The organism is Octadecabacter sp. B2R22, assembly GCF_018861045.1.
In the GTDB taxonomy this organism is placed as follows: Bacteria; Pseudomonadota; Alphaproteobacteria; order Rhodobacterales; family Rhodobacteraceae; genus Octadecabacter.
In genome coordinates this window covers 54,289-111,959 of record NZ_JAHKQJ010000002.1, presented here as the reverse complement: position 1 = coordinate 111,959, position 57,671 = coordinate 54,289, and the positions used below count along the sequence as shown (strand labels likewise).

Annotated in this window: 42 protein-coding genes and 2 pseudogenes (1 of these 44 running past the window's edge); 27 read left to right on the top strand and 17 right to left on the bottom strand. The window is 54.6% G+C overall.

Translation table 11 applies throughout. The features are described 5' to 3' along the window. From KO486_RS00615 to KO486_RS00605, 3 genes are all read left to right on the top strand, one after another. Window positions 1-960: the end of a sarcosine oxidase subunit alpha family protein gene (locus tag KO486_RS00615; protein ID WP_216035290.1), read on the top strand. Its footprint begins 1,974 nt before the window's first position; only the last 960 of its 2,934 coding nucleotides appear in the window; its start codon lies beyond the left edge, outside the window; it ends in the stop codon at window positions 958-960. Continuing rightward, window positions 953-1,507: a sarcosine oxidase subunit gamma gene (locus KO486_RS00610; protein WP_216035289.1), complete on the top strand. Its 555-nt coding sequence runs from the start codon at window positions 953-955 to the stop codon at window positions 1,505-1,507. Before KO486_RS00615 ends, KO486_RS00610 begins: the two co-directional genes overlap by 8 nt. An 82-nt stretch (window positions 1,508-1,589) precedes the next feature. Then, a complete protein-coding gene (locus KO486_RS00605) occupies window positions 1,590-2,219 on the top strand; it encodes an XRE family transcriptional regulator (protein WP_216035288.1) in 630 nt (209 codons plus the stop codon). Here the strand turns inward: KO486_RS00605 and KO486_RS00600 are convergent. The 6 genes from KO486_RS00600 to KO486_RS00575 all read right to left on the bottom strand — a co-directional run bounded on the left by KO486_RS00600 (window position 2,216) and on the right by KO486_RS00575 (window position 7,765). Beyond that, entirely contained in the window at window positions 2,216-3,283 is a 1,068-nt protein-coding gene (locus KO486_RS00600; protein WP_216035287.1) for a DUF3445 domain-containing protein, read from the bottom strand. The genes KO486_RS00605 and KO486_RS00600 overlap by 4 nt on opposite strands. Next, window positions 3,280-4,263, bottom strand: a complete 984-nt coding sequence (locus KO486_RS00595) for a PDR/VanB family oxidoreductase (RefSeq protein ID WP_216035286.1) — start codon at window positions 4,261-4,263, stop codon at window positions 3,280-3,282. The genes KO486_RS00600 and KO486_RS00595 overlap by 4 nt, the downstream gene beginning before the upstream one ends. Then, window positions 4,260-4,856: a dimethylamine monooxygenase subunit DmmA family protein gene (locus tag KO486_RS00590; RefSeq protein WP_216035285.1), complete on the bottom strand. Its 597-nt coding sequence runs from the start codon at window positions 4,854-4,856 to the stop codon at window positions 4,260-4,262. The genes KO486_RS00595 and KO486_RS00590 overlap by 4 nt, the downstream gene beginning before the upstream one ends. Window positions 4,857-4,867: 11 nt before the next feature. Continuing rightward, window positions 4,868-6,016 (bottom strand): aminomethyltransferase family protein, encoded by a 1,149-nt coding sequence (locus KO486_RS00585; protein WP_216035284.1) that lies wholly within the window; start codon window positions 6,014-6,016, stop codon window positions 4,868-4,870. Between the two features lie 150 nt (window positions 6,017-6,166). Further along, a complete protein-coding gene (locus tag KO486_RS00580) occupies window positions 6,167-6,355 on the bottom strand; it encodes a hypothetical protein (protein WP_216035283.1) in 189 nt (62 codons plus the stop codon). Between the two features lie 18 nt (window positions 6,356-6,373). Continuing rightward, window positions 6,374-7,765, bottom strand: coding sequence for an ammonium transporter (locus tag KO486_RS00575; protein WP_216035282.1), 1,392 nt, complete (start codon window positions 7,763-7,765; stop codon window positions 6,374-6,376). A 211-nt stretch (window positions 7,766-7,976) separates the two neighbouring features. Here KO486_RS00575 and KO486_RS00570 point away from each other — a divergent pair, with 211 nt between their 5' ends. The 6 genes from KO486_RS00570 to eutC all read left to right on the top strand — a co-directional run bounded on the left by KO486_RS00570 (window position 7,977) and on the right by eutC (window position 14,537). Beyond that, window positions 7,977-8,903, top strand: a complete 927-nt coding sequence (locus tag KO486_RS00570) for a glutamine amidotransferase family protein (RefSeq protein ID WP_216035281.1) — start codon at window positions 7,977-7,979, stop codon at window positions 8,901-8,903. Continuing rightward, window positions 8,904-9,581: a GXGXG domain-containing protein gene (locus KO486_RS00565; RefSeq protein WP_216035280.1), complete on the top strand. Its 678-nt coding sequence runs from the start codon at window positions 8,904-8,906 to the stop codon at window positions 9,579-9,581. It abuts the gene before it with no gap. Window positions 9,582-9,590: 9 nt separating this feature from the next. Further along, window positions 9,591-10,934 carry an FMN-binding glutamate synthase family protein gene (locus KO486_RS00560; RefSeq protein WP_216035279.1) on the top strand — a complete coding sequence of 448 codons (1,344 nt, stop codon included), beginning with the start codon at window positions 9,591-9,593 and terminating at the stop codon, window positions 10,932-10,934. A 63-nt stretch (window positions 10,935-10,997) separates the two neighbouring features. Further along, the gene (gene glnT, locus KO486_RS00555; protein ID WP_216035278.1) at window positions 10,998-12,323 is read left to right on the top strand and encodes a type III glutamate--ammonia ligase; all 1,326 of its coding nucleotides are present in this window, start codon (window positions 10,998-11,000) and stop codon (window positions 12,321-12,323) included. Between the two features lie 91 nt (window positions 12,324-12,414). Then, complete coding sequence (locus tag KO486_RS00550; RefSeq protein WP_216035277.1) at window positions 12,415-13,791, top strand: ethanolamine ammonia-lyase subunit EutB; 1,377 nt, start codon at window positions 12,415-12,417, stop codon at window positions 13,789-13,791. Beyond that, entirely contained in the window at window positions 13,788-14,537 is a 750-nt protein-coding gene (gene eutC, locus KO486_RS00545; RefSeq protein ID WP_216035276.1) for an ethanolamine ammonia-lyase subunit EutC, read from the top strand. Before KO486_RS00550 ends, eutC begins: the two co-directional genes overlap by 4 nt. Here eutC and KO486_RS00540 read toward each other — a convergent pair. Then, complete coding sequence (locus tag KO486_RS00540) at window positions 14,534-14,938, bottom strand: hypothetical protein (protein ID WP_252734428.1); 405 nt, start codon at window positions 14,936-14,938, stop codon at window positions 14,534-14,536. The genes eutC and KO486_RS00540 overlap by 4 nt on opposite strands. 164 nt (window positions 14,939-15,102) lie before the next feature. Between KO486_RS00540 and KO486_RS00535 the strand changes: the two genes are divergently transcribed. Both KO486_RS00535 and purU read left to right on the top strand, forming a co-directional pair. Then, a complete protein-coding gene (locus tag KO486_RS00535) occupies window positions 15,103-16,437 on the top strand; it encodes an NAD(P)/FAD-dependent oxidoreductase (protein WP_216035274.1) in 1,335 nt (444 codons plus the stop codon). A gap of 108 nt (window positions 16,438-16,545) precedes the next feature. Then, window positions 16,546-17,430: a formyltetrahydrofolate deformylase gene (purU, locus tag KO486_RS00530; protein WP_216035273.1), complete on the top strand. Its 885-nt coding sequence runs from the start codon at window positions 16,546-16,548 to the stop codon at window positions 17,428-17,430. A gap of 18 nt (window positions 17,431-17,448) precedes the next feature. On the opposite strand, the gene KO486_RS00525 is transcribed toward purU, so the two are convergent. Then, a complete protein-coding gene (locus KO486_RS00525) occupies window positions 17,449-19,818 on the bottom strand; it encodes an aminomethyltransferase family protein (protein WP_216035629.1) in 2,370 nt (789 codons plus the stop codon). Window positions 19,819-19,979: 161 nt separating this feature from the next. On the opposite strand from KO486_RS00525, the gene KO486_RS00520 reads away from it, so the two are divergent. Beyond that, on the top strand, window positions 19,980-20,822 hold the full coding sequence (locus KO486_RS00520) for an EamA family transporter (protein WP_216035272.1): 843 nt from the start codon (window positions 19,980-19,982) through the stop codon (window positions 20,820-20,822). Window positions 20,823-20,976: 154 nt separating this feature from the next. On the opposite strand, the gene KO486_RS00515 is transcribed toward KO486_RS00520, so the two are convergent. From KO486_RS00515 to KO486_RS00505, 3 genes are all read right to left on the bottom strand, one after another. After that, a complete protein-coding gene (locus tag KO486_RS00515; RefSeq protein WP_216035271.1) occupies window positions 20,977-22,458 on the bottom strand; it encodes a tripartite tricarboxylate transporter permease in 1,482 nt (493 codons plus the stop codon). Between the two features lie 4 nt (window positions 22,459-22,462). After that, window positions 22,463-22,945 carry a tripartite tricarboxylate transporter TctB family protein gene (locus KO486_RS00510; RefSeq protein ID WP_216035270.1) on the bottom strand — a complete coding sequence of 161 codons (483 nt, stop codon included), beginning with the start codon at window positions 22,943-22,945 and terminating at the stop codon, window positions 22,463-22,465. Window positions 22,946-23,015: 70 nt separating this feature from the next. Next, window positions 23,016-24,002, bottom strand: a complete 987-nt coding sequence (locus tag KO486_RS00505) for a tripartite tricarboxylate transporter substrate-binding protein (protein ID WP_216035269.1) — start codon at window positions 24,000-24,002, stop codon at window positions 23,016-23,018. A gap of 101 nt (window positions 24,003-24,103) precedes the next feature. Between KO486_RS00505 and KO486_RS00500 the strand changes: the two genes are divergently transcribed. The 3 genes from KO486_RS00500 to KO486_RS00490 are packed head-to-tail and all read left to right on the top strand — an operon-like array spanning window position 24,104 to window position 27,118. Further along, window positions 24,104-24,772, top strand: a complete 669-nt coding sequence (locus tag KO486_RS00500) for a response regulator transcription factor (RefSeq protein ID WP_216035268.1) — start codon at window positions 24,104-24,106, stop codon at window positions 24,770-24,772. Then, window positions 24,762-26,129, top strand: a complete 1,368-nt coding sequence (locus tag KO486_RS00495; RefSeq protein ID WP_216035628.1) for a sensor histidine kinase — start codon at window positions 24,762-24,764, stop codon at window positions 26,127-26,129. The genes KO486_RS00500 and KO486_RS00495 overlap by 11 nt, the downstream gene beginning before the upstream one ends. After that, on the top strand, window positions 26,108-27,118 hold the full coding sequence (locus KO486_RS00490; RefSeq protein ID WP_216035267.1) for an ABC transporter substrate-binding protein: 1,011 nt from the start codon (window positions 26,108-26,110) through the stop codon (window positions 27,116-27,118). The genes KO486_RS00495 and KO486_RS00490 overlap by 22 nt, the downstream gene beginning before the upstream one ends. Window positions 27,119-27,763: 645 nt before the next feature. On the opposite strand, the gene KO486_RS00485 is transcribed toward KO486_RS00490, so the two are convergent. Further along, window positions 27,764-28,063 (bottom strand): aminoglycoside phosphotransferase family protein, encoded by a 300-nt coding sequence (locus tag KO486_RS00485; RefSeq protein ID WP_216035627.1) that lies wholly within the window; start codon window positions 28,061-28,063, stop codon window positions 27,764-27,766. Between the two features lie 18 nt (window positions 28,064-28,081). Here KO486_RS00485 and KO486_RS00480 point away from each other — a divergent pair, with 18 nt between their 5' ends. Beyond that, window positions 28,082-29,083, top strand: a complete 1,002-nt coding sequence (locus KO486_RS00480; protein WP_216035626.1) for an IS30 family transposase — start codon at window positions 28,082-28,084, stop codon at window positions 29,081-29,083. A 178-nt stretch (window positions 29,084-29,261) separates the two neighbouring features. On the opposite strand, the gene KO486_RS00475 is transcribed toward KO486_RS00480, so the two are convergent. The 3 genes and pseudogenes from KO486_RS00475 to KO486_RS00465 all read right to left on the bottom strand — a co-directional run. After that, window positions 29,262-32,747, bottom strand: coding sequence for a hypothetical protein (locus tag KO486_RS00475; protein WP_216035266.1), 3,486 nt, complete (start codon window positions 32,745-32,747; stop codon window positions 29,262-29,264). A gap of 23 nt (window positions 32,748-32,770) precedes the next feature. Further along, the gene (locus KO486_RS00470) at window positions 32,771-43,741 is read right to left on the bottom strand and encodes an SdrD B-like domain-containing protein (RefSeq protein ID WP_216035265.1); all 10,971 of its coding nucleotides are present in this window, start codon (window positions 43,739-43,741) and stop codon (window positions 32,771-32,773) included. Window positions 43,742-44,115: 374 nt separating this feature from the next. Then, window positions 44,116-44,577 (bottom strand): annotated as a pseudogene (locus tag KO486_RS00465) (IS3 family transposase); the annotation flags it as partial. Window positions 44,578-44,640: 63 nt separating this feature from the next. Between KO486_RS00465 and KO486_RS00460 the strand changes: the two are divergent. The 4 genes and pseudogenes from KO486_RS00460 (at window position 44,641) to KO486_RS00445 (ending at window position 48,726) form a co-directional block, all read left to right on the top strand. After that, a pseudogene (locus KO486_RS00460) lies at window positions 44,641-45,795 on the top strand (IS3 family transposase). A 399-nt stretch (window positions 45,796-46,194) separates the two neighbouring features. Next, entirely contained in the window at window positions 46,195-46,539 is a 345-nt protein-coding gene (locus KO486_RS00455; RefSeq protein ID WP_216035264.1) for a hypothetical protein, read from the top strand. Between the two features lie 310 nt (window positions 46,540-46,849). Then, entirely contained in the window at window positions 46,850-47,521 is a 672-nt protein-coding gene (locus KO486_RS00450; protein ID WP_216035263.1) for a hypothetical protein, read from the top strand. Further along, a complete protein-coding gene (locus KO486_RS00445) occupies window positions 47,521-48,726 on the top strand; it encodes a porin family protein (protein WP_216035262.1) in 1,206 nt (401 codons plus the stop codon). Before KO486_RS00450 ends, KO486_RS00445 begins: the two co-directional genes overlap by 1 nt. A gap of 288 nt (window positions 48,727-49,014) precedes the next feature. Here KO486_RS00445 and KO486_RS00440 read toward each other — a convergent pair whose 3' ends face one another. Then, window positions 49,015-50,301: a plasmid recombination protein gene (locus KO486_RS00440; protein WP_216035261.1), complete on the bottom strand. Its 1,287-nt coding sequence runs from the start codon at window positions 50,299-50,301 to the stop codon at window positions 49,015-49,017. A gap of 677 nt (window positions 50,302-50,978) precedes the next feature. Here KO486_RS00440 and KO486_RS00435 point away from each other — a divergent pair. After that, window positions 50,979-52,172, top strand: a complete 1,194-nt coding sequence (locus KO486_RS00435) for a helix-turn-helix transcriptional regulator (protein WP_216035260.1) — start codon at window positions 50,979-50,981, stop codon at window positions 52,170-52,172. Window positions 52,173-52,425: 253 nt separating this feature from the next. Here KO486_RS00435 and KO486_RS00430 read toward each other — a convergent pair whose 3' ends face one another. After that, window positions 52,426-52,788, bottom strand: coding sequence for a hypothetical protein (locus KO486_RS00430; protein ID WP_216035259.1), 363 nt, complete (start codon window positions 52,786-52,788; stop codon window positions 52,426-52,428). Here KO486_RS00430 and KO486_RS00425 point away from each other — a divergent pair. The 6 genes from KO486_RS00425 to KO486_RS00400 all read left to right on the top strand — a co-directional run bounded on the left by KO486_RS00425 (window position 52,787) and on the right by KO486_RS00400 (window position 57,563). Next, the gene (locus KO486_RS00425) at window positions 52,787-52,987 is read left to right on the top strand and encodes a hypothetical protein (protein ID WP_216035258.1); all 201 of its coding nucleotides are present in this window, start codon (window positions 52,787-52,789) and stop codon (window positions 52,985-52,987) included. The genes KO486_RS00430 and KO486_RS00425 overlap by 2 nt on opposite strands. 23 nt (window positions 52,988-53,010) lie before the next feature. After that, the gene (locus KO486_RS00420; RefSeq protein ID WP_216035257.1) at window positions 53,011-53,895 is read left to right on the top strand and encodes an SDR family oxidoreductase; all 885 of its coding nucleotides are present in this window, start codon (window positions 53,011-53,013) and stop codon (window positions 53,893-53,895) included. Further along, on the top strand, window positions 53,892-54,554 hold the full coding sequence (locus KO486_RS00415; protein WP_216035256.1) for a hypothetical protein: 663 nt from the start codon (window positions 53,892-53,894) through the stop codon (window positions 54,552-54,554). The genes KO486_RS00420 and KO486_RS00415 overlap by 4 nt, the downstream gene beginning before the upstream one ends. 30 nt (window positions 54,555-54,584) lie before the next feature. Next, complete coding sequence (locus tag KO486_RS00410; RefSeq protein ID WP_216035255.1) at window positions 54,585-55,619, top strand: serine hydrolase domain-containing protein; 1,035 nt, start codon at window positions 54,585-54,587, stop codon at window positions 55,617-55,619. Between the two features lie 45 nt (window positions 55,620-55,664). Further along, a complete protein-coding gene (locus tag KO486_RS00405; protein WP_216035254.1) occupies window positions 55,665-56,723 on the top strand; it encodes a serine hydrolase in 1,059 nt (352 codons plus the stop codon). A 261-nt stretch (window positions 56,724-56,984) separates the two neighbouring features. After that, window positions 56,985-57,563: a hypothetical protein gene (locus KO486_RS00400; RefSeq protein ID WP_216035253.1), complete on the top strand. Its 579-nt coding sequence runs from the start codon at window positions 56,985-56,987 to the stop codon at window positions 57,561-57,563. The last annotated feature ends 108 nt before the right edge of the window (window positions 57,564-57,671 follow it).

Genomic DNA, 57,671 nt, shown 5'->3' with positions numbered 1-57,671 from the left:
TTCCTGAATATGATCTATTGCAACGGCTTCGCGAAACTGCCCGTCGGCAAGGTGCGCTACGGGTTGATGTTGCGCGAAGACGGGATCGCAATGGACGATGGCACGGCCGCACGAATGGCCGAAGACCATTTCGTTGTCACCACCACCACCGCCAACGCCCTGCCCGTCTATCGCCATATGGAATTCGTGAGCCAATGCCTTGTGCCGGATATGGACGTGCAACTTATTTCCACGACAGAAGCATGGGCCCAATACGCTGTTGCCGGACCGAACGCGCGCCGCGTGCTGGAAAAGATCGTTGATCAAGACATCAGCAACGACGCCTTTCCGTTCATGGCCTGCGGTGACGTCACGGTGTGTGGCGGACTTCGCGCGCGGCTTTTCCGCATCTCGTTTAGCGGAGAGCTTGCTTATGAACTTGCTGTCCCAACGGCCTACGGCGACGCTTTGATCCGCCGCATAATGGAGGCTGGTGCCGAGTTCGACATCACCCCCTACGGCACCGAAGCCCTTGGCGTCATGCGGATGGAAAAGGGTCACGCAGCGGGTAACGAGTTGAATGGAACGACCACAGCGGCGAACCTTGGCATGGGGCGCATGGTCAGCACCAAGAAGGACAGCATCGGTGCGGTGCTGTCACGCCGTGAAGGGCTGAACCAATCGGACGATCTACGCGCTGTCGGGATTAAACCGGTTGATCCTGCTGACAAGGTTCCGGCGGGTGCGCATCTGATGGCGGCCGAGGGTCCGGTAGATGCCGCCCACGATCAAGGGTACGTGACATCTGCCTGCTATTCCCCCAATCTGGGCCATCATATCGCGCTCGCGTATCTGAAGGATGGCAGCAACCGTATCGGTGAAACCATGCGACTGGTGAGCCCACTGACGGGCGTCGATGTCGCTGTAGAAATCTGCAGCGCTCATTTCATTGACCCAGAAGGGGAGCGGCTTCGTGCATGACTTAACACCAACGCCCGCACTCGGCGCGGCCACACAAACCATTGGCACCGTCACAATCGCAGAAAACACGGGCGTCGCGCTGGCCTCTGTCGCGGCGCGAAATGGCGGTACGGAGGCTTGTGCCAAAGTTCTTAAAGACGTTCTTGGCGCAGTGCCAGATGTCGGAAGAACCGTTCTGCATGACCCCGAAGCAGGGTTCTGGATGGGGCCGGATCAGTGGATGATTGGGGCGCCGATGAACACCCACGAAGACATTGCCGACCAGCTCAAGGCCAAGCTCGGCAATGCGGCCTCTGTGACCGAACAATCGGGCGCTTGGGTCGTGTTTGATGTGATCGGTGAACGAATGCCGGACATGTGTGAAATCCTGTGCAACATCCCGATCCGCAAAATGGTCGCCGGTGATGTGCGTCGCACAATGATCCACCAGCTGGGCTGTTTCGTCATCCGTCGCGCAGCCGATGATCATATCCGCATCCTTGGCCCACGTGCGTCTGCCCAAAGCCTACATCATGCTTTAATAACTGCTGCGACCTCTGTGGCGTAAACCGCGTTAACCCCTCAAGCCTTGACCGCCCTTACGAAAGCCTTAGAAACGTAGGATATTTCATAAAGTGAAGACCAGTTCTATGGCCGCAGCCCCTTTGTCCCAAGACCCCCACCTCGTCCGCGAGACTCGCGAGAAAGTTCTCGAGGTTGCAATCGGTCGAGAGGTCCGCGCCCATCGCCGCAAGCAAAACATCACTGTGGCCGATCTTTCCGAGACCACGGGCCTTTCCATCGGGATGCTGTCCAAGATCGAAAACGGAAACACCTCTCCGTCTTTGACCACGTTGCAAACCTTGGCGAACGCATTGTCCGTGCCGATCACATCATTCTTTCGTGGTTTTGAAGAAGGGCGCACGGCGGTTCATACCAAAGCGGGTGAAGGCGTTGAACTGGAACGCGAAGGCACACGTGCCAACCACCAGTACAACCTTTTGGGTCACATAGGATCAAACTCCAGCGGCGTGATCGTCGAGCCCTACATGATCACCCTGAGCGAGGAATCCGACGTCTTTCCTGCTTTCCAACACGGTGGGATTGAAACAATTTACATGCTCGAAGGCGAAGTCGATTACCGCCATGGGGATCAAATCTACCCGCTCAAGCCAGGTGATACCCTGTTCTTTGACGCCGACGCGCCCCACGGCCCCGAAGAGCTCGTGAAGCTACCGTCGCGCTATCTATCGATCATCAGCTACCCTCAGAAGGCCTAAGCCTTTAGCGGTGGCTCGGTTTCTGGCTCGGGGAAAATGCCGGGGCTCGTAGGCAACCCGTCATCAAAATTCGACAGGTAGTCCAGCATCATCGGGCGGTTGTCGATAAAGCCTTTATAGGTCGCCAGTTCATCGGGTAGATCGCGAATGACTCGATGCAAACGGCGGCCCCATTTCGGCATCGTCATCAAATCCTGAAAACTGCACAGATAACAGCGGATCGGAAAGGCCAGCGCGTTGGAACGCGGCAGGCGGTAGAACGTTTGAAGTTCAACACGCAGATGTTGTTTCGCGCCGATATTTTCCGGCGTCAACGTGGTCTTCTGGACGCCCCATTTGTGGTAGTTTTCCGGAGAGGTATCGAGCAGCGGATTCACTGTCATCGTCCAGTTCAACCGACGCCCCGGAGACCCCTGCGGAATGTTGATGAGGTACTTCAACGCGCGTTTGAAAATCCCCATTTCGTTGGCTTTTGGCACAGGCGCATGCCACTCGAAAAAGTTCATTCCGATGTCAAAATCCAGCGACCAGTCAGCCTGCGTGGTGATCATGCCTGCGTCCATCCATAGGTTTTCTTCACGCTGATCCAGTAAGGCAAAGTCGCCCTGTGTCTGACGCGTGATATATTCCATAGGGCCATAAGGCAGCGTCGATTCATCCAAAAAGGTAAAGGTATCATCAATGCCAAGGGGTTTGTTCACCCAGCGCCATTGGTTGCCGTCGCGGTGAAGTTCGAACAACTCGGGATAGTCTTCGGATTTGGAAACCATGATCAGTTCGAGAAGATCCCACCCCGCCAAAGTCATATGTGGCAAGGATTGGCAGCGTAGAGGATCATCCGCCAGAACCTTGGCACGGTCCTGCATCTCTGAGACGTAGTGCTCATCCACATCGAACCGTTTTTCATAGACAGACCCATCCGGCCCGCCCTGATGCTGTTCAGCATTCATCGAATACATGTAGCTGTCTTCGTGGAAAGGAAACGGGAACCGTTTGATCGCCCATTCGGAGTTATGGAATGAATAATCGTCACGAAAGGTTTCGTCGTTGAATTGGATACTCATCGGTCAATCTCCAACAATTCGCCGACATAGCGGCTGACACAGGGCATGATTTTCTTACCGCTGGCGTGCTCTTCTTCGTCCAGCCAGTGATCGCGATGAATGAGATCACCTGCGCCGCTGACAACATCGGTTTCGCACTGCCCGCAGGCCCCGCCACGACACAAGAACGGCGCATCCACGCCTTCGCGCTCCAACGCTTCAAGCAGGCTCTCGTGCTCACCCACGGTTATCGTCTTGTCCGACTTGCACAGGCGGACCTCAAACGGGGCACCGGCGGCGGGGGCAAGGAATTCTTCGGAGTGAACGTTGGTGTCAGGCCAGCCAAGGCCGATCGCTGTGACGTGAACACCGTCGATCAAACGCTCGGGCCCGCAGACATAAGCGTGTGTGCCAAGGGGTTGCCCAACCAAGACATCGGTAAGTGGAATGCGTTCATTCGCGCTGCTGTAATAAACATGCACCTTGGTCGGGAACTTTGCCAAAAGCATATCTGCATAAGCGGCATTTTCAGGCGTGCGGGACGCGTAGTGCAGTTCCCAATTCCCGTTGGTCTGTTCGAGCTGGCCAATCATCGCCAGAAACGGTGTGATCCCGATACCGCCCGCAAAGAAGATGTGTTTCTTGGCTCGAAGGTCGAGGCTAAACAAGTTCACCGGATTGGTGAGCGTCATCGCGTCGCCCCGCGTGACGTGGCTGTGCATAAACATCGACCCACCCCGCCCTTCGTCTTCGCGGCGCACCGAGATCGCGTAGGTCGAAAGATCGGCAGGATCGGACATCAGGGAATAGGGATTAAGCCGCGTGCGCGTTCCGTCTTGCATGGTGACAACGGTATGTGCGCCGCCCGAAAACGGAGGAAACTCCGCGCCATCCGTGCGGGTGAATTCGAACCGCGTCACAAATTCGGTAACGGGGACAACTGCGCTGACCATGACGTCGATTTGAGCGGGGCCGGATTTGGTTTTCTGCGGAGCGCTCATTCGTAGATCCCCTTTGGGGTCGGTACATTTCCGGGGTCTTCGGCATCCACACAAACGCCTTGATACGCAGCCAATCGGCGAGAGTAATGATCCCGCACAAACAGGTTCAACCCGCAATGGCTGCACACGAAGGGGTCTGTTTCCACGTCCTCGGTAAACCCTTTGCAGTGCACACATTGCATCCGTCGCGCCGTTGACCCGCGGTGTTCGGTTTGGATCGCAGCGGGTGGAACGCCCGCCGATGTCGCCTCGTTTGTGGCTTGCCCCATCAGGCTTTCCGTCCCCGCAAGGTAAACTCGGAGCCCCATCTTGGCATCGCTAAGGACACGTTTGATGCGCGGCAATGACGCGTCATAGCTTGGCCCCTCGTAAAATTGTGCAGGTCCGAGCGCGCGCAATTTGTCGGCGTAATCCGCGCCAAGACTGATGAAAATGATATGCCCTGTTTTCATCAATTCCGGCGTGGCGACGTCGATGATTGCTTCGGCGCCTTGTGCATCCGCAATGAACAAATGCGACGCGCCAGTTCGTGGTTCCAACGTGCCCCAGATGGGGCGGCTTCCGATGCTGGGTGGGAATTCAAACTTCGACATGCTGCGCGCCCTTACCCTTTCGCTGTGCGGATGGATTTGTCTTGGTCGTAAAACGGCATCTCTTCAGCCGTCGCCGAAAGCTCGGTTCCGTCCGGTTGGACAACCGTCAGCTTGGTGCCTGCTGTGGCGACGCTTGGGTCAAGGCGCGCAATCGCGACGGAATAGTCGTTTAACTCAGAGGACAAACCGTAGGTGATGACACCGACATCTTTGCCGTCCGCCATCACGCGGGCGAACATTTCCATCTGATCCATGCTGTCAGACAGTTTCACGCCATAAATCTTAAAGCGTTCTTTGCCCTTCGCGGCGTAGTGGTTTTCTGCCCCGATAAAACCCTGCTTGTCGGGCGAGACCGTAAAGTCGAGGCCCAATTCCCACAGCGTGTCGCCGCAGGTTTCGTTTTCGAACGGGAAGGTTTCAGAATTATCGCCGGGGTAGAACAGCAGGTAACTTTCGATCCGCAGCATATCTAGCGTGGAGAATTGCACGGGTCGCACGCCCATGTCTTTGCCCGCGTCCAGAATGCTATCCCAGAGGTGGGTGGCATCCTTAGCGCGGCAGAAAATCTCGTATCCCCTCTCGCCCGTGTACCCCGTGCGAGAGATCATAACATCGCGCCCATAAAGGCGTGTCTGCATCAGGCCGAAATAAGCAAGATCGCGGATCGCAGGAATTTCCTGTGCCAAAAGATCAACCGAGACCGGTCCTTGTAGGGACATATCGTGCAGATCATCATCAAACAGGATTTCGCAGTTCTTACCGGCGGCAACCGACGCCAGTTGCTCCATGCCCGTGCCAGTGCCATGCACAACCAGCCATGAATTCACGGCGATATGGTAGATGATACAGTCATCGATGAACTTGCCCTCAGCGTTCAGGATCGAAGCATAGGTCGAGCGGCCCGGCGCGATTTTTTCAACGTTGCGGGTCGTTACACGGTCGATGACATAGGCTGCATCCGCGCCAACAACATGGACCTTCTTAAGGCCTGACACATCCATAAGCCCCGCTTTGGTGCGGACCGCTTCGTAGTCTGCTTTGGCGCGTTCCGGCGTGTCATCATAGAACCAAGCGGTTCCCATGCCATTCCAGTCTTCCAATTCACCGCCAATTTCAGCATGCCGATGTGCAAGCGCTGATGCTCTCCAAAGAATGGCCATTTTGATTCCCTATCCGTGTTGATCGTCTTGTTTTGCTTGCGATGATTGAGACTCAGACGCCCAACAAAAGCAAGACTGACATTCAATAAAGTTTCCTAACAGGCAAAAGGGGCCCGCATAACAGGCCCCTCTGCATCATTATTCAGCGTCTTACTTAGACTTGCCGTATTTTCTGTATTTGCTGTAGCTCTTGGCTTCGGCCTTTTGGCCAATCACCAATGCGCCAATGCACAGCGCAATTGCGATCACACTGAAGATGCCCGGCCATGCGCTGCCGTATCCCATGAAGATCGGGCCGGACACACCTTCCCAAGTCGCTGGTTCAAATGGAAATCCCATAGTCATTACTCCTTTTCATTAAGCTTTGGTTGCACTTGGGGCAGAGATGGAAATGCCCTCTGGGTAGGCTTGTGCTGGGACCTTAACGGTATCCAGACCTGCAAGTTCAGCAGCCGCAGGAACACGAAGCATGCCGAACATTTTCAACACGAACGAAGTGCCGTAACCGGTGCCAAGACCGAGCGCGATGAACACAACGGAGCCAACAAGTTGACCCATAAGGCTGATGGTTGGCGCACCTTCGCCACCCAGCGCTGGATAGCCAGCAGCCGTGATACCAAGAACCAACATACCGTAGATGCCGCATGTGCCGTGAACCGTTACAGCGCCAACCGCGTCATCAATGCCGAACTTCTCAAGGAAGGTTGCCGCAGGCTTAAGCAACAGACCCGCCCCGACCGCGATGATGAACGCCAGACCCGGCCAGTAGAAATCCAGACCGGACGCCGTGGAAATAATCCCGGCAAGTGCACCAGACATCATCCAGAACGGATCTTTGGTGAAGACCCATGCGCCGATAATACCGCCGCCGATGGCCATCAAAACGTTGAACGCCAATGCGCCAAGGTTTGTCGGGGTGCCATAGATGGTCGCGTAGTTGCCACCCCATGACCAAGCTTCGCCACCAACAACAACACAGCCCATCAAGAAGCCCCAAAACCCGACGATGATGATCATCAGCCCTGTCGCAGTCAGCGGCATGTTGTGACCCGGAAGGTCGTTTGCGGAGCCATCTTCGTTGAACTTGCCAAGACGTGGTCCAAGGTTGATCAAGACACCCAGCGCAAAGAAGGCCGCAACGGCATGCACCAAGCCAGCCGCACCGAAGTCGTGTACACCCCACTGAGTGACCAACCAGCCATCAGAGTGCCATGCCCAAGCCGCAGCTAGCGTCCAGCTGAAGCCACCAAGTACGATTGCACAGATAACAAAGCCGACTGTCTGGATACGTTCGATCACAGCACCAGACATGATAGAAGCCGTTGTCGCCGCGAACAGGGCGAACGCACCCCAGAATACGCCGTCAATCTGGTCTTCTGTGTTTGGCCCCATGTACGCGGCACTTTCACCCCAAGGCCAAGCGATGGCGTTTGCATAGGCCGCGCCGGAAATACCATTTGCGCCTTCCGAAAGCGTTAGGCCTGTCGGGAAGCCCCAGTAGACCCACCACCCAAAGAAGTAGAACGCCGGAATGACGAACGCGAACGCGAGGATGTTCTTCACGCCCGATGACAATGCGTTCTTGGCCCGTGATGCGCCCATTTCGTAGGCCAAGAAACCTGCGTGAATGATGATCATCAGAGGAATGGTGAGGTAGTAATAAAGCTCTGCGAACATCGTGTTCGTCAGATTGCCTTTCGTTTCTATGGCAGCGACCTGCGCTGCGAGTTCGGCGAGTTGTTCTTCCACGGTATCGTTCCCTTGTCAGTTTATGTTGCATTAGGCCGACCTCTTGGAGAGTGGGTCGTTCCTAAAAATGAACCATGGAGTTTTTCATCTGGCCAGAACTTTTTTGCCTGACGTGAAAATAAGTTTCCTACTGTTGATCGTTCCGAATTGCGGTGCTAGCGTCAGATTCGATCAACCTGCGATGTGCAGGGCAACAAATGAGGGTAGCTAAATGTGTGGGATTGTCGGGTTATTCCTGAAAGACAAAACGCTTGAGCCGCAATTGGGTTCGCTGTTGACAAAAATGCTCGTCACGATGACGGACCGCGGCCCAGACAGTGCGGGCATCGCAATTTATTCAAACGATTCAATGGATAAGTCTAAAATCGTGGTTCAATCGGACACGCCAGAAACGGATTTCGATGGTTTGGATGATGCCCTTGCAAAGGTTATTGGCGCGCCCGTTTCGATAAAGACCACAAGCACGCACGCTGTTTTGAGTGTTCCGCAAGGCGCGATTGAAAATGCCCGCGCGGCACTTTCTCAGGTCAATCCGGCGCTTCGGATCATGAGTCGCGGCGATACTTTGGAAATCTACAAAGAAGTCGGTCTGCCTAAAGATGTGGCGGCCCGCTTTGAGATTGAGCAGATGTCGGGCAGCCACGGCATCGGCCACACACGCATGGCGACAGAATCAGCTGTGACCACGATGGGCGCTCATCCGTTCAACACAGGCGATGATCAGTGCCTCGTTCACAACGGGTCTCTTTCCAATCACGCCAGCCTGCGCCGCAAGCTGCGCCGCGAAGGCATTCACATCGAAACCGAAAACGACACAGAAGTCGGCGCGGCCTATCTGACGTGGCAAATGCAAAATGGCGCGACCTTGGGCGAGGCCCTCGAAAGCAGCCTTGATGATCTGGACGGGTTCTTCACCTTTGTCGTTGGCACGAAGGACGGCTTTGGCGTCGTGCGCGACCCGATTGCGTGCAAACCCGCCGTCATGGCCGAAACCGATCAATACGTCGCCTTCGGATCCGAATATCGCGCCTTGGCAGACCTCCCCGGAATTGAAGACGCTCGCGTTTGGGAGCCAGAGCCCGCGACCGTCTATTTCTGGAGCCACACGAACCAGCCCACCAAAGAGAAAGCCGCTTAAATGCAAACACTAGATATGGCGGACATCGAGCTGCGTGAGATGAACGAAACGCTGCACGCACAAGCCGAAAACACCAACCAAACCTCTTGGGAAATCGTAAATCCAAAAGGTGCCCATGCGATTGCCTGCGGGTTAGACGCCCCCATTGAGGTCACCGTCAAAGGGTCCACCGGTTATTACTGTGGTGGAATGAACAAGCAGGCAACGATCAATATCGAAGGCTCCGCTGGGCCGGGTGTTGCAGAAAACATGATGAGCGGGACGGTCGTTATCGATGGTGACGCCAGCCAATACGCTGGGGCCACGGGCCACGGCGGTTTGTTGGTCATCAAGGGCAACGCATCATCGCGCTGCGGGATTTCTATGAAGGGGATCGACATCGTAGTGCACGGCAACATCGGGCACATGTCCGCGTTTATGGCGCAAACGGGCAACCTTGTTGTTTGTGGTGACGCTGGCGATGCCTTGGGTGACAGCCTTTATGAAGCCCGCCTGTTTGTACGTGGGTCTGTCAAATCCCTCGGTGCGGATTGCATCGAAAAGGAAATGCGACCTGAACATTTGGCGATCCTTGCGGACCTGCTGGAACGTGCAGGCGCGGACGCCAAACCAGAGGAGTTCAAACGCTACGGTTCTGCGCGCGAACTCTACACCTTCAAGATCGACAATGCGTACTGAGGAACAGCCATGACAGATACATCCAACGGCGCGCCTCTAACGACGCCAATCCAATCAGCAACTTTTTCCAACCCCGTAAACGCCGAAATCCGCCGTGCTGCGGCGACTGGCATCTATGACATTCGCGGCGGTGGGGCAAAACGCAAACTGCCCCATTTCGACGACCTGCTATTCCTTGGGGCATCCATGTCGCGCTACCCTCTCGAGGGGTATCGCGAGAAATGCGAGACCTCCGTGTCACTGGGCACGCGTTTTGCCAAGAACCCCATCGAGCTCGACATCCCAGTTACCATTGCGGGTATGTCCTTTGGCGCGCTTTCTGGGCCCGCCAAAGAAGCCTTGGGCCGTGGCGCGAGCCTCGCCGGCACGTCCACCACGACGGGCGACGGCGGCATGACCAACGAAGAACGTGGTCACTCTAATAAGCTGGTCTATCAATATCTGCCATCGCGCTACGGCATGAACCCCGATGATCTGCGTCGCGCCGACGCGATTGAAATCGTTGTTGGTCAGGGCGCAAAACCGGGCGGCGGCGGCATGTTGTTGGGTCAAAAGATCAGCGACCGCGTCGCCGATATGCGCAAACTGCCCAAAGGCATCGATCAACGGTCTGCTTGTCGTCATCCTGACTGGACGGGCCCTGATGATCTTGAAATCAAAATCCTTGAGCTTCGTGAAATCACAGGTTGGAAAGTTCCGATCTACATCAAAGTCGGCGGCGCACGCCCTTACTTTGACACGACTCTTGCAGTCAAAGCGGGTGCCGATGTTGTCGTATTGGATGGAATGCAAGGCGGCACAGCTGCCACGCAGGATGTGTTTATCGAAAACGTTGGCCAACCGATCTTGGCGTGCATTCGTGAATCCGTGCGTGCCTTGCAGGACCTCGGGATGCACCGTGAAGTGCAGTTGATCGTTTCAGGCGGTATCCGCTCCGGTGCGGATGTGGCCAAAGCCATGGCCATGGGTGCTGACGCAGTTGCCATCGGCACAGCGGCCCTCATCGCCCTCGGGGATAATGACCCGAAATGGGAGACCGAGTATAATGCGCTCGGTACTACGGCGGGTGCGTATGACGATTGGCACGAAGGCAAAGACCCCGCCGGTATCACCACCCAAGACCCCGAATTGATGAAACGTTTTGATCCCATCGAAGGGGGACGACGTTTGAACAATTACCTCAAGGTGATGACACTAGAAGCGCAAACCATCGCGCGCGCCTGTGGCAAAAACCATCTGCACAACCTCGAACCCGAGGACCTTTGTGCACTAACGATGGAAGCCGCCGCCATGGCCAAGATCCCCCTTGCTGGCACCGATTGGTACCCCGGCAAACCAGGCACATCCTTTTAACTGAAAACGAGGGCGCGGCCACGTGGTTCGCGCCCCATTCTTTGCTCCACAGGGAAATCCGCAATGACCACAGATCTTGCTAAATTCGCAGCCGATAACGGCGTTAAATATTTCATGATTAGCTTCACCGACCTGTTTGGAGGCCAGCGGGCCAAGCTTGTGCCCGCGCGCGCCATCGCAGACATGCAGGAAGACGGGGCCGGTTTTGCAGGGTTCGCCACATGGTTGGACCTGACACCTGCCCATCCAGATATGTTGGCGGTCCCCGATCCGGAGGCCGTGATCATCCTGCCATGGAACCGCGAAATCGCGTGGGTCCCTGCCGATTGTGTCATGGAAGGCGAACCCGTCGCGCAGGCCCCGCGCAACGTGCTGCGCCGCTTGATTGACGAAGCCGCCGAAGAGGGCATGCGCGTCAAAACGGGAATCGAAGCTGAATTCTTCTTACTGACACCCGACGGCGAACAGATCAGCGACCCGTTCGATACGGCAGCCAAACCTTGCTATGATCAGCAGGCATTTATGCGCCGCCTTGAGGTGATCCAAGAGATCAGCGATCACATGTTAGAACTCGGCTGGAACCCCTATCAAAACGACCACGAGGACGCGAACGGCCAGTGGGAAATGAACTGGGATTACGACGATGCGTTGAAAACGGCTGACAAGCACAGCTTCTTCAAGTTCATGGTCAAAACCGTCGCGGAAAAATACGGTTACCGCGCCACGTTCATGCCCAAACCCGTTGAGGGTCTGACTGGCAATGGCTGCCACGCCCACATCTCGGTCTGGGATCTGGACGGCAAAACCAACGTTTTCGCGATGGAACCTAACGACAGCAGCCAGACAGCCGAACTCGGCCTGTCCGAAAAGGGCCGCTCGTTCCTTGGCGGGATCATGAAACACGCCAGCGCCTTGGCCGCCATCACCAACCCGACGGTCAACAGCTACAAACGCATCAACGCGCCGCGCACGACATCCGGTGCAACTTGGGCGCCTAACACGGTTACTTGGACAGGCAACAACCGCACACATATGGTGCGCGTTCCCGGTCCGGGCCGCTTTGAATTGCGCCTTCCAGACGGCGCGGTAAACCCATACCTATTGCAGGCCGTTATCATTGCGGCGGGCCTGTCAGGTGTGCGCTCCAAGGCAGACCCCGGCAAACGCCACGACATCGATATGTATGCAGAAGGCCACAAAGTGCGCGGCGCGCCCAAACTGCCCCTCAACATGTTGGACGCCTTGCGCGACTACGACAAAGACAAAGGGCTAAAAGCGGCGATGGGCGAAGAATTCTCTGCCTCTTATCTCAAAATGAAGATGCAGGAATGGAACAGCTTTGTTGGGTTCTTCAGCCAATGGGAAAAGGACAACACATTAGATATTTGATGTGCTCAAAGTCTAATCAGATCAGGGCCGTGTTTCCCATTCGCGGCCCTTTTTTGTTGTCTGACGTGATCTTGTATGGTCCCATTTCATTATGACTTATTTTGCGGATATTGACGGGCAACGCTTTAAATGGCCCTCACTCAAACACCTTCTGGCCCATGCCACGCCCGAACGTACCGGTGATCAGCTGGCGGGGCTTTGCGCCAGTGGACCTGTTGAACGGCTCGCGGCGCAACGGTGTCTGGCTGATGTGCCACTGAAAGCGTTTCTGGATGATGTTTTGCAGGTTGAGGATGATGATGTCACCGCCCTGATCTTTGAACAGCATGACGCCAAAGCCTTTTCGCCTATTGCTTCGCTTACCGTTGGAGCCTTTCGCGACTGGATGCTGGACCCGACCACAACCGGCACGGATTTGACGGCGATCGCATGGGGTGTGACCCCTGAAATGGTCGCCGCCGTGAGTAAGATCATGCGCGCACAGGATCTGATTGCTGTTGCCGCCAAAATCGAAGTTGTGACCAAATTCCGATCCACCATCGGGTTGCGCGGGCACATGTCCACGCGCAATCAGCCCAACCACCCCGCCGATGACAGCCGTGGCATCGCTCTGTCGGCAATCGACGGGCTGTTGATGGGCACAGGCGACGCCGTGATTGGCGTGAACCCTGCCACGGATACCGTTCCCGATTATATCCGCATCTGCGAAGTGCTTGAACTGATCCGAACGCAACTTGATATCCCGACGCAGCATTGCCTTCTTGGGCACGTCAGCACGGCAATCAAAGCCATGGAGCAAAACGCCCCTGTTGATCTGGTTTTTCAATCCGTCGCCGGATCAACCAAGGCCAACGCTGGTTTTGGCGTCACACTGCCGATGTTGGACGAGGCTTACGATGCGGTTCACAGCCTTGGACGTGCGCCAGCAGGCAGCAATATTATGTATTTCGAAACGGGCCAAGGCGCGGCACTGTCGGCAGATGCCCACCACGACATGGATCAACAAACCATGGAAGTGCGCGCCTATGCCGTGGCGCGTGCCTATAGGCCCTTACTCGTGAACACTGTCGTCGGGTTTATCGGCCCAGAATACCTTGCGAATGGAAAACAGATCATCCGCGCCGCCTTGGAGGACCATTTTTGCGGCAAGTTGCTGGGCCTGCCGATGGGAGTGGACGTCTGCTACACCAATCATTCCTACGCCGATCAGGAAGATATGGACGTGTTGCTGACCGTGCTTTCGGCGGCGGGCGTTAGTTTTGTCATCACCGTTCCCGGATCGGACGACATCATGTTGAACTACCAAACCCTGTCACACCATGACGCCAATTATATCAGAACCACCTTGCAGCGGCCTCCCGCGCCTGAATTCGCCGCGTGGATGGATCGCATGGGCATTGGAACGCCAGATGTCAAAATCCCCTCAATCGAAAACGCCCTTGGCCAACTGCGACTGCCGACCTCATGAGTGACCCCCTTTCCCCTCACGGCGCGATCCGCGCCATCACCCAAGCCCGCCTGAATTTCGGGCCACCCCGTTTTGCTGCGGATACGGCAGCGTCGCTGGACTTTGCCCTCGATCATGCCCGCGCCCGCGAGGCCGTTGAATCAGAATTGGATGTTGCGCGACTGACGGCGGGTCTTGACGCGATGGGCCTGCCCCATGACACCGTAACCAGCGCAGCCGCCAGTCGAGACGTGTTCATCACCCGCCCCGATCTGGGCCGCCAGTTGCCACAGGATCAAGCGGACGCACTGTCGCGCCACACGCCGCCAGATGTCGCTGTCGTCTTGGGTGATGGGTTATCTGCCATTGCGATTGCCCTAAATGGGGTGGCTTTCGTCACTGAGCTGAGCAAAAGCCTGTCCCAAGACCGGTTAAGCATTGGCCCCGTGATCCTAGCGCGGCAAGCGCGGGTTGGGTTGGGAGATGGCATTGCGTTGGCGTTAGGGGCAAAGACCGTTGTGATGATTGTTGGCGAACGCCCCGGTCTATCGGCGGCAGACGGACTGGGCGTTTACATCACCCAAAATCCGTCAGCACAAACACCAGACAGTGCACGCAATTGCATCTCGAATGTTCGTGCCGAAGGTCTGCCGATCAACGACGCGGCACGCCAGACTTACGATCTGATCAAAGAGATGCGCGCGCTCGGCTGTAGCGGTGTTGCACTGAACCAAAGCCGTGCGACAAACGTTCTGACGTCAGATTAACGCAGCCACCCGCGTGCCCGGGCCGCCATCGAAATCCAAAACAGGATACAGGCGACCAAAACCGAGATTCCTGCGCTCTGCAGGACTCCGACGGACATGCCCAGTGTCATGATCATGTAAAACAGCGTCACCAAAGCCCCCATCAAAGACAGCCCCAGCGCCTGAACGGCAGCCACCCGACGCAACAGCAACAAGATGCACCCAACCGCCCCGCCGTAGACAGCAACAGCAAAAGTCGCCGATGCCCAGAATGGCCGCTGTGCGATGAACGAGCGTTGAGGCTCAGCCAATTGGGCAACAAAGTCCGCGTTGTTCTGTGTGATGTAGCTGAGGCAGCCCATCAGGCTCCACACCAATCCCAGTGCGGCAATCGACCAATAACTAAAACTCGGCTTTTCCATCATTTGTCCTTTGCTTAATACGTCATCCCTACCGCAGCACAAAAGAGGATCAAAGCAGATAGATGTCCGAATTGTGCTTAAGTTTTGTTCACCAGTAAGAATAATTATTGACTTAGGGTAATCATCACGGTGCAATCCAGCAACCGCTATAAAAGGATTCCCAAATGCCCAAACGTATTGCCATTCTCGGTGCTGGCCCGTCCGGCCTTGCCCAACTTCGCGCCTTTCAATCCGCTCAAGCTAAGGGAGAAGAAATCCCCGAGATCGTATGTTTTGAAAAGCAGTCTGAATGGGGGGGGCTTTGGAATTACACTTGGCGTACCGGGCTCGATGAATACGGCGAACCGGTGCATGGCTCCATGTATCGCTATCTCTGGTCCAACGGACCTAAAGAAGGCTTGGAATTTGCGGATTATTCTTTCGAAGAACACTTCGGCAAGCAGATCGCGTCATACCCACCCCGCGCAGTGCTGTTCGATTACATCCAAGGCCGTGTTCAAAAGGCCGGTGTACGCGACCTGATCCGTTTTGAAACAGCCGTGCGTTGGGTGAAAAAAGACGGGGACACGTTTCAAGTTACCGTTTGCCACCTCCCCGATGATCACACCTACACCGAAGAATTCGACCATGTGATCGTTTGCACAGGCCATTTCAGCACCCCGAACGTACCGCATTTCGACGGCTTTGATAAATTCAAAGGCCGCGTGCTGCACGCCCATGATTTCCGTGATGCGATGGAATTCAAAGACAAGGACATCCTGATCGTCGGCACGTCCTATTCCGCCGAAGACATCGGTTCGCAGTGTTGGAAGTACGGCGCGAAATCGATCACCGTCAGCCACCGCACCGCCGCGATGGGATATGACTGGCCCGACAACTGGGCCGAAGTCCCCCTTCTGACCCACGTGGATGGTAACACCGCCTATTTCAAAGACGGCACAACCAAAGACGTCGACGCGGTGATCTTGTGCACAGGCTACAAGCACCACTTCCCGTTCCTGCCCGACGACCTAAAACTCAAAACCGCAAACCGCTTGGCTGCTGCGGACCTGTACAAGGGCGTGGCCTATGTGGACGAACCTGATCTGTTCTATGTCGGGATGCAGGACCAATGGTTCACCTTCAACATGTTTGACGCGCAGGCGTGGTTCGTGCGTGACGTGATCATGGGGCGTATCGCCTTGCCTGACGAAGCCGCGATGAAGGCGGATGTCGCCGACCGGATCGCGCGCGAAGATGCCGGCAAGGATGACTACGATGCGATCTGGTATCAGGGCGATTACATCAAGGAACTGATTTCAGAAACCGACTACCCCTCCTTTGACGTAGAAGGGGCGTGCAAAGCCTTCAAGGAATGGAAGGGCCACAAGAAGAAGAACATCATGACCTTCCGCGATAACGGATACAAATCCGTTATCACCGGCACGATGGCGCCCAAGCACCATACGCCGTGGAAAGACGCGCTTGATGACAGCCTCGAGGTCTACCTGCAAAACTAAGCCAATTTTTCAACATCCTATCAGCCAAACCGCCCCCCAATCGGGGGCGGTCTATGGCCTTGGACACATCGCTTACCATTTCATCACCACTCGAACAGGATCACATCAATGAGCAAATACGCCCTCACCGTAACATGCCAATCCAAGCGCGGCATCGTTGCGGCCATCGCGAACTACCTTGCCGACAACAACTGCAACATCACCGACAGCGCGCAGTTTGACGACAAAGAAACCGGCAACTTTTTTATGCGCGTCAGCTTTGACACTGATGACAGCATGGACCTTGCCAGTTTGACCGACGGCTTTGCCAAATCAGCAGAAGATTTTGGCATGACGTTCGAATTCCACGATGAAACCGTCAAAATGAAGGTCGTGATCATGGTCTCGCGTTTTGGTCACTGTCTGAACGATTTGTTGTATCGCTGGCGCATCGGCGCGTTGCCGATTGATATCGTCGCCGTGATCTCGAACCACATGGATTACCAAAAGGTCGTCGTGAACAACGACATCCCGTTCCATTGCATCAAAGTGACAAAAGAAAACAAGCCAGACGCCGAGGCCAAGATCATGGCGGTGGTCGAAGACTCCGGCGCGGAGTTGATTGTTCTGGCACGTTACATGCAAATCCTGTCCGACCAGATGTGCCAAAAGATGTCGGGCAAGATCATCAACATCCACCACTCTTTCTTGCCGAGCTTCAAAGGGGCGAACCCGTATAAGCAGGCGTTCCAACGCGGCGTGAAATTGATCGGGGCGACATCACACTATGTGACAGCTGATCTGGATGAAGGCCCGATCATCGAACAAGACATCGTACGCGTCACTCATGCGCAGTCACCAGAGGATTACGTGTCCTTGGGGCGCGATGCGGAAAGTCAGGCCCTGTCCCGCGCTATCCACGCCCATATCCACCGCCGCGTGTTTATCAACGGCAGTAAAACGGTCGTGTTCCCCGCCTCACCAGGGTCTTTCGCCTCAGAGCGGATGGGGTAACCCGCCCAGCGCCCGCGATTAGCTTCGCGGGCGTTCTTTTTTGGGGTCAAAGGCCGCCAAGTCAGGGCGGATCACAGCTGGCAGACGTTTTTGATGCCCGTCAAGTTTGCCAATCTCAACCTCGGTTCCCGCATCCGCATGGGCCACATCGACACGAGCCATGGCTATGTTCTTGCCCAGTAACGGTGATCGGATCGAAGACGTCACTTCGCCAATCTGCGCACGACCAATGTGAATGCAATCGCCGTGGGCAACGTCAACTTCGCTGCCGATATCAAGACCGACCAGTTTGCGCATTGGGTGATCTTTGCGCCGGATCAGAGCGTCACGTCCTATGAAGTCATCGGGCTTTGATTTCAGCGGCACAGTAAATCCGATGCCTGCTTCGAACGGGTCGGTCTGATCCGAGAAATCGTAATCCGCAAAAATCAGACCAGCCTCGGTGCGCACGATGTCCAAAGCCTCGAGCCCCATCGGGCGCAATCCATATCCTTGCCCAGCCTCCCAGATGGCATCGAAGACTTCGGCGCAATGTTTGGGATGGCACATGACTTCATAGCCCAACTCACCGGTGTAGCCTGTACGTGAAATGACAAACGGCGTGCCTGCCTCATTGCGAAGGCGCGCAGGGGTGAAACGGAACCATGCAAGCTGGTCAAATTCGGGGTTGTGCGGCGCCGTCCAAATTAGGTCCCGCAACAGATCGCGCGATTTCGGGCCCTGCACCGCCACGTTATGCAACTGATCCGTGGAAGACCGCACCAATACCTTTAGTCCTAGCTTATCAGCCTGTTCGCGGATCCAGTCACCGCCATAATCGCTACCACCGATCCAACGAAAGTTATCGCGCCCAAGGCGAAACACCGTGCCGTCATCAATCATTCCGCCGTGCTCATAGCACATTGCCGTGTAGACAACCCCGCCCACGGGAAGCGTTTTCATATTGCGGGTAAAAACATATTGGCAAAGCGCTTCGGCGTCAGGGCCATTGATCTCAAACTTACGGAGGGGCGATAGATCCATGATCACGGCGTCTTGGCGGCAGGCGTGATATTCCGCGATCGGCCCAGCATCGGCAAAACAATTGGGCAACCAGTAGCCGTTGTATTCTACGAAATTACGGGTGTGTTTGGCAAAGCTGTCGTGAAATCCGGTTTGCTTGGTCATCTTAGGCTCCGCATCTGGTGTCGCGCGCACAGCAATGGCGCGTTGGAATGTCTCTTTGCCGGAATAGGTCCGAACATGAATGTCGGTGGGGTTCCAGCCATTGGCGGGTGATGTGTCATCTGGGCAAGCGCTGGATACGCAGACGATATCCGTAAGCGCACGCAGCAAAACGTAATCACCAGGGCGCGACCATGGTTCGTCGGAATACATCATCCCGTGATCATCTATCCCTGTGTTGAAAAAGAAATTGATCGCCATCCAACCAGCCCGCCCGCCGATGCCGAATTCCGCCAGCGCGCTGTTAAAGTTGTCAGAGCAATTGATGTGGCCGGGATAGCCGATATCATCGTAGTACTTTGCCGAACACGCCAAGGCGAAGGCATCGTGACGCCCGCAGGTGTCCTGCACAACTTCAACCAATGGCACCATGTCCTGATCGTAGTATTTCGCATGCAAGCCTGGCATCGGGTAGGCATGCCCCATCAAGGTACGCGTTGTGGTCACGTCCAACGCATGTTCGATGCCCTTGTCCAGCTTTCGAGCACTAAAGCATTCAAAGTCCGTGCATTGCCGCCCATCCACATCCAGAATTTGGATGTAGTCGCCTGCCTTCACGAAATACGCTTCGGCCGTCTGGGTATGCACACGAATGTCTTGCACCGGATCAGCCAGCGGCGTGGGCAATTCAAAGCGGACGTTCTGTTTGATAACAGCCCGCTTGATCATCAAGGTTAGGGGCGTGACCGTGTTTTGCGCTTCGATATCCATGATCCCGCCTGGGGCGGCAATGATAAGTGCGCCATCGCGCTGGGCTGTGAAGATCGCTTCGGTTTTGGCTGGCGTTGTTGCCTCGAACAGATGAACTGCGCCCGCAACGCTGACGTCGATTCTGCGTGCGTCCAACCCCATACGCAGCCCGCGCAAGGATCGATCATCACTGCCAAGCAACGCCTGCAATCCCGTCGCAGGTCCCTGCCCCGTCGCCCCGATGACACTTGCATCGATCTTGCCCTTTGTGTCGCTCACCAACAGTTCACAAGGCTGGCCGCCTTCATCATTGATGATCGTGACCTGATCGCCGACGGACACAGCCACAAGCACCGCACCGCCGCCTTCAACCACGTAACGCTCCGTACCCGCAGGCAACGAGAATATACGTGGTTCGTAAATGGTGCTCGGTTTTGGCGGCCCAGCGTTGACCTTGATATACTCGTCCCGCATGAGCGCCTCGCATGTTGCATGACTGGAATATTTATTTAACATGAAGAATATATTTGAATGCAATACATCGCAAACTTAATTGTCAGGAAACGCGTGAAAAACTTCAGCTTACCGTCTTACGGCCGTGTCGGATCGTGCCATTACCCTCTGGCGAGCCTCTGATGTCGCTGATTTTCGGGTTAATCGCCGCAGGGTGCTGGGGTCTTCATGATTTTTGTGTGCGCTTCATCAGCCAAAACGCCCCCGTAAGCGCCTGCCTGCTTGCAGTCATGGTGTTTGGCCTGCTGTTTCAAGCTGTCCTTCTTGTCGCGACGGGCAGCTATGCCCGAGTCCCAGAAGCCAGCGTCTTGCCATTGCTGTGTGCGGGCGTGTCTTTTGCTGTCGCCAATTGTGGGCTTTATGTTGCGTTTCAGCGGGGGCCTGTGTGGCTCGCGGCCCCGCTGGTTGCGTGTTTCTCGGTTTTCTCAATTGGGATTTCAGTGATCGCAGGCGCGCAAGTTTCATTGGGGCAATGGGGGGCGATCCTTGTGATCCTTGCAGGCATTGCGATGGTAGCGGTTCTCGCAGATCGGGACCGCACCCAAGAAAGTGATTGGTTTTGGACGGTAGTGAGCGCGTTGGTCGCGGCGGCGGCCTTCGCGAGCACATTTGCCTTCGGTCATGCCGCCACTGAACTTACCAACGGACTGGTGGCTGCAATGGGAACACGGGTGATCGCGATTGGCGTTCTGGCCTGCGGTATCATTGCGCTGCGCCTCCCGCTTTGGCCAAAACGCGGAACGCTCGGTGTTCTTGCGATTATGGGGGTTCTTGATGGGGTCGCCATTCTGTCAATCATGACCGCCGCTGACTACCCGCACCCCGAATACGCCGCGGTCGCGACCGCGATATATGGACTGCCGACGATTTGGCTCGCCTCGGTTTTCTTGAAAGAGCGGGTAAATGCCTATCAATGGGCCGGATGTTTGGTGGCTTTCTGCGGCATTGCCTATCTGTCACTTTGAACGTCTACAGGTCTAAGCGATAGACAAAGAACAATACCGTCCGAGAGAGAGCCCCAGCGGACCTTGGAGCGTATCATGTAAATACGACCCCGGTGCGCTATTGGGAATAGAACGCAGCTCACGGCTCTTATCAGAAAGAGCCGTGAGCCCAACGTTATCTGGCTTTTCGCGCCCTTAGGATCGGCAGGATAATCAAACCCGCGGCTACTACCAAAAGCCCCAGTGTCATTGGGCGTTCAAGGATGAACGACACGCCGCCGTACAACTGCATTGAGCGAGAGAAGTTGTCTTCCATCATGCCGCCCAAGATGAACCCGATCAACAAGGGGGGAAGCGGGAAGTTCGCGAATTTTAGCGCGATGCCGCAGACCCCGAAGCCAACCAAGATTAGCAATTCAGTTGCGTTGTTTTGCCCAATGTAGGCCCCCATTAACGTAAAGAACAAGATGAACGGGATCAGGTAGTTGCGCGGAATCGCCAACAGTTTTGCGATGTAGGGGATCAGTGGCAGGTTCAGGATCAACAGCACCAGATTGCCGATGAACATCGACATGATGACAGCCCAGAAAATTTGCGGCTCATCCACCATCAAACGCGGACCCGGTGTAACGTTCAGCGCAATCAGTGCCCCAAGAAGGATCGCCGTGGTCCCAGACCCTGGAATGCCCAACGTTAAAAGCGGCACGAATGACCCTGTACAGGCCGCGTTATTTGCTGTCTCTGGTGCGGCGAGGCCCTTGATAGATCCTTTTCCAAACTCGTCTTGCTCGTCCTTGGGTGCAATGTTGCGTTCGACCGCATAACCAAGGAAAGACGCAATCGTAGCGCCCGCACCGGGCAGAACCCCGATAAAGAAGCCCTGTATCGATTGGCGTCCAATGACGGGTGCGATAGCGCGGGCTTCGGCGCGGGTTATGCGCAGGTCCTTAATTTCACCACCATCATCCCCAAGGTTCTTGGGTTTCAGGACAAGGAAGACCGCCTCTGGCAAGGCAAACATCGCCATCGCCAAAGTGATAAAGCCAAAGCCAGATTGCAGATCCATGATGCCCGCTGTGAAGCGTGGCATGTTGAACAACGCCCCCTCGCCCACAGTGGCCATGATCAGGCCCAAAACGGTCATCATGACGGCTTTGGTCACTTGCCCCGGACCAGCAAAGGCCGCGATCGCAGACAGGCCAACGACCATCAACGCGAAGTATTCCGCCGAGTGGAACAGCAACGCCACCGACGACAACATCGGCGCAAAGATCATCAGCAAGATCGCACCAATCGTGCCCCCTGCAAAGCTAGAGATCGCGGCAATAGTCAAAGCCTTACCAGCCTTACCTTGCCGCGCCATGGGGTAACCATCAAAGCTGGAGGCAACCGTGCCTGCAACACCGGGCGCGTTCAGCAAGATCGAAGACGTCGACCCGCCAAAGATCGCACCATAATACACACCAGCCAGCAGAATCAGCGCCGCTGACGGATCACCCATTGTGATCGCCACGGGGATCATGATCGCGATGATCGACATTGGGCCAAGACCCGGCAACATACCGATGAATGTCCCGATCAAACAGCCGCCAATGACGACCAATAGGTTTTGTAAGGACAGGGCCGTTTGCAGGCCAATCAGAATACCTTCGAGCATTGCGTTACACCCCCATGAAGAACGGCAAAGGACGCAAGAAGATGCCCAGCACCTCTTGCACGAGATACCAAACAGCACCTGTCGCGATTAGCGCGACGGGGACCATCACGTGCCACTTACGCTCGCCCAGAATGAATGATCCGATGATCAAAAAAGCCGAGGTTGAGAACACAAATCCCAACGGACGCAAGCACAGGGCGTAAACAACCATCAAACCCAGCAGGAACAACGCCTGCCCGATGAAGTAGTCACCCAAACGACGGTGATCGATATCGCCGATCTTCTCTTCGCCCTTCTCAAGCCCGAGCAAAATGACGAGCGAGGCAACGATACCAATAATCGAAAGCACCTTGGGGAATGTGCTTGGCCAGATCGGGTTGCGACGCATGAATGGCGCAAGGCTGCCGTCCATCGTGAACCACGCGGTGTAGCCATAAACAATGCAGATGCCCAACAGGACAAGTGCGATCCAACGATCCAAGGCCATCAGCCAACCCCCAATTTTCAAGAAATAAAAGTGGCAGAGCGGGCGAACCGCTCTGCCGAATGGTCTTCTCTTAGAGGAAGCCCAGTTTTGTCATCAGATCGCCAATGGCCGTTTCCTGCTCTTCAAGGAACGTTTGGAAATCATCACCTGAGTTGTGGATGTTAACCCAACCGTTGCGGGCGCGAACTGCTTCCCACTCTTCGGTGTCATACATCGCAGCAATCGCATCTTGGTACGCTGTCAGCTGCTCTTGTGGCAGGCCAGGAACCGCAAAGAAACCACGCCAGTTGACGAAGGTTGTATCGATGCCCTGCTCCATCATGGTCATCGCTTCTGGTGCCGCGTCAACGCGGGCATCAGCTGTCACGCCAATGATTTGAACTTCGCCCTGATTGGCCAGATCGACCGCTTCAGAAAAGCCCGTGGAAAGCGCTTTGATTTCGCCAGACAGCAGAGCCGCCATCGCAGTACCACCAGCGTCGTACGGGATGTAGTTCACACCCAATGCGTCACGACCAGATGCTTCCATAACCATGGCTGCAACGAGGTGGTCCATACCGCCCGGAACAGATCCGCCACCAATTGGTGTGCCAGCTGGATCCGCGTCATACACGGCCAAGAACTCTTCCATGTTGGTCACGTCGCTGCCCGCAGGCACAACAATCGCAGCGTAATCGCCGATAGTGCCCGAGACCAATGTCAGGTCACGGAAGTTATGCGGGAAAACGCCCGTCAGTGAGCGGATCACGATAGGGGTCGAGTTGACCATCAAAGTGCCGTGGTTGCTGTCTGCGTTCTCGATCATATAACCGATCGCAACGCCACCGCCGCCACCGGACATGTTTTCATAAGACGCAGAGCCGACGATGCCAGCTTCGGTCAGGGCTTCGCCTGTGCCGCGTGCTGTGCCGTCCCAGCCGCCACCGGCGCCGCCGGGAATAATGAAGTGGATATCATCAAGGACTTGGTGGCCGTCAGCGAAGGCTGCGTTCCCAAGGCCCAAGGTAGCAACCGCAGTTGCGATCAGGGCGCGACGGCCCATTTTCATCGTTGTCATGTTCTTCTCCCATTTGGTAGCCGTCTCCCACGGCTGTGCAGAGAACAAACCACACCAACCTGACACGGACCTGTCACGCCAAATATCGGATAAATGCGCCAATGAAATACCTGCTCGTCGAAGACAACATGGACCTCGCAAACGCGATTTCAGCGCGTATCCGCCTGGACGGTCATATCGTTGATCACGCTGCAAAAATTGCGGACGCCACCGCCTTTGCATCAACGGGTGAATACGACCTTATCCTGCTTGATATTATGTTACCTGACGGGGACGGTCGCAGCTTCCTTAAACAGCACCGCGCAGCCCAAAACGACACGCCAATCATCGTTCTAACGGCCCGCAGTCAGGTGTCTGATCGAATCAGTATGTTGGATCTCGGGGCAGATGACTATGTCACCAAGCCCTTTGATCACTCCGAACTACAGGCCAGATGCCGCGCCGTTTTACGCCGAAAATCCGGTTCTGCACAATCTGTTTTGACGGTCGGAGACGTTGAGTTTGACACGCTTGCAGGCCACCTCAGCGTAAAAGGTAAGAACATTAACCTGCGTAATCGCGAACTGCGGCTTCTGGAACTTCTAATTACGTCCAAGGGACAGGTGTTTTCGAAACAGAAGCTCGTTGATCGGTTGTTTTCTTATGATGATGACGTATCCGAAAACGCGATTGAGGTGTATATTGGCCGCCTACGCAAACACCTCGAGGGGTCGCGGGTGCAAATTAAGACGCTGCGCGGCATAGGGTATAGGCTGGATGATGACGGATGATGTGAATGTCTCAGGATCACTTCGCAACCGCTTGGCCTTGATCCTGACGGGCGGCGCCGCTGTCTTGGCTGCCATCCTTTTTGTCGTCGTCCGCGCCCTTGCCACGCAAGTCGCCCAGCAAGGCCAAGACAACATTCTCAATGCATCGATGTCGTCCATCTTGGACACGGCTATTATCCGTGATGGACGTGTGACGTTGGATTTCCCCTATTCGTCTTTATCCATGCTTGGAACAGCCGCAGACGACCGCGTGTTTTATGCGATCTATGAAAACGGAACGCTTCTTTCGGGGTATGACAAACTCCAGACTCCCGACACGGCCTCACCTGATCAGAACCAGTTCACCAACGCCGTCTTTAACGGCGACCCGATCCGCGTCGCGACAGGCGCGCGGGTCTTGATCGGGTCCGACGGGCCACGCACGGTTTCGGTGTCCATCGCACAAACCCAAGACGCCTTGTCAGACAGCCTCAGCGTCATCTCGCGCAATGTCGCGCTGATTGGATTGGGGTTCTTTGTCTTGTCATCCGTCCTCGCCCTTTGGGCCGCATCTGTAACCAGTGGCCAACTGCACAGGCTAACACGGTCGGTTACCCGCCGCGGGCCGCAAGACCTTAGCCCCGTGACAAAGCCCGTTCCAAGTGAAATGGGCCCTTTGGTGGGGTCGCTCAACACATTCATGTCGCGCTTAGATCATACGCTGACTCAATCTGAGGACTTCATCGCCGAAGCCGCTCACCGTATTCGCACGCCTCTAGCCACCGTCCGGTCTCATGCCGAAGCCACGTTGCAGCGGGTAGAACACGCCGACAACCGCGCGGCCCTGCAATCCATGGTGCGTGCGATCGACGAAAGCAGCCGTGCCGCGGGCCAATTGCTAGATCACGCGATGGTAACGTTTCGCGCCGAGAACCTAGAAACGGAAGACGTCAATCTGGTCGAACTCTTGCGCGAACTGGTTCAACGGATGACACCCGTCGCAGACATGAAAGACATCACGTTGACCTTGAAATCGGAGGGGCCCGCCATCCTATCTGGCGATGCTATCTTGCTGCAAAACGCGCTGCGCAATCTGATCGACAACGCGCTAAAATATGCGCCTGCTGAAACAGCCGTCGTCATTGATGTCTCTACCACACCAACTGTAAACATAAGCGTTCTGGACGGCGGGCCCGGTTTTGCCCCCGATGAGATTGCGACCCTGTCAGGCAGGTTCGTGCGTGGCAAAGATACGGGAAACAAGGTGGGGTCAGGTCTCGGCCTAACGATCGCCAAAGAAGTCACCACTGCACATGGTGGTACAATGTCTCTGCATAATAGACCGGAGGGCGGCGCATGCGTTACCTTGCACTTCTAGCCCTGTGTTTGGCACCACTGGTCGCGATGGCCCAAGACTGGGAAGACCAGAGAATGTTCGGCGCGGAAAACGCCGATACAACATTGCGCATCCTATCCAGCACGGACACCTCGTTCTTTGCGCCCATCATCGATGACTTCATCGCGGCCAATCCAGCGGTGTCCGTAGAATACCTTGTGACCGGGACCGCCGACCTAAACAGGATTTTTCGCGAAACACCCAATGACTTCGATGTGGTCATCTCCAGCGCGATGGACCTGCAACTGAAACTTGCCAACGACGGATTTGCAGCGCGGCTGTTTGACGTCAACCACCCCGATTGGGCCCAATGGCACGACAGCCTGTTTGCATTTACGTCCGAGCCAGCAGCAATTGTCGTAAACCGCAGCGCTTTGGGTGATTTGCCAATCCCCAACACCCGCCAAGACCTGATCCAATTGATGCGGGATAATCCCGACCGATTTCAAAGCAAGGTCGGAACCTATGACGTTCGACAATCCGGCCTGGGCTATCTGTTCGCCACTCAAGATGCGCGCGCGTCTGAAACCTTTTGGCGCTTGACCGAAGTTATGGGCCGCATCAACGCGCGCCTTTATTGCTGTTCAGGCCAGATGATCGATGACTTAATCTCTGGCGATCTGATCATGGCTTACAATGTCTTGGGAAGCTATGCACAGGTGCGTGCCGAAAGCTCCAACGAGTTATTGGTCATCCTGCCGTCTGAATTCCCAACGACGATGATGCGCACGGTACTGGCCTCTCGCGGTGCCACCGACCCGCTCGTGGCCGAAGACTTCATTCGCCATCTCCTGACGCTGCAGGCGAATGGTGACCCGACGCACTTCCCTCTCCCTCCGCTGTCGCCAAGCGAAGCAAATGAAGGGCAAACAACCATCGCCCTAAATCCCGCATTGATGACTTATCTGGACCAGATGAAACGCAGTGCATTCATCCGCGAATGGGAAGATGCGATTGTGCAGGATGAATAACGATCCCCCGCTATATTTTGGATGATTGGCACAATCTGCTTTTGCCCCCCCCCTTCCTCAACGAAAAGAACCAAACTCGGTCTTGGACCGAACGCCCGCGCGTATACGACCACGGCGCAAGGACGAGCTTTGAAATGAAGGGCGAACATCATCTAACCGTTGATCTTAGGGCGCCCAATGCATGATCAACTTCAACAACTCCACCAACGGCAGACCTATGTGTCGTCTAACAAGTAGGGAGGTGGCGGACCGAGGAGGATTCTTCACAGCGAGTCACGCCAATTAAGCCATTAATAAAAAATGATTAATTTAACACTCACACTAAAAATGTCATGCAAATTGTCATGCACAAATTCGTTTCCCTCAAGGTTTATTAAGCATGTGCAGACGTCTATGTCGGGTAATTTTGTAGAGTGCGTTGGTTGCGGGAGGGCGCAACCGTCGAAACTTACCGATGCTGAAGTGTGTCGTCTAAGCTGTGATTACGCATAGGAATAGCGTACGAAATCGACAGCTTTGCCCTTAAGATGGGAATGAAAGCGGCAGACCATCGAATGACTGAAAGATGGCAAGGTCTGTTTCAGACAAGCTTGTTGTGCGGCCAAAGTGATAGGCAAGTGACATCGCTACATGCACAAATCCGAACTATAGGATGCGCTGCTCGTCAAGATTTGTTTCCGATGCCAAAAGCTTTGCAAGGTTCAAAATTCGTTGAGGCGTGGCTATGCGAGTTGGTTCCATAGGCGGATTGCGAAAAACTACACCGAACTCATAACAGGGATCGGCGACGATGCCTTTGGGGTCAATCGCCAGCCAGCCACGATCCGACTGAATAATGGTGTCATAATTGAGGTCGCCGTGCATCAATCGTGGTAGTTCGGTTGTTGCAACAAGCCGGCGCGCGCTACTTCCAACCGCGACTCTTGTTAGATAACAGTAGTTTATCTAGCAGGAGGAATCGGTATAGGAACGACTTTTACACAACTAAGTATCACAGAACGACGCAGAATCGAACGCTGGAGACATGCAAAAGTCCCTGTGAACGAAATGGCACGTGTTTTGAAACGCTGTCGGTCGACTATTTTCCGTGAGTTGAAACGCAATCATTTCAGCGATGAATGCATGCCAAAATGCGATGGATACTACGGCGCTGCTGCGCATTTGATGCAGGCTGATCGGCGTGCGCGGGACCGTAAACTCATCAAACATCCAGAACTATGTAAGCGTGTCATTGAACAGATCAAAGACGGCTGGACGCCTGAGCAGATTGGCAATCGGATGATCCAAGAATGCGCCAAGCTGCGGGTGTGTCAGGAAACGATTTACCGCTACATCTACTCGAAAGACGGCATGCGCGATGATCTGTGGTGGTACCTGCCGACGCACCGTGTTGCTCGCAGGCCGCAACGCACCAGAAGACGCCGAGAACCAAAATTCCACCGTGATGTCAGTATTTTGTTCCGCCCCGATGATGTTGCGCATCGCCGTAATTTTGGTCACTGGGAAGGCGATTTGATGCTGTTTAAACAGCAACTTGTCCAGCCCAACGTCACCTCGCTAGTCGAGCGTGTCAGCCGGTTCAGAGTGATCCTGAATAACCCCAACAAGCGTACGAAATCCGTGATGGGAAAGATCATCAAAGCAATCAAAGACCTGCCCCATCAGGCACGTCGATCGATCACCTTTGATCGTGGATCAGAGTTTATAGACTGGCCGCACCGTCAGGCTAAGATTGGCACCCAAACCTGGTTCTGCGATCCCTCCTCCCCTTGGCAGAAAGGAACCGTTGAGAACACCAACCGTCGCGCTAGACGCTGGCTGCCGCGTAAACGAGACATCCGCTTGATGACGGACCAGGACATGAAAGAGATCTGTGACCGGCTCAACAACACGCCCCGAAAATGCTTGGGCTGGAAAACACCCGCTGAAGTCTTCCGCGAAAAGATGATGGAGGAATTGCGATGACACTCCTACCCTGACCCAAACAAGAGTCGCACTTCACGTATCGTTTACAGTGGCGCCCACCTGCCTGAAGCTGTGGTGGATTGAGGGATTCCTCTGACTACTGCGTGCAGATCAAAACGGTCACCAACAAGGCGCCTACCCCATTTGGCTAGGCCCCAAGTTGTCACCTCGGTTTTCGTTAGAACTTGGCGACAAGGTTTACGAAGACGCCATCGTCATCAAACGTAAGATCCGTCAGATCATCCGAAAACTCGCCAAAATTATATCCCACACCGATCGAAGCGTTGTTGTTCACGTGATAATATGCGGCCCCCAAGAAACTGGTATCAGACGTCTGTCCGTCAACGAGTTCGAGGTGCCGACCCTCAAGCAACAGATCCCAACGGTGCACAAGATGGTATCGGGCGTTTGCGACGACGAGCCATGCATCATTTGATGTGAATAGATCACCTGCTGTGGGCGCACTCTCGGTCCAGCGACCACCAACTTTACCGGCAATCGTCCAGTTCTGGTTCAAGTCATAGTTGGCTTCGACGCTTAGGACGTGGCTTTCTTGAACAGGGCCTGCACTCGCAACGCCATCGATTTCCTGCCCGAGGGTGTCGTAGAAATAGCGGTAGCTGGCCAGTAGATTCAGACGCTCGTTGTCGATTGGACGGTAAGCATATCCAAGCACGGCGTCGATATAGGTCCCCTCTTCAAAGCTGGTGCTATCGCTGTCCTGTGTCGCGGCATAATCAAGGTTGAAGATCAGGCGTTTTTCTTCCGTGATCCGGTAGTCCGCATCTACAATCGCAAAGAATGACTGCGTGTCACGGATGGCTGGGTCCTCGTAGTCGTCAAAGCGCGCTTCGATCCGGCCAGCGGCACGAAGTTCGTTGTCTTCGTAGCGCACCCCAAAGCTAAGGGCCTGTCGATCAATATCGCCATCGGTGGCACTCGTTCGCAGACTGCCTTGTTCGAAGGATGCGGTGTAGGACAAGAAATCGCGTGGGGAATATGTGACTCCATAGGCCCCTATCAATTCCTGAGTGTCGCCGAAGATATCGTATGTATTTTCACCAAAGACAGAAACGTCCTCATTGATCTGACGGCGACTGCCTATGACGTAGCGGCCACCGTTGTCCCTTGATGAGAAACCATCTTCGATCCCTGTTAACGTTCGGGCCGGGTCCAGTTCATACCCGAAGTAGGTTGAACTGTTGTCGTCTTGGGTGTGAACGGCGAACAATTCCGCGCCCAAGCCACCGTAACCGTCGGAAACTTCGGCACCCAATTCCCAGCCATTGCTGACCTCGGCCATTGCCCCGATCCCGTAACGTTCATTGTTTGCCAATCCATCGTTCACGATGGTGCCCTGACCAAATGCGTAAATGTCCACGCTATCGTTGACGGCGTAGGTCAGTTCGAGAGCGAGATCCGTGCGTGACCCTGCCGTTGCAGCGCTGATGTCGGTTTCGTCCAGATATTCGACCGCTGCCACGAGGCCCACCTGATCGGTGATCTGCGCCGCGATCTCTGCGCCGAGTTCTAGGCGTTCATCACCAACACCATTTTCGTAGACATCCGCATAGACGTTGTAAGCCAAACGACCTTCTTCGGGATCTGCCGACAGGAACAAACCGTAGAGAGTTTCATCGCCAGTCGTTGCGGTGACGTTGTAGTCGAGCGCTGTGAACCCTTCGGTGCGGGTTTCAAAATAGCCACCAACGATGCCTTCGCGTGCGATGCCCAATTGGGACAGTTCGAACTGCGCCTCTAGCTTGATGGCCTCCCCTTCGCCAATCGTCCGCGTCGCGCCATCGGTTGCAAAGTCCAGACCACCATCGGCAGAAAAGGATGTTTCAAAACCAGAGCCACTGCTTTGGGCATAGTCGAGTTGAACGAAGCTATTGTCGCCTAGCTCGTACCGGATATCGGCCCCGACAGTTTGTTGTTCATTGACGCCATCGTCGTCCAGTGTGCCGGACAATCCAACACGTAGATCGTCGCTCAGCCAATGTTCGACACGACCGCCATAGCTAAAACTATCTACATCGGCAGTTGTCGGAGAGTATTCATACTGAACAATCAAATTGACCGCTTCGTCGCCACTTACGTTTGTGGAAATGACGCGGCGATCAAGACTATTTGTGAGAGGCTCGTTAAGCGTAATCAGTCCCTGTATGGCGTTGATTTGATAATCGCGGCCTTCCACGAGGGTTACACGATCGATCACGCGGTTCGTCACTGCGTCACGAAGCTCTACGGTCACGGTCTGCGTACCCGGTTGAATATCCTGCGCGCTTAGGAAGTAGACGGAGCCGCCGGTGCCCTCAAATACATCGCGGCCAATCGCTTGATCCGGTTGTGCGGCGTAAACATCAAGACTTGTGCGGATATCTCCCCGTTCGGTTGTTGTATCGGCCTCAAGGTGAACCTGCGCGCCATAAAGACTGCGTTCGTTTCGCACAAATGTGTTGCCGGTCAATTGGGCTTGGTAGTCACCCCAGAGGCCAAAATTGTTGTCCTTTTCAATCCGAAGGTAGAACCGGCCACTGGTTGGCGTATGGTCCACGATCGTGCTGTCGTCACCGTAGGTCGCATAGCCCGAGTTTGGATCGATACGATCAAGGATCGCGTTCGGATCCTTGTCGCCAAGACGTTCAAAAATTTCATCAAGTTCATGTTCGCCGGTATCCAATGAGGAGGTGATCTGAACGCCGTTTTCGGTTTCGCCCTCGACGTAGTATTGCAGACGACCAGTGGCGCTTGTGTACGTGCTGTCGGTGAGCTCATCACTATAACGTCCGTATGTCAGATCAGCGACAAAGACATAGAACCATTCAGAACCGGGGACTTGAATAGGTCGTGTCAGGCCGATGTTTTGGCCGCCGCCCGTCACATCAACATCAACCACATGTTCCCCCGGTGGCAGAATACGGTTGATGACCAGACGGCCGTTGCGATCGGGGCGGATGCTTTCGCCCATGGTTTCCAGAACAGCCCCTGCTGGCACATTGGTCGCGGACACAGTGACGGTCGCGCCGGAGGCCAGCGGGATGTTGCGGTTTGCGGTGAACTGGCTGCCCTCTTCGACATCATCGACTTGGCCACGGTCGTCAGGCGTTAACAGCGACAACGCCTGTGTCTCATCGTAACGCCCGCGCGCGTCATAAACGCGGTGAACGACGACAATGTCGCGGCCTTCGGGAATTATGACACTTGCCTGCCCATTCGCCGCAACTGGGATCGTCGCCAAAAGCCGAGGTCCACCCTGTGCGCCTCGATCAATGATGCGCATCTCTCCACGTACAACAAACGCCGGATAGTTGGTCTCCGAAATCAGCGAAATTTGATCGCCAACAGCGTAGCGCCGCGGCGTGCCTGCAATTTCAACGTCCAGCTGCGGAACGGGGTCGTTAGCGTCCAATTGAATTTGTACATCGGCATTGGCCAGTGCGATGTCCGCCTTACGAACGCGATCTTCAACCTGTGGGTCCGCATCAACCGCGACACCATCAAGGGACAATACAAACCCGGCATCGTTTCCGACAGGACCGGTTTCAGGTTCCGTATTCGGCAGAACCGGCATGTTGATTGTGTCTTGTGCCAGAACCACAGTTCCCGCCAAAGAAGCCGTAAGCGCTAGGATCGATACGTGATTTAGGGCGATCTTATACATTCTCATTCTCACTATCTTCGCGGTCACTGCAAACGCAGGATATCTGTTTCAACAATCAGCCTGTATCGGCCAATATTGCGCCAACGCCGATCGATCAGGTCTTCAAGTTCGGCAATCCGTTGCAATGCAAGCTGATTGCTTTCACCATTTGTGAAGTAGCTAATCCGGATGACCGATGGAGTGTCGACCACTTGACCCAGTAGCTGTGTCAGACCTTGATCCAAGCGTTCGATAGGCGTCGTACCGTCGAAAGCTGCGGCTGTAAGGTCGATATCAAGAACACGACCCAACGCTGCACCAAAGTTCATCTCAGTGGCGATACCCGCAGTGACACGCATGGTGCGTGGATTTTCCGTAGTCAAACGATAACCGGTCGGCAAGGATCGCGGATCGACCTTCAGCGTGAAGTTTTCTCCGGTGCTGTCAGGAAGCGCCGCACATGGAACCGAGTAGCGACCATATTCATCAGTTGTGATGATGGTGCCTGTCGCTGTCACAAGACGTACGTTTGACAAACCCGGTTCACCCTCTGGCGGTGCGGCAAGTGGTTCGGCTTCCCCTGCGAATTTCCCACCGTAATAGGTTTGATCGGTAATCGCGACGGGGTTTTGTCGTGTGCTTAGCTGTACTCCATTATTCAGCACAGGATCTTGATATCCGTTAAAGTTACGGTCATCGAAAACCTTACCGATGATATCTGAGCATTCGAACACGGCCTCAGCCTCGCGGCGCACGGTTGCGGTCGCCGGTTCTGCCAATGTCTCACCCGTCGCTGGGTCCAGTGCGTTGACGGTATTGGTGAGGTTACCCGTTGGAGCATTTGCGCCAACTCGGGCAACGAGTTCCAAGGTCACGGTTGCGCCGCCTGCGACGTTAATTCCCGCCCAAGTAAGGGTCGTTCCGGACACGCTAGGTTCTGTTGCAATTCCACCGATTTCACCAGATCCGGTCGTGTAAGACAGACCAGCCGGAAGCGTATCGACCAAATCCGTCATCACAGGGACGCCAGAGGTGTTCTGAACCGTGATGGTGTACGGAACGCTCGTGCCCAATACGACCGTGTCCAGAGGTGTCGATTTCGTTAGAACAAGATCTCCAAGCGCAGCAATTGGCGGAACAAGTGCGTTCTGATCCGTCAGAACAGTATTGCGACCAAAGTTGAGACCAGTGATCCGGCTTCCGACCTCTTCGCCCGATATTGGGTCAAAGAAGGCAACTTGGAAACCGTCACCAATCGGGAAACCGGCCATGGAGTAGAAACCATTTCCATCGGTCACAGTGGTCGCGATGATATTTCCGTCCGCATCAAGAAGGTTCACAACGAAGCCTTCAAGAAGAACGTCGCCACCGTTGAAGGTGCCATCATCGTTATCATCGAAGAACAAGATCCCACTGACGCCTGTGTCCGGCACAGCCAATGGAACGGAGACAACAGTCGGATCGTTCGTAGGATCGTCATCAGTCGCACCTGACGCGTCAGCGGTTTCAGACCCTTCAGGATCGTCAATTGTATCAGTCTGTGGATCGGTTCCAGTATCACTGACGTCCGTCGTGGTAATTGGTTCGAGCGTATTCGGGTCAAGGAACACATCACCCTGTGAATTCACGGATGTACCAGTCGCGGTCGCTTGGTTCTCGATATAACCCTCATCGTGGTTTTGCTCGGTGACGAAGTACGACGCCGTAATGGTGACCGTTTCAAGAATAGCCAAGGTTGGGATCGTCGCAATCAAGCCACCCAAAAGTGGATCGTTCACTTCGACATTAATCAAATCGCTATCGCCTGTGTTTGTAACATCGAAGGAATAGACGATTTCATCGTCTTCGCCGCCCAAAACGGCATCTCCGTCAGCGTCAAAGACGTCAGAAACGCTTTTGATCAACGTGATCTCTGGTGATGGGATCGCAGGAACCGAAAAGACCGTCGGATCGTTGGTTGGGTCCGTGTCTGTTACATCTTCGCCGTCAGGAGATTCTGTTCCAGACGGATCTGTCACATCGTTTCCAACAGGGTCCGTGCCTGTGTCAGATGTATCCGTAACACTGATTGGCGCGCCCGGATTTGCAGGATCACCAAGCGGTTCTCCGTCAGCGCCAAGCGCGGTGCCAATGGCGGTCGCCGTGTTTTCCACGTAGCCAACGACATTCACGTCGCTGGCTGTGACCACATAAGTAGCAGTGAAGGTCGATGTATCGATACCGCCAACAGTGAGCAGTGGAATTGGGGCCCCGATTACCGTAGCGGTCGGGTCAATCAAAACAATGTCTTCCACATCTACATTGCCGGTGTTCGTAACCTTAAAGGAATAGAACAAGGTATCGCCGATGCCGCCGAACGTGCCGTCGCCATTGCTGTCGGGCGCGCTGGCGATTGATTTGATGACTTCGATAGATGGGCTTGGAATGATAAGCACCGTCGGATCGTTTGTCGGGTCTGAATCGGTTTCGCCTGCAAGGTCGGGCGTTTCCGAACCGCTTGGATCGGAAATAGTTTCAATCAATCCTGTTGAGCTAGGCTCTGGCTCGGTGCCTGTATCACTGATGTCTGATGCCGTTAATTGTGCCCCGCCATTTGGTTCAGTGATTGGTTCTCCATTGGAGTTTACGGCGTTACCGGTTGCAGTGGCTGTATTTTCCACGCCGCCAGCCGTAACGTCGGCTTCGGTCAATGTGTACTGGGCAGTGAATGCTGCGGTGTTTGTCTCGCCCAAGGCCAAAGTGATTGCCGCGCCATTAACGGACACAAGATCGTCGGAAATTGTGACATCCGCCAGAGCGACGTTACCGGTGTTGGTAACAGCAAAGGTGTAGTTCACGATATCACCTGCACCAATCACCCCGTCACCATTGTCGGTCACGTTTGCGATGGACTTAACCACCTCGATTTGCGGCGATGCGTTCGCTGGGATCAGCGTTACGGTTGGGTCATTGTCCAATTCACCGTCAGTGTCGCCTTCGCCATCCGGCGTTTCGGTTCCTGCTGGATCGTCCACACCGCTTAGGTCTGGGTTCGTGCCGGTGTCAGATGTGTCAACAACAGTAATTGGATCTCCGTTCAGGTCATTAAACGGATCACCATCTGCATTTACCGCGTTGCCCGTCGCCTCGGCTGTGTTTTCGAGGTAACCCAAGGCCACGTCATCCGCTGTGACGATGTAGGACGCCGAGAAGGTCACGCTGTCACCTTGGCCAACATCTAGGTCGATCGGACCACCTGCCATAACAACCGTTGCGTCGGTGATTGTGACACCTGTCAGGTCAACATTACCCGTGTTGGTCACCGTAAAGGCATAGGTTACTTGGTCGTCTTCGCCACCAAAAAGACCATCCCCGTTTGTGTCCAAAACGTTCGACGTTGACTTAACCAACGTCAGTTCCGGTGCAGGCAAGACCAGCACGGTCGGGTCGTTTGTTGGGTCTGTATCAGTCGAACCATCGATATCAGAGGATTCAACGCTTTCTGGGTCCGTGATCGCAACAGGATTACCATCAGAACCAACTTCGGGTTCCGTGCCTGTGTCCGAAACGTCGGATGTTGTCAGTGGAGCGTTTGTGTTCGGATCAAGGATCGGCGTGCCGTCATCGGTGACCGCCGCGCCCGTCGCCGTTGCGGTGTTTTCGACTGCGCCCGCTTCAATATCTGCCTGTGACAGTTCATAAGTCATGGTCAGAGTGCCGGTGTTCGTTTCTCCAATGGCGAGGGAAACAGGCCCACCTGTGACAGCACCATTTCCGTCAAAGACATTGACGTCCGCCAAAGCGACGTTGCCGACGTTCGTGACTGCAAAGTCATAGATGACATTATCGCCCGCTTCGAGGAGACCATCACCGTCCACATCAACAAAGCTTGTGATGGACTTCACCAATTCAATCACCGGGGACGGTGCCAACAAGAACACGGTCGGGTCGTTACCCAGATCGCTGTCAGTGCCCTCTGCCAAATCAACTGTTTCGGTGCTCGCGGGGTCGCCAACAGTTGCACCGTCCGGTGTTGTGCCCGCGTCTGATGTATCTTCAATCGTCAAAGGCTGGCCCGGGTTGAATGGATCACCCAAGGCTTCGCCATCGCTTCCGACTGCGGTTGCGTCACCTGTTGCGGTGTTTTCAACGCCGCCAGCCGTAATGTCGGCATCAAGCAACGTATAGGTTGCAGTCACCTGCCCCGTGTTGGTGTCGCCCTGCGCAATAAAGGTAATCGGGTTGCCAGAAACGGAATCCGCCTTGTCATCAGAAATGATGATATTGGACAGATCTGTATTACCAGAGTTTTCGACTGTGAAGGTGTAATTCACAACGTCGCCCGCATCGGTAAAGCCGTTGCCGTTCGTATCCGTCACACTATCGACGGATTTAACGACTGCCATTTCAGGCATCGGCAAGAACAGGACCGTTGGATCGTTGGTCGGGTCGGTATCGGTCGTACCTGATGCGTCTTCGGTCTCGTTGCCGAGCGGATCCGCATAGGACGTAATCCCGTCATTCTGTTTGATTTCAGGTTCCGTTCCGGCGTCAGAAACGTCGGTTGCTGGTGGACGTTGCAAATTCGTTACAGGGTCAATCAATGGTTCCCCGACTGAGTTCACACCTGTACCCGTTGCTGTCGCGGTGTTCTCAACGGCGGCGGCATTTTCTTGATCTGCGGTGATCAATGTTGTCGCCGTAAATGTTGTTGTGTCCGCGTCGCCAATCCCAAGTGAAATCGGGCCGCCAATTACATCAGCGATGGTGTCGGTTACCGTAACGCCACCAAGTGGCACGTTACCGGTATTCGTGACCGTAAAGCTGTACGTCACAGTGTCACCCTCGCCCAACAAGCCATCTCCGCTCGTATCGGTTACTGAGGCTACGGACTTGATGATATCGACTTTCGGGTCTGGATTACCCGGAAGCCCGACAACGGTCGGGTCGTTGCCAAGTTCGCCATCCGGCTGCGTCGCCGCCGCGTATGTATTGGTTTCTTCGCTTGCAGGGTCCGTGACGGTGTCACCGTCGGTAGTTGTACCGGTGTCAGATCTATCTGTCGCGGTGAGTTCTTCACCTCCTGGACCAAATACCGGCGCGCCATTTTCGTCGACAGCTGCCCCTGTTGCTTCGGCTGTGTTTTCCACGAAACCTGCTGCGAAATCAGCGGCAGTTACAGTGTATGTCGCCGTAAACGTGATGCTGTCGCCCGCGCCGACTGCTAAGAGCGGAATTGGTCCACCAGCCACAGTGGCAGTAGGGTCAGTAAGCTCAACATTCTTGAGATCAACGTTGCCTGTATTAGTGACGGTAAACGTGTAAGCAATCGTATCGCCTTCGCCGCCGAATAGGTCGTCAGGCGCAGGTAGGTTATCGTCAAACACGTTGGCTAGCGACTTCACGACCGTCAGTTCCGGATTTGGAATGAACAATAGTGTTGGATCGTTGCCTGGGTCCGTATCGGTGGACCCATCTAAGGCTTCTGTTTCGGTCGTGTCGGCGTTGGCTTGGACAATTGGGTCACCGTTAGTGTCCAGATCAGGCGTTGTCCCGGTGTCGCTGTCATCCGTGGCCGTCAAAACATCCCCCGTGATCGGGTCAAGGATGTCGTTCCCGTCCGCGTCAACTGCGTTGGATGTCACGTCTGCGGTGTTCTCAATTCCACCAGCCAAGACATCGGCGTCAGTTATTTCATATTCTGCAGTGAACGTCGTTGTGTCCTGTCCGCCAATCGAAAGCGTGATTGGACCACCACTCACCTCAACGAGGGCGTCGTCGACCTGAACGTCGCCCAATGCCGTGTTGCCAGTATTGGTTACAACAAACGTATAGCTTGCGATGTCGCCAGCATTGATTGTGCCCGATGCATCTTCGTCAGACACACCAGCAAGTGATTTAACCACTGTTATCGCCGGCGCAGGTGTAATCAGGAATACGGTCGGATCATTAGTGAGATCGCCGTCAGTGTTGCCACCCAAGTCTTCGGTCTCAGTGATGGCGGGCAATGTAACGTCATCACCATCCGGATCCGTCCCCGCGTCTGAAACGTCGCTAACTGTCAAAGGCTGACCAGCATCGAATGGGTTCGGATAGGCTGTGCCGTTCTCATCAACAGCGGTTCCTGTTGCCGTTGCCGTGTTTTCGATGCCACCCGCAGTGACGTCAGCCGCTGTTAGGAAGTAGCTGCCTGTCACGGTTGTGTCAGTTGGGGCACCTTCGTTGATTGTTGCAATTGGGCTGCCTGTGATGGTCATTCCGGGCAGAGGGTCAGAAACCACAATGCTCGTCAGATCGGTGTTCCCAGTGTTGGACACTTCGAAGTCAAACTGAACTTCGTCGCCTTCATCTGTGAAACCGTTGCCGTTTGTATCGATGACCGCGCTGGCGGATTTGACAACCTCAACCGCAGGGGCAGGAATGATCAACGCAGTCGGATCATTACCAAGGTTCGTATCGATTGAACTTTCATCAATGTTTGGTGTTTCAGTCGTTTCAGGCGTCGTCACGACGACCGGCAGGCCAGTTGCCGCGTCAATTTCCGGTTCTGTGCCTGTATCTGAAATATCTGTGACATCCGCCAAAGGAGCACCAGTACTGTCGACGGCTGGTGTGCCCGGAATTGGATCACCTGTCATTGGATCGGACGCAACTGGCGTTCCTGTGCCGGTTGCCGTGTTTTCGATGCCACCCGCTGCGATATCGGTCGCCGTCAGACTGTATTCTGCGGTTGCCACGATGACAGGCCCTTCACCAATCGCCAAATCGCCATCAAAGGAAGGATCCGCGGTGACGCTAACCCCTGGCAATCCAGTGTCATCAACAGTCACGTTTGCAAGCGCGACCTGCCCCGTGTTTTCAGCGATAAAGTCGAACTCAACAATGTCACCCTGATCCAGAATGCCGTTGTTATTCTCATCGCTGAAACCCGTGATGGATTTCACAGCCGCGAGGGATGGTACGGGCGTAAGCGGAACACTGGTTGGATCGTTGTCCGTGGATCCCGGCGTTGCCTCGTCAGATGCATCGCTCAAGGCATTGCCGAACGGATCGGTGGCGTTTGCATCCGCTTGGTTGTCAACCTTGCCGGCGTCTACGTCCGCCTGCGTGATCGTGTAAGACGCCGTGAACGTCATGCTCGCACCAGGTGCCAGATCGTTCAGATCGCCAGTGCCATCGAGGTCCGTACCATTGTCGTCCGACGCAGGTGCCAAAGTCAGCGTTCCGGTGCCTGTAAAGTTGGCGGGATCTTCCGTGATCGACACATTATATGCATTCAAAAGGCTGTCGGTGTTGGTCACGGTGTAAACGTAATCAATCGTGTCCCCTTCTGAGGCCCCCGCAATTCCGTCATCATCATTCAACGTCGCCGTCTTAACCAGCCCGATTTCCCCCGTATCAACAGGTGGCGTCACGGCGGTCGGGATGTCCGTGTCGTTTGGATCGGACGTATCTTCGGGTCCGTTTGCCACGTCGCCCGTTGTTGGATCGCCATCGTTCACATTCTGCGTAGCGTCGTTTTCCGAGCTGTCAGAGATCGCGCTCGGCGTTGGGGTGTCTGCCGTGGCCGGTGGCGTCGCCCCCGCCGTCGCAGAGTTTTCCAGTGACGTGGATGCAGAGGCATCAAGATTCACCGTGAACGTGACCGTAAAGCTGTCGCCGACAGGCAATGTGCCCGTGGCTCCGATCAGGGCTGTCGCGCCGCCAGCGTAGGTCGTCGCGGTGTCCGCAACTTCCACGTGTCCGGCCAATGTCGGTTGAACAGTCACTGTTGGCTGCGTCACGACGGACAAAACCGCGCCCGCGCCGAACTGGCTGTTCAGATCGTCCACCAGTGTCAGGTTGTCTAGCGTCACGTTGCCGGTGTTTGTGGTCACAAGCTGGTAGGTCACTTCAAAAGACCCATCCGCCTGAAGCGCGCCGATATTCGTAACGCCTTTCACAACTGATAGATCAGGGCCCGCCGCCAGCGGAACACTGGTTGGATCGTTGTCCGTGGATCCCGGCGTTGCCTCGTCAGATGCATCGCTCAAGGCATTGCCGAACGGATCGGTGGCGTTTGCATCCGCTTGGTTGTCAACCTTGCCGGCGTCTACGTCCGCCTGCGTGATCGTGTAAGACGCCGTGAACGTCATGCTCGCACCAGGTGCCAGATCGTTGAGCGTGCCCGTCGTATCAAGCGTCGTGCCATTCGCGTCGCTCACCGGCGCTGGCGCAGGTGTGCCCGTGCCGGTAAAGTCGGCCGCGCTTTCGGTCACGGTGACATTCAAAGCGTTCATCGTGCTGCTCAGGTTGGTCACGGTGTAAACGTAATCGATCGTGTCACCGGCAGATACACCGGCCATGCCGTCATCATCATTCAACGTCGCCGTCTTAACTAGCCCGATCTCGCCGGTATCTGCTGGTTGCGGAACATTGGAGCTGGCCGTTCCATCGTTGGTTGGGTCGCCGCTTTCATCTTCGCCAACGACAGTCAGGGTGCCAGAAACTGGTGTGCCCGATGAGGTCACTTCATTAACCAACGCCCCAGACATCTCTGTCGCGTCGAGTTTAACTGTAAACGTCACGGTCACAGTGTCGCCTGGCGACAAAACACCGGAGCCGTCTAAAAGGGCGGTTGTCCCGTCTCCATCAAATGATGAATTTGCGGCGGGTGTTGCTCCGGTGCTTCCGGTCGCGGCAACGTAGCTTACTGAGGGAGCAGCAGTTACCCCGTTGGTTGCATCGGACGCGAACGTTGATGGATCGTATGCATCTGCGAAAACGTCTTCTATATCATCTGCCAACGATGGGGCTGTAATGTTGACGTCTCCTGTGTTCTCAAGAACGATCGAGAACGATTGCGTAAACGTGCCGTCCGGAGCGAGTGCGGACGGCGTGCCTGTCGCCTTTTCGACGGTGAGTTCTGGTTCCGCCGCTGGCAAATTCAGAACCGTTGGAACACCTATGCTGCCTGGTTCGTTGTCTGTCGTATCGGCTGATCCATCCGGCGCGGTGTCTGTATCACTGACATCGGTGACCTCATCCACACTCGCTGTGCCGCCAGGCGGCAAACCAGTTGCTGTGGCAGAGTTGGTCGCTGTTCCGGAGGTCAACGCAGGATCAACTTTGACAACAAACGAAATGGCAAAACTATCATCCACCGCAAGAGTAGCGGCCGTGCCAGTGATCAAATCGCCCGTTCCGGCATAGGCGGCATTCGGTGTCGGAGCCGTGGAGTTTGCATCCGTCGGGGCCGAAGAAACATACGGCGGGGTTACGACACTTTTGAAAGCTGAGCCCAATTGATCGACCGCCGTGAGATCGTCAACGAGAGTGATCGAATTGACATCCAGCTCGCCTGTATTCTCTACAGTGATCGTGTAGGTGATGTCATAGGTGCCGTCGGCATTGATATCCCCGATCGACGCGGACTTTGCGACGTCAAGCTCTGGCGTACCTGCGCAGTATTGAAACGCAAAGTAACCACCATCGTTGCGATTGCCTCTTACGGGGTCTTCTTTGAAGTGCCAAACCAACTGTTCAATTGGCGAGCCATCCGTTGTGAACAGACGGACGGTTCCGTCCGCTGATCGGCCGCTGTCGCCATCTAAGCGTTCATGGCCTGCAGTTGTATCCTGATCACCTTCGATCGTGTCGGTTAGAAAAAGAACATCGCCTGTTCCAATGTTTTCGCTGTCATCACTTGCCGCTACGATTTCCCACCCAACGTTCGGGTTTTCGGCGGGATCAAACCAGAACCCGAATTGGTCAAGACTATTCAGGTGATAAAGAAGTTCATATACGATTTCGCCCGAGAAATTCTGAGTGATGGTATCATCAAGACCGGGTACTTCTGAGAGTTCATATCGAAACCCATTCCGGCCTATCGGCCCATTGATCAACGCATATTCACTACTGTCAAAGTTTCTGGTGTCAGTTGTGTAAGCACTCATTAGGTTGGACCAAGAAACGCCTGTCGATGCAGAACTGGTCGTTGTAATTCGCAAATCGTCGTGGGTCGTGTCGCCGTCCCCATCGAATTCGAAAGTGTTATAAATGTCCGGATTGCTACAAACCGCGGCGATATCACTGGACCGTGTGCCAAAACTTGTCACTTCAGCCGGCGCCGCGCAGCTGATTGCCTTTAGCATAAAGTCGTCCCAAAGCACGATATTGCTATAGGGTTGGCCGGCATCCTGCCCACTTGCCGTCACGTTGTAGGGGAAAACGCGCATATAGTATGTCGTAGATGGTTGCAGTTCGACAGTCGTTCCTGTCGCGTCGTAATGGCCCAAACTATAAAGGGACGATCCAAAATCCTGAGGACCAAAGACGACTTGAGCGCCGGGCATGTTCCCGTCGTTAATTTGTGTGTTATCCATTAAGGTTTCAGGACTTCCAAAGCTCGCGTCATCATCGATTTGGATCGTGAAGTTGTAAGTGCCTGATGCCTGATTGTGCCAAGGCTGGCCGAGAGAGAATCCAGCGAAAGAGACCCCCGTCAGTTCGACCAGGTCGGAAAAGGCCGCTGTCGTAAAGGAGTATTGAATGTAGTCTCCGGCGCTAAGAGCGCTCGGGATTGTCGTGCTATCGATGTTGACGTCGTAGGAATTGATTGCCGCGTTAATGCCAATATAGGACGCCGTGGACGCAGACGTAAAAAGATCGCCTCGATCGATTACAGCGTCTGGGGACGTGCCAGAGTTGGCGTTATGCTCCCACTTGATCCCAATGTTATCGAAAGCACCTGTTGGCGTTGTTGCCGAGCAGACGCTGTTAGAGAGTCCTGCCGATTGAGCCTGCGCTGAACCTGAGGAAAACAGGACGGTCGCCAACGCAATTGTCAGAGAGAGCGCGAAAGCGCGCACGCCGGCAAGAGTTTCTCGTTTCTGGGTCAGCTTATTCAAAATGAGTGTAAGCCCATTGTGGAGAATGGTCATCTTGGCCTCATTATTGGTGATCGTGTGTGTCTTGGCGTTGTGACGCGGAGCAGCCACGACACGTTTGCCGCCATGAATTTCGGCGTTTGAAACTGGTTCTATTCGCGTGTTCAATTCTTGAACCCTCGTTGACTGTATATCAGACGCTCAAAATTTGGAGGTTTGCATTGGTTCTGCCTAGGATCTATATCGCGACGCTAGGGAATTGAAATCCCAGGACTTCAACAGTCATAGATGCCAACTTGTGGCGACATAATCATTACCAATACAGGGCCCGAATTTATCGTTCTGGTTGTGTCCAAAAAATATCAGCAGAACGAGTAAAACAAGGAAAAAGCAGGCGATGTACTGGACGCGGCGGACGACTGTTGCGTGATTGGCACGCCGTTCTGAGCTTACCCAATTCATGTTTGGTTGGCTCATGCCCGATTGGTCTTTGTATTTTCTTTTGTAGGCGCAGCTCCTTAACTCCGCCAATGTTCGCGGTGTCAGTCGTCAAAATTTTTGGAATCTGGACCTGTCGCTCTTTCGTGCCGCCCCCTGTGCTGGTTAGCCACCTTCCGTTCGAAAGCGACGGGGCTTTTCCAGCCCAGTGCTGTGTGGCGACGGCGTGGATTATAGAAGCCGTTGATGTATTCGAAGATCGCCATCTCAGCCTCCCTGCGGGTGTTCCAGGTGTCCCGCCAGATCAGCTCTGCCTTGATGGTTTTGAAGAACGTCTCAACGGCGGCATTATCGTAGCAATTTCCCTTTCCACTCATCGACGCTTTGAAGCCGTGCTGTCGCAGGATCTTCTGATAATCATGCGAACAATACTGACTGCCGCGATCCGTATGATGGATGCAGCCCTTTGACGGTGACCGGAACGCGATGGCCATCTTTAACGCCCTGATTGCCAGGTCACGCTTCATCCTGTTGCTCACCGCCCAACCGATCACGCGCATTGAATGCTTAGGTGCCCCTAGATTTGTAGACGCTTTGCTTGGCAATTTTGGAACCAAGGAGAGACGGATATGAGCAAGGGCATTCGATTTACAGACGAGTTCAAACAGGACGCGGTGGCGCAGGTTGTTGAGCGTGGATACGCGGTCAGTGAGGTTGCCGAACGGCTGGGGATCAGCACCAAGTCGCCGTACACGTGGAAGGCGCAGTTTGCAAAGTCACCGCAGGCCAGATCAGAGGTTGCAGAACAGGCTGCCGAGATCAGGCGGTTGAAGCGAGAGCTGGCGCGAGTGACCGAGGAACGCACGATCCAAAAAAAAGCGACCGCATACTTCGCGCGCGAGTCTCAGTGAAGTATGCGTTTATAGAGGCCCACCGCGTGGAGTTTTCGGTGCGATCGATGTGTCGTGTGCTGGCTGTGCATTTCAGCGGGTTCTACGCATGGCTTAAAGAACCGTTAAGCCTGCGTGCGCTTGAAGATGCGCGCCAGACAGAGCTGATCTACAAGGCTTGGAGGGACAGCGGGAAGGTGTACGGATATCGCAAGCTTACGGATGACCTTCGGGACGCGGGCGAGACCTGCTCTGAGAACCGTGTGGCACGTTTGCCAGTCTTGCAGGTATCGCAGCACAAATTGGTTATAAACGCCGCCCTGGTCGCTATGGCGGTAAGCCTGCTGTCGTTGCTGACAACACATTAGATCGACAGTTTGAGGCGGATGCACCTGACAGGATTTGGGTGACTGATATTACCTACATACGGACGCACGAAGGTTGGTCTTATCTGGCCGTCGTGATCGATCTGTTCTCAAGACGGGTTGTCGGGTGTCCATGCAATCTCGTATGACAACCGACCTCGCCTTGCAGGCTCTGCTGAGCGCCGTGTGGCGGCGTAAACCGAAAAACAAAGTCATGATCCACTCCGATCAAGGTTCGCAGTTTACCAGCGCAGAGTGGCAATCGTTTCTCAGCAAACATAATCTGGTTGCCAGCATGAGCAGGCGTGGGAACTGCCATGACAATGCCGTTGCTGAGAGCTTTCTCCATCTCCTAAAACGAAAAAGGATCAGGCGGAAGACCTACCTGACACGCGACGCAGCAAGGCAGGACGTCTTCGACTACATCGAAATTTTCTACAACCCGACCCGCAAGCACACGAACAACGGAATGATGTCACCAGTTGACTATGAAACAGAACAGAAGAAAATGAACGAAGTAGGCGTCTAGGAAACTAGGGGCACCTCAAGGTGCGCTTGCATCCAGATGAGAACGCCGACGGAGGTCATGTGATTGAATTATATGGTGAATTGGCGGCTATTTTGGCGCTATCAGGTCCTATAAACGACAAAACCCACCGTTTTACGGGTGGGGTGTCGGTTTCAATGGATGCGGGAGCTCGATTTGGACACTGTTTTCGAGAACTACATCAAACACGCATTTGTCGGTAAGGGCGGAAACCGGACCTTCGCCGCAGTTGCGAAGAATGGGCTCGCCGTATGAAAAAGCAGACGTTCGGCAGCAAGTGGAACTCTCAACTGCAGCGAACGGCGGCAACGAGCCCAAAGTGCTGTCATTCCAAATAAGCGAACAACCCGCTGACTTGCGTCGAGATGAGAGGAGGAAATGATGATTGTTCGCATCTTGATTTTATTCACCATCGTGATTTTGGTGATCACCGTAAACTTTTTCAGCCCCAATCGGCAAACAAGAGCGATGGAGTTTGATCTAGCCTATATCGCGGAGAACTGTGCAGGTCTGACGAACGAACAAGCTGAAAACATTGGAAAATTCATTGAGCCAATTGGCGCATTCGCTGGAACAGATTACTATCTCTTCGAACTTTCGCCGGATGGAACGCCTCAGAACCACTCTTTGATCGCACTACGAGATGACCATCAAGAAGCGCTATGCTTTCCTGTTGTCGGGTGTTTGTGGCCGCTGTACTTCAGAGGAATTTGCTTGGCCAGTTGAACGGCAACAATGTCCCGCAGAGCCGCCGCTCGCTCTCCGATTTGACGATGATTTTGTTTGAAAATGCAGCGAATTGCTCGAAAGAGCCCTTTTGGGCCGCTTCTGCATAGTGCACGAATGACCGACATCATCGTCGTTCCAGCTACTTTCAATAACCGGTTGGGTTTTGAACGGTGCTCTAGACAGCGGCATTTGGAGTGATTTGCTGTTGTGTCAAAAACGGCCATTTTCAGAGCATACTTCAAGACTGGTAATAGCTCATTGGAATAGATAGAAAATCGCAAGAGGAATACAACGGAGTGAAATGGCAATGCTTAAGAAAAATGGTTCTTTATTTAAAATTATTGTCTCGGGTGTTTCACTCGCAGTGTTAGCAGGATGTGGCGGCGATAGCTTGGCCAGCAGCAAGACAACAAGTCGCGTCGCGTCGGTGTCGGGCGGGCAAGTCAATGTAGGCCTTTCATCTGAAACAAACGGGTCCGTCAGTGATGCAACCGTCGGATTGGTGGCTTATGCCACGGGTATCGACCAGACCCGCGGACAGATCGTGGCGGCTGCTGGCATTGCTGACAACCCAACCGTAGGTGAGACAGTGACGACGGACGGCGTTGTAACGTATTCAACGAGTTACAATTATCAGATTGTGGACGATGTTACTCGCAGCGACACATTCATCAGCGGCGAACGGGCCAGCCGAGTCTTTGATGGCCAGACAACGTTGACCGCAGATTTCGGAACGGGCCAATTAACGGGCAGCACAACAGATTTGGACGTGAACGGAACCATTAACGGTCAAAACGTCGGGGGCAATGTCGTTGTCAATTACAACATCGCCACGAGCATATTTTCAACAAGCTCTGTAACCGGATCAATCGACGCTGATCTGACCGGACAGATTGGGAGCACCGGTGTCATCGGAGCATTTTCAGGTTCGGACAGCAACACTGTGGTTGCCGGCGGATTAGTTGGAACTGCAAACTAATGTCTCGAAAATTGCGCGGCGCCTTTCAGCAAATGATTGGCGTCGCGTTTCTTTTTGCGGCGCTTTGCTCAAGTGCGTACGCGCAAGATATCGAACAGCCCCAGAGTTTTAGTCAAGCGCAGATGTTGCGCCAAACGGGCGATTATGATGCCGCTATTGAAATGTTGCGTTCCATTTTACGGGACAAACCAAACAACATTTCGATTAGGGAAGAACTTGGATACGCCCTGCTTCTCGACGGACAGTTGGCAGCGGCACAGTATCAATTTGAAATACTGAAAGAACGCAGCGCAATTTCCGAACAACGCGCGCTCTATATAGCCGTGTTGCGTCGTATAACGGCCGAGAGACCGATTGGTGTCAGCGCCATCCTGAGCTATGCGCCAACGTCCAACCTGAACCAAGGAACAGACAATACGACGCTGACTACGAATGTGCTGGGAACCGGTGTTATCGCACCCGAAAGCCGCAGAATATCCGGTTGGGAAGGCCGGATCGGGCTGAGGGGCTATATACGCGGAAATATTGGGAACAACGGACGCATTGTTTTTGATTGGCGTGGTGAACGCCATTTTTACTCCACACTTTTTAGCCCCGAAACGGAAATAGAAGTGGGCCTGACGGCTTCGCGAAATTACCTTGCTGGTGACTTTGGCGCGCGCGTGTTTCGTATTGAACGCGACCGCGAGCGTGGGGATTATGCAAGAACAGGACTCTCTGTCTTCGCGACCAGACAGATCGCCCCTTCACAGCACATCGACGGGTTCGTGCAGTTTTCGGACTTAAAGTCAGAGCGTACGACCAGCGGCGATGGTCTGCTGACTCAGGTTAGCTTAGGCTATACCATTGCACCAAACCCCGCATCGACGGTTCGGTTCGGGCTCTTGATTGAACATACGAATACCGAGCTGGATGCCCAAAGTTACGTGAGTCAGGCCGCGACACTTAACGCAAGCACTGCGTTTCAAGGTGGATATGAACTGTCAGGCCAAGCCATGGCAGGCCACCGCCAGTTTGACAGCGCCCTCGGCTTTGCGCGCGAGGATGCTTTTTCAAGCCTTTCGGTCACGATCTACAACAGTCAATACAGTTTCAGCGGCCTCGTGCCAAAGCTGACCTGTACAATGACTTCGACAAGTTCAAACGTTGCCTTGTTTGATGTTCAGGCACAGACATGCGGCATCGCGCTTTCGCGCAGATTTTAAGATTCAAACACAACAAATCCTAGTTCGCCATCCCTGTTCATCGTTCCAAAACGATTGTTTTTGAAAGGGTTAGAAATACAATCGATTTGATGCCATATTTCTCGAAAGCCGACATTAGCGCAGCCGCCACGAAATAGGGCTTTGTCCGCAAAGCGGACGTCGAGCATAGCAATTTGCTGCACAACCGTTCCAATGTCCGCTTCGGGAAAGCTGCACTGCGGCGTCGAGAGCTTGCGTTAACAGCAGCTAAGGGCCGAGAGCGACGGTTCCCCTTTTAGACATCTGCCGCTAAAACTCCGGACCATCATCCAGTTCTTGTCGTAGCTTTTCACCTTCAGCGCGGGCGTGATCGAGGAGATCATCACGTACAAGCAAACTCTTCAGGGCCGCGGCAAGTTTATCCAGATACCCCTCTTTTTGCACCATTCGATCTTGGAGTTTCAGGAAACGCCCAGCCAACCGAACAAGACGTTTAGCAAGGCCCTTGGGGGCTGCCCTCACCGGACTGGGGTCATTCATTTTGATCTTACCTTGATCATCTCGCGCCACTGTCCCGCCCTCCAGTTCTTGTGCTACGGCATCGATTGCGGCCAGGCTCGCATTAACTGCCTCCACCTTTACACGCGCATCATCCTCTGTTCGCATTACCGCAATCTCGCGACTTTTGAGGGCGTCTTGCGCAGTTGGTAACAGTGCCTTCATTTGGAGGTGCCGCTGCTCAAGTGATGCTTGCTCTACGTCTTTTTTGGCGAGGCGCGCCTCATATGTTTTCAGACGCGTTGCTTCCTTTTCATTTAGCTTAACCTTTGCATTGAGTTTCTGAAGATAGCCTCGAGTCTTGTTCATTGAAGCGCTCAGCTTGACCTGCTGTCCTTCAAGGTCCGTCAGCTTTGCTTGCCGCGCCGCGATCTCTGCGGGCAAGTCTTGGTGTAGCTGTTTCACCGACCTGTTGAGTGTGTCGGCATAGTCGGCACCTGCCTTGATGCGCTCAAATTTCTTATGTCCGCGCTCGATCCCGGGGCAATGTATAGCCATGATATCCGCGGTCATATCTTGAAGTTCAGACATCACTTTAAACGTCGCAACCTTGCTGACCGGAACACCGCGCCCATCGTAAGCGCGCATCTCAAAATGGGCGTGAAGGCTAGTTTCGTCGAGATGAACAACCATGGCTTCCACATGCGTTCCGAGCTTATCCGCAATGGCCGTCACCAGTTCCAGAAGGGCTGCATCTTGTTCGTCAGGAGAGAGGCGGGCAAACAATTCAGCAGCCTTATGACCAAAAGTTATAACGCCAGCCGATACTACCGCAGCATCAGATTTCATTGCCCTCTTCGCACCACTTGAGCGGCGTAACCTTTCTATCTCCTTCTTGATCTTGGGCAGCGGACGTGGCTCAATGAGAACCCGGTTTAGGAGTGTCCGGTCTTTGTCAACGTAGTTAGGTTGTCGGCCGATCCGGAAATCATGTCGGCGTTGGCCATAAGCACGCTGCAAGGATCGAGCTTTGAGGCGAACTGAGGCTGCCTGTGAATTTGGATTTGCGAGGCGGGGTTTTGAGGTCATGTCATTCATGACTTCAGGGTCAGGGCTAACCGTAAAAGTACAAAACTCTCTTCAACATCCAAGCTATCCTTTATGTGGATACACCTTTTTCATTGAGCCCGTGGTGGAGCGGCGGAACGCTCCTGAACCAGCCAATAGATAAGCGCGAAGCAAAGCTTCATGGTTCATAAATGCAGAAAGCCAGATCAGACTTCGGCGCTGCGCTTGAACCTACTAGCCATAAAATTTCTGCGAAATCTTTTATGTCTCTCCGGTGAAGAGGTGCGTTGCCCTCTTTCAAAACTCCAAACGAAGGCCCGCTGCGCGCCCTTTCGAAACCCAAGCTCTAAGGTGTTCAATATTTTTTGTGCTCCATTAATTGCAGAGGCGCCTTAAACCATGCCAGCTTGATCTTGGCTGTCCGGTGGTGAGAACGGCCCTTAGCTGCTGTTAACGCAAGCTCTCGACGCCGCAGTGCAGCTTTCCCGAAGCGGACATTGGAATGGTTGTGCAGCAAATTGCTATGCTCGACGTCCGCTTTGCGGACGTAGCAGACGTCTGTCTTACCCGACCGGATGTCTGCTCTTAGCCTTGACGTCGGCAGCCATCGAAAACCAATCAAAGTTCATGCCGCTTGCGTTGCGCCAGTCGCGGCTTCCTTGAAATTCCGGCGCAAACGTTACAAAGGTTTCAAGTGAGGTCTATTGATGATGGAAATTCGCGCAGGTCTTTATTGGGAACATCTGGGTGTCGCCGGTGCGCTGGCAGTATCGGTTTTCGTGCTCCTGGGTTTGATGCTCAGACTGCGCGACACTAGCCCGCACCGTATGCATATCTGGGCGATGATCGCGTTTTTCACGATCACCGTCAGCGACGGCCTAAACTCCTTTGCCTATTCGGACACTTTCAATGGCCCTCCTACGCTCTATCGGTGGAACGATGTCATCATTCCGGGCTTCATGGTCGCGCTCTACTTCTACGTTCGAGCGCTTACCAGCGCGGCGCCCAAGCTAGTCCGGGCCGATCTGGTCCATCTAGTGCCCTTTCTCACAGGATTTCTTTGCCTGGCCCCAGCCCTCATCTTACCTGGAGAGGTGCGGCTTGGCCTCGTGCCCAGCGACATCACAGACGGGCACCAAACGCTCATCGACACAGGCGAGACCGCGTTCTGGATACTGTGGGTCATCGTTCTCATTGTGTACGGCGCAATCTGCATCCGGCGGCTGAGCCTGCACAAACGGAATATCCGGAACGTGTTCTCAGACCTCGAAGGTAAGACCCTGCGCTGGCTTGACGGCTTGGTGGCAACGATCCTGATCATCGCGCTCATCGTCATTGCTGACGAGATTGGACAACTTTTGGGTCAGCGCCCCATTCGAGACGGCATCCGGTCATTGTTCTTCGACGTGATCATGCCGGTTTCCTTCGGAATCTTTGCCTTGCGGGCGAATCCACCCCTTCCCGAGTGGACCGAAGCGGTTCTTGAAGATGCGTCTGTGCCGAACGAGCCCGCCCAGCAAGACAATCCATCCTCACGTTATGCTCGCTCTGGGCTTACGGAAGCGGACATGAACCGCTACGCCGCGCGGCTAGAGAAGCGAATGGCGGACGGACAGCTTTGGCGCGATCATGGGCTGAACTTGCGCGGCCTAGCCGCCGAGATCGCCATCCCACCCATTCACCTATCAGAGGTTCTCAACACCAAAATCGGCATGTCGTTCTACGACTACGTGAACCAATGCCGCATTCGTGATGCTTGCGACTTGCTGATCAACAGCAATGACACAATCATTGAAATCAGCGAGGCCGTCGGCTTCAACGCAAAGTCGACCTTCAACACCAGTTTCAAGAAGGTCACCGGTCAAACTCCGTCCCAATGGCGAACCACCCACAAGCCATGAATGTGCCGTTGGCGTTCTGATGCGTTGGTTAAGCGCGCTAGCCACCAAAATTCGCCTTTATCCAAGCTCCTGAATTTTAAGGCATTTGGCTTTAGGAGGTTCGATCCAGCTTGTTCGAACGTGCGGGCAAGCTTGTCCGGTCGCAGCAGGCGCAGGACGTGCCTTATTTCTTTTTACATCGCCAACGCAGCGCTGGGAACTGACCAGCAAAAGCGGTGCCAAAATGTTAAAAAGGAACTAACCTATGAAAAATCTAATCGTAATTCCTGCTGTTCTTGCGGTCACGGCTTGCGCTGACAGCGGGGCAAATTATCAGCCCATCTTGGACGGCCAGCCCACGGCAGCCTTCCAATCTGATTTGGCTGCCTGCCAAACCCTCGCCCGCAACCAGAACCAGTTTGATCAGGAAACCTTCGGTGCCGCCGCCATAGGGGCTGGTGCCGGCGCTGTTCTGGGCAAAGTTGATGACGGGGGTGACGCACTGGGTGGTGCCATTGTCGGCGCGCTCGCCGGAGGAGCTGCTGGTGCGGTAAATGCCAATGAACGGCGGGAAGCCATTGTTCTCGAATGCTTGCGTGGTCGCGGCCACAGGGTTGTTGGATAGGGGAAAACTCATGTCAGACATCGTTCGCCTTCGCGCGCATCGCTTCGAGGCGCTCTATCAACTCCTCACAGGGGTAGCTCATGCCGAGCTGCCCCAACCATACTCTGGATCAGATCACCTGAGAAAAGACGTCGGACTGCCACCGCAAGCCAACAGCGGTCTGACCTTCACTCACGTTGGAAAGTTCCAAACCGATCCATTTGATCGCTAGCCGCAGCATCGGAGGCATGAACAATGAAGTGCGTTTTCATCGCAGGGGCGACCGGCTATCTCGGCCGCTTTCTGTGCAAAGAATACCAGTCTCGCGGCTGGCATGTGACGGCCTTGGCTCGAAATTCCAACCATCACGGCGACTTGGCTGCAGATCGGATCATTGAAGCGGAAGCCACTTGGCCTGAGTCCATGTCGGGAACGATGGAAGGCATTGATTTGGTGGTCTCTGCATTGGGGATCACGCGCCAAACGGACGGGGTCGGGTATTGGGATGTGGACTATCAGGCCAATGTGAACCTGATGGAAGAGGCGCTGCACAGCCAAGTTGCGCGTTTTGTTTTCGTCCATGTCCTCAATGCTGATCGGATGGAACATGTGCCTTTGGTCGCGGCCAAAGCGGCCTTTGTACGAAAACTTCAAACGTCTGACATCCAATCGACGGTCATCGCACCCACCGGATACTTCTCTGACATGGTCGATTTCTTGAATATGGCGAAGGCAGGTCGCGTCTGGTTGTTCGGGAACGGGCAGCACAGGATCAACCCAATCCATGGCGTTGATCTTGCCGCAGCGATTTTCAACGCCGTTGAAGACGGTGCCGCTTGGGCTAACATCGGCGGGCCAGAAACCTTGACCCAAAGGGACCTCGCCAGACTTTGTTTTGACGTTTTGGATAAACACCCTCGCATCACATATCTGCCGGACACTCTCCGCCGTCTCGCGTTGCGGCTTCTGCCTCGGGTTGCCCCACGCCGTATCGCCGGGCCGGCCCAGTTCTTTCTAACGGCGGGGGGGATGAATATGACCGCGCCGCCGTCTGGGACACGCAGACTGGCGGATCATTTGAAATCATTGGTGGATCAGGAGCACCGATCCTCAAACGAACCTATTGGAGACGACCCATGAAACTTCAAACCATCGGTGGCCTTGCTGGCCTCACCTGTGCCGCTACTTATATGTTCGGCTTTGCCCTTCTGGTCACGTTGCTCGCACCTTTAGGTTTCGGGACAGGTAACATCGACGCACGGGCTGTCGTTCGATTTACTGAGAGCAATACTGGGCTACTGATCCTGTGGAATAGCGTCATCTACATTGTGAATGCGCTGGCTTTGGCTGTTTTGGTTGTCGCCATTCAGACACGACTACGCGCAAACACACCCGATTGGGCGGCTATAACCCACGCCCTTGGCCTCATCTGGGCAACCCTTGTGATTGGGGCTGGTATGATTGCCAATGTCGCGGTGGAACGGGCGGCCGTTCTCGCGCCCACCGATTTCGAACGGGCTGTGACACTTTGGAAAACCTTGCACGCCGTCGAATTGGGGCTGGGCGGCGGCAACGAAATCGCCGGGGGAGTCTGGATCGGCGGTGTGAGCATCGCAGGATGGATCGGCCGCAGTCTTGGCAAAGTAACAGTTGGCCTCGGCCTGTTGACCGGTGCAGGTGGGTTGCTGACACTGATCCCGGTACTTGGTGACACGGCGGGCGCCGTCTTTGGGCTCGGGGCGATTGCATGGTTCATCGCCATTGGCCTGACGCTCATTTTGCAGCGAAACAACGCCTGATTATCGTCGAAGAAGGAAAGGAACACATCAATGGCTCTCAACCAGCACCTGCAAGCCTTGATCGAAAAGGAATGCAGCAAGGCCCACACCCATGCGTTAATCCTCCGCGTCCAATCCGGCGATGGCAGAGTGGATTACAAATGCAGTGCTGGTGATGCCACGCCCGACACACGCTTTCCGATTGCGAGCATCGCCAAGATGTTCACCGCAACACTGATCATGCAGCTGGCCGCAGAAGGCCAAATCGAGCTGGGTCAGATGGTTCAGAACATCCTGCCGGATGTAGACCTCTCTGGTCTGCATGTGGTGAATGACATGGACTATGGCGCACGTTTGACAATCCGCCATCTCCTCCATCAAACCTCGGGCCTCGCAGATTACTACGAAAGCGATTTGGCATCGAATTTGAAAGCGGGACGTAATCACCCCTATGGGCTGAAGGACGTGCTACAGATGACGCGCGCTTTGCCGCCCCAAGCTGTGCCAGATCGCGGGCGATCCTACTATTCCGACACGAATTTCCAGCTTCTGGGAGCGGTGATCGAGCGCGTGACCGGCCAAAGCTTTGACGTGGTGCTGAAGGCCCGTATCTGTGCGCCGCTTGGGCTGACGCAAACTGGGGTATTGGATGGCACGGATGTTGGCCTTCCTGTCTACCATGAAGACCGGATGCTCAATATTCCGCGGGTCCTGACCAGTATGGGGCCGGATGGTGGCATCATCTCAACCTTGGACGAGATGATGGTCTTCTTGCGGGCCTTTATGCAGAACCAGCTATTCCAGCCCCAAACGGCCACGCAAATGCGCCAGTGGAACAAGCTCTTTTTTCCGATGCAGTATGGCTACGGCTTGATGCGGATAAAACTGCCGCTTTGGATGACCTTATTTCGCGCAACACCTGAACTGGTCGGGCATTCCGGGGCCAGCGGGTCCTTTGCCTATTATGCGCCGGAACCGGATATCTACCTGATCGGCACCTTCAACCAAACTGACGCGCCACGTCGCCCCATTGGCTTCATGTTCGAAGTGTTACGCATGGTCGCAAAACATGGGCGCGCAGGATGAAGACTGCTTTGAAATGGTTCGCCAGACCTTTGAGTGGATGACACCATGATTGATCAGGCATCGCAGCTCAGTGGTATGATGAAGCCCTATCAGGGGCCACGGCACACAGTCGTGGCATTTCACCTGAGGGACAGCAGGTGCAACATCGTGGGATCGGGTCCAAACGAAACAGGGGCGTCGTGGGACGACCTCATCTTCGAGATTGGCTCGATCACCAAAGTCTTCACCGCCATTTTGCTGTGCGTGCTGGTCGAAGAGGGAAGAATTGACCTGCGCGCGCCCCTTGCCGAGATGTCAGACATGTTCAAGGATGTGCCGCACTCGATCACGGCAGAGCGTTTGGCCTCTCACACCAGTGGCCTGCCCAACATCTACGTTCCCACCTGGATGGCCCTGTTCCAACAGCAGCCTGAAGGCCCCTATGCGAACTTCACCCGCACCGATTTGCTTGGCTGGCTACAGAAGTGGCGGGGCAAAGATCGCGGTGCCCATCTGCGCCACAGCTATTCAAACCTTGGGTATGGGCTACTTGGAGAGGCTATGGCGATTACGATGGGCGAACCCTTTGCCGAATTGCTGGCTGCCAAGGTGATCCACCCGCTCGGCCTTTGCGACACAACGGGTGAATTGAGTGACGAGCAGCGCAGGCGTTTCATTCAGCCAAGAAATACAAACGGAAGGCCTACTACGCCGTGGACGTTCGACGCTCTGGCTGGCGCGGGTATCTTACGATCTTCGGCCCGCGATCTTGCCCGATTTTCTGATGCGGTGATCCGGGCCTGCAATGCGCCAGAAACGCCGCTGGATCGCGCCATCTTGCGTTCAACCAAGCCACATATCGGCTTGGGCCCCCGTGGGAGCATAGAACCGACGGCGCAATGTCTTGGGTGGTTGTCGGTGAGGCAGGACATAACGAGCCCAAAGATTACCCTCGCCAATGGCGGAACCGCCGGTTCGACCTGCGCGCTCTACGCTTGTCCTGACCGAGCGCAGGCCATCTGCGTACTTTCCAACAATGGCGTTGCTGCAAATCTCTGGGCCAGAACCAAGCTGAGTTGGTCGCGCCCGGTCCGGCATGCGAAAGCCATTCTGGCGGGACCTTAGTCACCAAAGATGACATTCGTACAGATCGCAGCACTTGTCGTTGTGGGCTCGTTCCTACCGTTCGCTGCACGAGCAACCCTTCTGACTGCATTCTGATGGTTGAAGGTCAGGAATGCGGACAAGTGTGCTTTCAGCCACGCATAGCCAATGACTGGACTGCGCTCGAGATCCTTACGACCGCAGTGCAATTCTGATGATCGATTGTGAGCATGATACTAGAATGCTATCGATGTTTGGATTCCATGCTTGGAAAGCAGAAACATGATTATCGACCTTGAACGGGAAATAAAAATTTCCGAAAATCTTGAGTTTTTCGAACAATCGCTCGGAGGGATGGTCGCTAGACACTATTTTACCGAAGCAGTTCGATGCGCCGTGCCACAACCGGCACTGTTCTTAGCTGGTATATCGTGTTTGCTTCACGGTATTGAAGGGACACTAAGCCAAGCAATTTATGAAAGTACCAATTCGTCCAAGCAATCAGAAGATGACCAAGACAAATCAAAGCATAGAAATCTTAATAACAAAGCTTTGAAATTCGATTCTGAGAAGGGGTTCAACTTAGAAGTATTGGCGTTTCCCGAAGAAGTTGGCCAGATGAAAAAACTAGTTAGTAAGAACGAACCAGTTGGTATCGTTGAGTTCCGAAATGAGTTTTCGCACGGCAAGGCATATAGAGCCACCGAGACAATGGGAAAAATCATCATCTCTGATAGAGTTCTGCTTGCTCCTATTTTCAAAGCCCTCTTAGCGCTTTCATACGAGTTTGTTGGGGAGCTGGCTCGCTTTAGAGGCACTTCTATTGAGCTAGCAGTGCCCACAAGTCCTTTCGAATATTGATAAAAATGATGGCAATATTGCTCTACTTGGCAAAAGGGCTTTGCGTTGGGCAGAGCAGCCTTTCGTGGTGAACAGCTGCATCCTGCACAAACGTCCCCTTTTCCAATT

Excerpts from the sequence above, each read along its gene's own strand:
- KO486_RS00605 (WP_216035288.1), top strand. The coding sequence starts at position 1,590 with ATGGCCGCAGCCCCTTTGTCCCAAGACCCCCACCTCGTCCGCGAGACT.
- KO486_RS00600 (WP_216035287.1), bottom strand. The coding sequence starts at position 3,283 with ATGAGTATCCAATTCAACGACGAAACCTTTCGTGACGATTATTCATTC.
- KO486_RS00595 (WP_216035286.1), bottom strand. The coding sequence starts at position 4,263 with ATGAGCGCTCCGCAGAAAACCAAATCCGGCCCCGCTCAAATCGACGTC.
- KO486_RS00590 (WP_216035285.1), bottom strand. The coding sequence starts at position 4,856 with ATGTCGAAGTTTGAATTCCCACCCAGCATCGGAAGCCGCCCCATCTGG.
- KO486_RS00585 (WP_216035284.1), bottom strand. The coding sequence starts at position 6,016 with ATGGCCATTCTTTGGAGAGCATCAGCGCTTGCACATCGGCATGCTGAA.
- KO486_RS00580 (WP_216035283.1), bottom strand. The coding sequence starts at position 6,355 with ATGGGATTTCCATTTGAACCAGCGACTTGGGAAGGTGTGTCCGGCCCG.
- KO486_RS00570 (WP_216035281.1), top strand. The coding sequence starts at position 7,977 with ATGTGTGGGATTGTCGGGTTATTCCTGAAAGACAAAACGCTTGAGCCG.
- KO486_RS00565 (WP_216035280.1), top strand. The coding sequence starts at position 8,904 with ATGCAAACACTAGATATGGCGGACATCGAGCTGCGTGAGATGAACGAA.
- KO486_RS00560 (WP_216035279.1), top strand. The coding sequence starts at position 9,591 with ATGACAGATACATCCAACGGCGCGCCTCTAACGACGCCAATCCAATCA.
- glnT (WP_216035278.1), top strand. The coding sequence starts at position 10,998 with ATGACCACAGATCTTGCTAAATTCGCAGCCGATAACGGCGTTAAATAT.
- KO486_RS00550 (WP_216035277.1), top strand. The coding sequence starts at position 12,415 with ATGACTTATTTTGCGGATATTGACGGGCAACGCTTTAAATGGCCCTCA.
- eutC (WP_216035276.1), top strand. The coding sequence starts at position 13,788 with ATGAGTGACCCCCTTTCCCCTCACGGCGCGATCCGCGCCATCACCCAA.
- KO486_RS00540 (WP_252734428.1), bottom strand. The coding sequence starts at position 14,938 with ATGGAAAAGCCGAGTTTTAGTTATTGGTCGATTGCCGCACTGGGATTG.
- KO486_RS00535 (WP_216035274.1), top strand. The coding sequence starts at position 15,103 with ATGCCCAAACGTATTGCCATTCTCGGTGCTGGCCCGTCCGGCCTTGCC.
- purU (WP_216035273.1), top strand. The coding sequence starts at position 16,546 with ATGAGCAAATACGCCCTCACCGTAACATGCCAATCCAAGCGCGGCATC.
- KO486_RS00525 (WP_216035629.1), bottom strand. The coding sequence starts at position 19,818 with ATGCGGGACGAGTATATCAAGGTCAACGCTGGGCCGCCAAAACCGAGC.
- KO486_RS00520 (WP_216035272.1), top strand. The coding sequence starts at position 19,980 with ATGTCGCTGATTTTCGGGTTAATCGCCGCAGGGTGCTGGGGTCTTCAT.
- KO486_RS00515 (WP_216035271.1), bottom strand. The coding sequence starts at position 22,458 with ATGCTCGAAGGTATTCTGATTGGCCTGCAAACGGCCCTGTCCTTACAA.
- KO486_RS00510 (WP_216035270.1), bottom strand. The coding sequence starts at position 22,945 with ATGGCCTTGGATCGTTGGATCGCACTTGTCCTGTTGGGCATCTGCATT.
- KO486_RS00505 (WP_216035269.1), bottom strand. The coding sequence starts at position 24,002 with ATGACAACGATGAAAATGGGCCGTCGCGCCCTGATCGCAACTGCGGTT.
- KO486_RS00500 (WP_216035268.1), top strand. The coding sequence starts at position 24,104 with ATGAAATACCTGCTCGTCGAAGACAACATGGACCTCGCAAACGCGATT.
- KO486_RS00495 (WP_216035628.1), top strand. The coding sequence starts at position 24,762 with ATGACGGATGATGTGAATGTCTCAGGATCACTTCGCAACCGCTTGGCC.
- KO486_RS00490 (WP_216035267.1), top strand. The coding sequence starts at position 26,108 with ATGCGTTACCTTGCACTTCTAGCCCTGTGTTTGGCACCACTGGTCGCG.
- KO486_RS00475 (WP_216035266.1), bottom strand. The coding sequence starts at position 32,747 with ATGTATAAGATCGCCCTAAATCACGTATCGATCCTAGCGCTTACGGCT.
- KO486_RS00455 (WP_216035264.1), top strand. The coding sequence starts at position 46,195 with ATGATTGTTCGCATCTTGATTTTATTCACCATCGTGATTTTGGTGATC.
- KO486_RS00450 (WP_216035263.1), top strand. The coding sequence starts at position 46,850 with ATGCTTAAGAAAAATGGTTCTTTATTTAAAATTATTGTCTCGGGTGTT.
- KO486_RS00445 (WP_216035262.1), top strand. The coding sequence starts at position 47,521 with ATGTCTCGAAAATTGCGCGGCGCCTTTCAGCAAATGATTGGCGTCGCG.
- KO486_RS00440 (WP_216035261.1), bottom strand. The coding sequence starts at position 50,301 with ATGAATGACATGACCTCAAAACCCCGCCTCGCAAATCCAAATTCACAG.
- KO486_RS00435 (WP_216035260.1), top strand. The coding sequence starts at position 50,979 with ATGATGGAAATTCGCGCAGGTCTTTATTGGGAACATCTGGGTGTCGCC.
- KO486_RS00425 (WP_216035258.1), top strand. The coding sequence starts at position 52,787 with ATGTCAGACATCGTTCGCCTTCGCGCGCATCGCTTCGAGGCGCTCTAT.
- KO486_RS00430 (WP_216035259.1), bottom strand. The coding sequence starts at position 52,788 with ATGAGTTTTCCCCTATCCAACAACCCTGTGGCCGCGACCACGCAAGCA.
- KO486_RS00420 (WP_216035257.1), top strand. The coding sequence starts at position 53,011 with ATGAAGTGCGTTTTCATCGCAGGGGCGACCGGCTATCTCGGCCGCTTT.
- KO486_RS00415 (WP_216035256.1), top strand. The coding sequence starts at position 53,892 with ATGAAACTTCAAACCATCGGTGGCCTTGCTGGCCTCACCTGTGCCGCT.
- KO486_RS00410 (WP_216035255.1), top strand. The coding sequence starts at position 54,585 with ATGGCTCTCAACCAGCACCTGCAAGCCTTGATCGAAAAGGAATGCAGC.
- KO486_RS00405 (WP_216035254.1), top strand. The coding sequence starts at position 55,665 with ATGATTGATCAGGCATCGCAGCTCAGTGGTATGATGAAGCCCTATCAG.
- KO486_RS00400 (WP_216035253.1), top strand. The coding sequence starts at position 56,985 with ATGATTATCGACCTTGAACGGGAAATAAAAATTTCCGAAAATCTTGAG.